The 57,671-nt window shown below is 38.2% G+C and carries 52 protein-coding genes, 13 tRNA genes, 3 rRNA genes, 2 other RNA genes and 3 pseudogenes; 25 read left to right on the forward strand and 48 right to left on the reverse strand.

Going from position 1 to position 57,671, the window contains the following annotated elements; translation table 11 throughout:
- Positions 1-44 precede the first annotated feature (44 nt).
- Positions 45-734 (reverse strand): annotated as a pseudogene (locus RCG17_RS00005) (group II intron maturase-specific domain-containing protein); the annotation flags it as partial.
- 139 nt (positions 735-873) lie between these two features.
- Here RCG17_RS00005 and RCG17_RS00010 point away from each other — a divergent pair.
- The 3 genes from RCG17_RS00010 to RCG17_RS00020 are packed head-to-tail and all read left to right on the forward strand — an operon-like array spanning position 874 to position 4,088.
- Positions 874-2,109 carry a tyrosine-type recombinase/integrase gene (locus tag RCG17_RS00010; RefSeq protein WP_308171229.1) on the forward strand — a complete coding sequence of 412 codons (1,236 nt, stop codon included), beginning with the start codon at positions 874-876 and terminating at the stop codon, positions 2,107-2,109.
- A complete protein-coding gene (locus RCG17_RS00015) occupies positions 2,102-3,088 on the forward strand; it encodes a tyrosine-type recombinase/integrase (RefSeq protein WP_308171228.1) in 987 nt (328 codons plus the stop codon). Before RCG17_RS00010 ends, RCG17_RS00015 begins: the two co-directional genes overlap by 8 nt.
- The gene (locus RCG17_RS00020) at positions 3,075-4,088 is read left to right on the forward strand and encodes a site-specific integrase (protein WP_308171227.1); all 1,014 of its coding nucleotides are present in this window, start codon (positions 3,075-3,077) and stop codon (positions 4,086-4,088) included. Before RCG17_RS00015 ends, RCG17_RS00020 begins: the two co-directional genes overlap by 14 nt.
- A gap of 115 nt (positions 4,089-4,203) precedes the next feature.
- Here the strand turns inward: RCG17_RS00020 and RCG17_RS00025 are convergent.
- From RCG17_RS00025 to RCG17_RS00105, 17 genes and pseudogenes are all read right to left on the reverse strand, one after another.
- Positions 4,204-4,779 (reverse strand): annotated as a pseudogene (locus RCG17_RS00025) (reverse transcriptase domain-containing protein); the annotation flags it as partial.
- A 594-nt stretch (positions 4,780-5,373) separates the two neighbouring features.
- Complete coding sequence (locus tag RCG17_RS00030) at positions 5,374-6,633, reverse strand: D-alanyl-D-alanine carboxypeptidase family protein (RefSeq protein WP_308173293.1); 1,260 nt, start codon at positions 6,631-6,633, stop codon at positions 5,374-5,376.
- A gap of 376 nt (positions 6,634-7,009) precedes the next feature.
- Positions 7,010-7,081: transfer RNA gene (locus tag RCG17_RS00035), tRNA-Glu, on the reverse strand.
- Between the two features lie 80 nt (positions 7,082-7,161).
- Positions 7,162-7,238 (reverse strand) — tRNA-Ile (locus RCG17_RS00040).
- Positions 7,239-7,241: 3 nt separating this feature from the next.
- Positions 7,242-7,315 (reverse strand) — tRNA-Gly (locus tag RCG17_RS00045).
- Positions 7,316-7,329: 14 nt separating this feature from the next.
- Positions 7,330-7,405: transfer RNA gene (locus RCG17_RS00050), tRNA-His, on the reverse strand.
- A gap of 36 nt (positions 7,406-7,441) precedes the next feature.
- Positions 7,442-7,526, reverse strand: a tRNA-Tyr gene (locus RCG17_RS00055).
- A 28-nt stretch (positions 7,527-7,554) separates the two neighbouring features.
- Positions 7,555-7,632: transfer RNA gene (locus tag RCG17_RS00060), tRNA-Asp, on the reverse strand.
- 3 nt (positions 7,633-7,635) lie between these two features.
- A tRNA-Met gene (locus RCG17_RS00065) sits at positions 7,636-7,709 on the reverse strand.
- Between the two features lie 155 nt (positions 7,710-7,864).
- Positions 7,865-7,938: transfer RNA gene (locus RCG17_RS00070), tRNA-Met, on the reverse strand.
- A gap of 96 nt (positions 7,939-8,034) precedes the next feature.
- A tRNA-Arg gene (locus RCG17_RS00075) sits at positions 8,035-8,111 on the reverse strand.
- A 16-nt stretch (positions 8,112-8,127) separates the two neighbouring features.
- Positions 8,128-8,216, reverse strand: a tRNA-Leu gene (locus tag RCG17_RS00080).
- A gap of 14 nt (positions 8,217-8,230) precedes the next feature.
- Positions 8,231-8,306 (reverse strand) — tRNA-Lys (locus tag RCG17_RS00085).
- 12 nt (positions 8,307-8,318) lie between these two features.
- Positions 8,319-8,394: transfer RNA gene (locus RCG17_RS00090), tRNA-Val, on the reverse strand.
- Positions 8,395-8,403: 9 nt separating this feature from the next.
- Positions 8,404-8,520 (reverse strand): 5S ribosomal RNA (gene rrf, locus RCG17_RS00095).
- A gap of 74 nt (positions 8,521-8,594) precedes the next feature.
- A 23S ribosomal RNA gene (locus tag RCG17_RS00100) occupies positions 8,595-11,531 on the reverse strand.
- Between the two features lie 331 nt (positions 11,532-11,862).
- A 16S ribosomal RNA gene (locus tag RCG17_RS00105) occupies positions 11,863-13,413 on the reverse strand.
- The 16S, 23S and 5S rRNA genes sit together here with 12 tRNA genes alongside, the layout of an rRNA operon.
- 480 nt (positions 13,414-13,893) lie before the next feature.
- Between RCG17_RS00105 and RCG17_RS00110 the strand changes: the two genes are divergently transcribed.
- Complete coding sequence (locus tag RCG17_RS00110; protein ID WP_308173294.1) at positions 13,894-14,337, forward strand: hypothetical protein; 444 nt, start codon at positions 13,894-13,896, stop codon at positions 14,335-14,337.
- A gap of 99 nt (positions 14,338-14,436) precedes the next feature.
- On the opposite strand, the gene RCG17_RS00115 is transcribed toward RCG17_RS00110, so the two are convergent.
- On the reverse strand, positions 14,437-15,702 hold the full coding sequence (locus RCG17_RS00115) for an MFS transporter (RefSeq protein WP_308173295.1): 1,266 nt from the start codon (positions 15,700-15,702) through the stop codon (positions 14,437-14,439).
- 221 nt (positions 15,703-15,923) lie between these two features.
- Between RCG17_RS00115 and RCG17_RS00120 the strand changes: the two genes are divergently transcribed.
- Positions 15,924-16,079: a hypothetical protein gene (locus RCG17_RS00120; protein ID WP_308173296.1), complete on the forward strand. Its 156-nt coding sequence runs from the start codon at positions 15,924-15,926 to the stop codon at positions 16,077-16,079.
- 222 nt (positions 16,080-16,301) lie between these two features.
- Positions 16,302-16,529, forward strand: a complete 228-nt coding sequence (acpP, locus tag RCG17_RS00125; RefSeq protein ID WP_308173297.1) for an acyl carrier protein — start codon at positions 16,302-16,304, stop codon at positions 16,527-16,529.
- Positions 16,530-16,594: 65 nt separating this feature from the next.
- On the opposite strand, the gene RCG17_RS00130 is transcribed toward acpP, so the two are convergent.
- From RCG17_RS00130 to RCG17_RS00160, 7 genes are all read right to left on the reverse strand, one after another.
- Positions 16,595-18,133, reverse strand: a complete 1,539-nt coding sequence (locus RCG17_RS00130; protein ID WP_308173298.1) for an ATP-binding protein — start codon at positions 18,131-18,133, stop codon at positions 16,595-16,597.
- On the reverse strand, positions 18,105-18,491 hold the full coding sequence (locus RCG17_RS00135; protein WP_308173299.1) for an ATP-binding protein: 387 nt from the start codon (positions 18,489-18,491) through the stop codon (positions 18,105-18,107). The genes RCG17_RS00130 and RCG17_RS00135 overlap by 29 nt, the downstream gene beginning before the upstream one ends.
- Positions 18,492-18,732: 241 nt before the next feature.
- On the reverse strand, positions 18,733-18,894 hold the full coding sequence (locus RCG17_RS00140) for a hypothetical protein (RefSeq protein ID WP_308173300.1): 162 nt from the start codon (positions 18,892-18,894) through the stop codon (positions 18,733-18,735).
- Between the two features lie 191 nt (positions 18,895-19,085).
- Positions 19,086-20,438: an Nramp family divalent metal transporter gene (locus RCG17_RS00145; RefSeq protein WP_308173301.1), complete on the reverse strand. Its 1,353-nt coding sequence runs from the start codon at positions 20,436-20,438 to the stop codon at positions 19,086-19,088.
- 261 nt (positions 20,439-20,699) lie between these two features.
- On the reverse strand, positions 20,700-21,725 hold the full coding sequence (locus tag RCG17_RS00150; RefSeq protein ID WP_308175728.1) for an NADH:flavin oxidoreductase/NADH oxidase: 1,026 nt from the start codon (positions 21,723-21,725) through the stop codon (positions 20,700-20,702).
- Positions 21,726-21,913: 188 nt separating this feature from the next.
- Complete coding sequence (locus RCG17_RS00155; protein ID WP_308173302.1) at positions 21,914-22,450, reverse strand: MerR family transcriptional regulator; 537 nt, start codon at positions 22,448-22,450, stop codon at positions 21,914-21,916.
- Positions 22,451-22,657: 207 nt separating this feature from the next.
- Positions 22,658-23,101: an OsmC family protein gene (locus RCG17_RS00160; protein WP_308173303.1), complete on the reverse strand. Its 444-nt coding sequence runs from the start codon at positions 23,099-23,101 to the stop codon at positions 22,658-22,660.
- Positions 23,102-23,314: 213 nt separating this feature from the next.
- Here RCG17_RS00160 and RCG17_RS00165 point away from each other — a divergent pair, with 213 nt between their 5' ends.
- Positions 23,315-23,575, forward strand: coding sequence for a hypothetical protein (locus RCG17_RS00165; RefSeq protein ID WP_308173304.1), 261 nt, complete (start codon positions 23,315-23,317; stop codon positions 23,573-23,575).
- A gap of 139 nt (positions 23,576-23,714) precedes the next feature.
- Here the strand turns inward: RCG17_RS00165 and RCG17_RS00170 are convergent, their stop codons facing one another.
- Positions 23,715-24,692 carry an NAD(P)H-dependent flavin oxidoreductase gene (locus tag RCG17_RS00170; protein ID WP_308173305.1) on the reverse strand — a complete coding sequence of 326 codons (978 nt, stop codon included), beginning with the start codon at positions 24,690-24,692 and terminating at the stop codon, positions 23,715-23,717.
- 264 nt (positions 24,693-24,956) lie between these two features.
- Between RCG17_RS00170 and RCG17_RS00175 the strand changes: the two genes are divergently transcribed.
- From RCG17_RS00175 to RCG17_RS00185, 3 genes are all read left to right on the forward strand, one after another.
- Positions 24,957-25,499, forward strand: coding sequence for a hypothetical protein (locus RCG17_RS00175; RefSeq protein WP_308173306.1), 543 nt, complete (start codon positions 24,957-24,959; stop codon positions 25,497-25,499).
- Positions 25,500-25,787: 288 nt separating this feature from the next.
- Entirely contained in the window at positions 25,788-26,024 is a 237-nt protein-coding gene (locus tag RCG17_RS00180; protein WP_308173307.1) for a hypothetical protein, read from the forward strand.
- Positions 26,025-26,409: 385 nt separating this feature from the next.
- On the forward strand, positions 26,410-27,432 hold the full coding sequence (locus tag RCG17_RS00185; RefSeq protein WP_308173308.1) for a DUF3231 family protein: 1,023 nt from the start codon (positions 26,410-26,412) through the stop codon (positions 27,430-27,432).
- 71 nt (positions 27,433-27,503) lie between these two features.
- Here the strand turns inward: RCG17_RS00185 and RCG17_RS00190 are convergent, their stop codons facing one another.
- Positions 27,504-27,635 (reverse strand): hypothetical protein, encoded by a 132-nt coding sequence (locus RCG17_RS00190; RefSeq protein ID WP_308173309.1) that lies wholly within the window; start codon positions 27,633-27,635, stop codon positions 27,504-27,506.
- A gap of 345 nt (positions 27,636-27,980) precedes the next feature.
- Here RCG17_RS00190 and RCG17_RS00195 point away from each other — a divergent pair, with 345 nt between their 5' ends.
- The 3 genes from RCG17_RS00195 to RCG17_RS00205 all read left to right on the forward strand — a co-directional run bounded on the left by RCG17_RS00195 (position 27,981) and on the right by RCG17_RS00205 (position 28,961).
- A complete protein-coding gene (locus RCG17_RS00195) occupies positions 27,981-28,502 on the forward strand; it encodes a hemerythrin domain-containing protein (RefSeq protein WP_308173310.1) in 522 nt (173 codons plus the stop codon).
- A gap of 67 nt (positions 28,503-28,569) precedes the next feature.
- The gene (locus RCG17_RS00200) at positions 28,570-28,764 is read left to right on the forward strand and encodes a hypothetical protein (RefSeq protein ID WP_308173311.1); all 195 of its coding nucleotides are present in this window, start codon (positions 28,570-28,572) and stop codon (positions 28,762-28,764) included.
- On the forward strand, positions 28,764-28,961 hold the full coding sequence (locus tag RCG17_RS00205; RefSeq protein ID WP_308173312.1) for a YwbE family protein: 198 nt from the start codon (positions 28,764-28,766) through the stop codon (positions 28,959-28,961). The genes RCG17_RS00200 and RCG17_RS00205 overlap by 1 nt, the downstream gene beginning before the upstream one ends.
- A 249-nt stretch (positions 28,962-29,210) precedes the next feature.
- On the opposite strand, the gene RCG17_RS00210 is transcribed toward RCG17_RS00205, so the two are convergent.
- Entirely contained in the window at positions 29,211-30,278 is a 1,068-nt protein-coding gene (locus RCG17_RS00210) for an NAD(P)/FAD-dependent oxidoreductase (RefSeq protein WP_308173313.1), read from the reverse strand.
- Positions 30,279-30,612: 334 nt separating this feature from the next.
- On the opposite strand from RCG17_RS00210, the gene RCG17_RS00215 reads away from it, so the two are divergent.
- Both RCG17_RS00215 and RCG17_RS00220 read left to right on the forward strand, forming a co-directional pair.
- Positions 30,613-31,146 carry a YARHG domain-containing protein gene (locus RCG17_RS00215; RefSeq protein ID WP_308173314.1) on the forward strand — a complete coding sequence of 178 codons (534 nt, stop codon included), beginning with the start codon at positions 30,613-30,615 and terminating at the stop codon, positions 31,144-31,146.
- A 521-nt stretch (positions 31,147-31,667) separates the two neighbouring features.
- On the forward strand, positions 31,668-32,879 hold the full coding sequence (locus tag RCG17_RS00220) for an MGDG synthase family glycosyltransferase (protein WP_308173315.1): 1,212 nt from the start codon (positions 31,668-31,670) through the stop codon (positions 32,877-32,879).
- 78 nt (positions 32,880-32,957) lie between these two features.
- On the opposite strand, the gene RCG17_RS00225 is transcribed toward RCG17_RS00220, so the two are convergent.
- The 10 genes and pseudogenes from RCG17_RS00225 to RCG17_RS00270 all read right to left on the reverse strand — a co-directional run bounded on the left by RCG17_RS00225 (position 32,958) and on the right by RCG17_RS00270 (position 39,447).
- Positions 32,958-33,584, reverse strand: a complete 627-nt coding sequence (locus tag RCG17_RS00225; RefSeq protein ID WP_308173316.1) for a lysozyme family protein — start codon at positions 33,582-33,584, stop codon at positions 32,958-32,960.
- A 466-nt stretch (positions 33,585-34,050) separates the two neighbouring features.
- Positions 34,051-34,135: signal recognition particle sRNA small type (ffs, locus tag RCG17_RS00230), an RNA gene on the reverse strand.
- A gap of 75 nt (positions 34,136-34,210) precedes the next feature.
- Positions 34,211-34,573, reverse strand: a transfer-messenger RNA (tmRNA) gene (ssrA, locus tag RCG17_RS00235).
- Between the two features lie 9 nt (positions 34,574-34,582).
- Positions 34,583-34,673, reverse strand: a tRNA-Ser gene (locus RCG17_RS00240).
- 167 nt (positions 34,674-34,840) lie between these two features.
- Positions 34,841-34,942: pseudogene (locus RCG17_RS00245) on the reverse strand (YjcZ family sporulation protein); the annotation flags it as partial.
- A gap of 255 nt (positions 34,943-35,197) precedes the next feature.
- Positions 35,198-35,596 (reverse strand): pentapeptide repeat-containing protein, encoded by a 399-nt coding sequence (locus RCG17_RS00250; RefSeq protein ID WP_308173318.1) that lies wholly within the window; start codon positions 35,594-35,596, stop codon positions 35,198-35,200.
- 18 nt (positions 35,597-35,614) lie between these two features.
- Positions 35,615-36,322 carry a polysaccharide deacetylase family protein gene (locus RCG17_RS00255; RefSeq protein WP_308173319.1) on the reverse strand — a complete coding sequence of 236 codons (708 nt, stop codon included), beginning with the start codon at positions 36,320-36,322 and terminating at the stop codon, positions 35,615-35,617.
- 167 nt (positions 36,323-36,489) lie between these two features.
- Complete coding sequence (locus RCG17_RS00260; RefSeq protein WP_308173320.1) at positions 36,490-37,197, reverse strand: SDR family oxidoreductase; 708 nt, start codon at positions 37,195-37,197, stop codon at positions 36,490-36,492.
- A 37-nt stretch (positions 37,198-37,234) separates the two neighbouring features.
- Complete coding sequence (locus RCG17_RS00265; protein ID WP_308173321.1) at positions 37,235-38,215, reverse strand: aldo/keto reductase; 981 nt, start codon at positions 38,213-38,215, stop codon at positions 37,235-37,237.
- A 53-nt stretch (positions 38,216-38,268) separates the two neighbouring features.
- Positions 38,269-39,447 carry an MFS transporter gene (locus tag RCG17_RS00270; protein ID WP_308173322.1) on the reverse strand — a complete coding sequence of 393 codons (1,179 nt, stop codon included), beginning with the start codon at positions 39,445-39,447 and terminating at the stop codon, positions 38,269-38,271.
- Between the two features lie 199 nt (positions 39,448-39,646).
- Here RCG17_RS00270 and RCG17_RS00275 point away from each other — a divergent pair, with 199 nt between their 5' ends.
- The 4 genes from RCG17_RS00275 to RCG17_RS00290 all read left to right on the forward strand — a co-directional run bounded on the left by RCG17_RS00275 (position 39,647) and on the right by RCG17_RS00290 (position 42,463).
- Positions 39,647-40,192 (forward strand): TetR/AcrR family transcriptional regulator, encoded by a 546-nt coding sequence (locus tag RCG17_RS00275; protein WP_308173323.1) that lies wholly within the window; start codon positions 39,647-39,649, stop codon positions 40,190-40,192.
- Positions 40,193-40,338: 146 nt separating this feature from the next.
- On the forward strand, positions 40,339-40,767 hold the full coding sequence (locus tag RCG17_RS00280; protein ID WP_308173324.1) for a hypothetical protein: 429 nt from the start codon (positions 40,339-40,341) through the stop codon (positions 40,765-40,767).
- A 225-nt stretch (positions 40,768-40,992) separates the two neighbouring features.
- Positions 40,993-41,568 (forward strand): M15 family metallopeptidase, encoded by a 576-nt coding sequence (locus RCG17_RS00285; RefSeq protein ID WP_308173325.1) that lies wholly within the window; start codon positions 40,993-40,995, stop codon positions 41,566-41,568.
- Between the two features lie 334 nt (positions 41,569-41,902).
- Positions 41,903-42,463, forward strand: coding sequence for a hypothetical protein (locus tag RCG17_RS00290; RefSeq protein WP_308173326.1), 561 nt, complete (start codon positions 41,903-41,905; stop codon positions 42,461-42,463).
- A gap of 123 nt (positions 42,464-42,586) precedes the next feature.
- On the opposite strand, the gene RCG17_RS00295 is transcribed toward RCG17_RS00290, so the two are convergent.
- Entirely contained in the window at positions 42,587-43,069 is a 483-nt protein-coding gene (locus tag RCG17_RS00295) for a YjdJ family protein (protein WP_308173327.1), read from the reverse strand.
- 355 nt (positions 43,070-43,424) lie between these two features.
- On the opposite strand from RCG17_RS00295, the gene RCG17_RS00300 reads away from it, so the two are divergent.
- The 4 genes from RCG17_RS00300 (at position 43,425) to RCG17_RS00315 (ending at position 47,324) form a co-directional block, all read left to right on the forward strand.
- Entirely contained in the window at positions 43,425-44,105 is a 681-nt protein-coding gene (locus RCG17_RS00300; RefSeq protein ID WP_308173328.1) for a vWA domain-containing protein, read from the forward strand.
- Positions 44,102-44,914, forward strand: coding sequence for a PP2C family serine/threonine-protein phosphatase (locus RCG17_RS00305; protein ID WP_308173329.1), 813 nt, complete (start codon positions 44,102-44,104; stop codon positions 44,912-44,914). Before RCG17_RS00300 ends, RCG17_RS00305 begins: the two co-directional genes overlap by 4 nt.
- A complete protein-coding gene (locus RCG17_RS00310; protein WP_308173330.1) occupies positions 44,901-46,847 on the forward strand; it encodes a helix-hairpin-helix domain-containing protein in 1,947 nt (648 codons plus the stop codon). Before RCG17_RS00305 ends, RCG17_RS00310 begins: the two co-directional genes overlap by 14 nt.
- An 81-nt stretch (positions 46,848-46,928) precedes the next feature.
- Entirely contained in the window at positions 46,929-47,324 is a 396-nt protein-coding gene (locus tag RCG17_RS00315; RefSeq protein WP_308175729.1) for an SET domain-containing protein, read from the forward strand.
- A gap of 86 nt (positions 47,325-47,410) precedes the next feature.
- On the opposite strand, the gene RCG17_RS00320 is transcribed toward RCG17_RS00315, so the two are convergent.
- From RCG17_RS00320 to RCG17_RS00340, 5 genes are all read right to left on the reverse strand, one after another.
- Positions 47,411-48,682, reverse strand: coding sequence for a glycosyl hydrolase family 18 protein (locus tag RCG17_RS00320; RefSeq protein WP_308173331.1), 1,272 nt, complete (start codon positions 48,680-48,682; stop codon positions 47,411-47,413).
- Positions 48,683-48,826: 144 nt separating this feature from the next.
- Positions 48,827-49,408: a L,D-transpeptidase gene (locus RCG17_RS00325; RefSeq protein ID WP_308173332.1), complete on the reverse strand. Its 582-nt coding sequence runs from the start codon at positions 49,406-49,408 to the stop codon at positions 48,827-48,829.
- Positions 49,409-49,510: 102 nt separating this feature from the next.
- Positions 49,511-50,962 carry a L,D-transpeptidase family protein gene (locus RCG17_RS00330; RefSeq protein ID WP_308173333.1) on the reverse strand — a complete coding sequence of 484 codons (1,452 nt, stop codon included), beginning with the start codon at positions 50,960-50,962 and terminating at the stop codon, positions 49,511-49,513.
- 325 nt (positions 50,963-51,287) lie between these two features.
- Positions 51,288-51,941, reverse strand: a complete 654-nt coding sequence (locus RCG17_RS00335; protein ID WP_308173334.1) for a vWA domain-containing protein — start codon at positions 51,939-51,941, stop codon at positions 51,288-51,290.
- A gap of 78 nt (positions 51,942-52,019) precedes the next feature.
- Positions 52,020-53,039, reverse strand: a complete 1,020-nt coding sequence (locus tag RCG17_RS00340; protein ID WP_308173335.1) for a macro domain-containing protein — start codon at positions 53,037-53,039, stop codon at positions 52,020-52,022.
- A 264-nt stretch (positions 53,040-53,303) separates the two neighbouring features.
- On the opposite strand from RCG17_RS00340, the gene RCG17_RS00345 reads away from it, so the two are divergent.
- Positions 53,304-53,672: an Rpn family recombination-promoting nuclease/putative transposase gene (locus RCG17_RS00345; RefSeq protein WP_308173336.1), complete on the forward strand. Its 369-nt coding sequence runs from the start codon at positions 53,304-53,306 to the stop codon at positions 53,670-53,672.
- 42 nt (positions 53,673-53,714) lie between these two features.
- Positions 53,715-54,077 carry a hypothetical protein gene (locus RCG17_RS00350; protein ID WP_308173337.1) on the forward strand — a complete coding sequence of 121 codons (363 nt, stop codon included), beginning with the start codon at positions 53,715-53,717 and terminating at the stop codon, positions 54,075-54,077.
- A gap of 60 nt (positions 54,078-54,137) precedes the next feature.
- Here the strand turns inward: RCG17_RS00350 and RCG17_RS00355 are convergent, their stop codons facing one another.
- The 3 genes from RCG17_RS00355 to chrA form a co-directional block, all read right to left on the reverse strand.
- On the reverse strand, positions 54,138-55,022 hold the full coding sequence (locus RCG17_RS00355; protein WP_308173338.1) for a metallophosphoesterase family protein: 885 nt from the start codon (positions 55,020-55,022) through the stop codon (positions 54,138-54,140).
- 129 nt (positions 55,023-55,151) lie between these two features.
- Positions 55,152-56,213, reverse strand: coding sequence for an NAD(P)H-dependent flavin oxidoreductase (locus tag RCG17_RS00360; protein WP_308175730.1), 1,062 nt, complete (start codon positions 56,211-56,213; stop codon positions 55,152-55,154).
- Positions 56,214-56,422: 209 nt separating this feature from the next.
- Complete coding sequence (gene chrA, locus RCG17_RS00365; protein WP_308173339.1) at positions 56,423-57,313, reverse strand: chromate efflux transporter; 891 nt, start codon at positions 57,311-57,313, stop codon at positions 56,423-56,425.
- Positions 57,314-57,671 lie beyond the last annotated feature (358 nt).

The raw sequence follows: 57,671 nt of genomic DNA on the forward strand, positions 1-57,671 counted from the left end.
CCTCTCACACCACCGTACGTACCGTTCGGTATACGGCGGTTCTATTAAGATTGACGCAAAATTTCATAGCGATCATATAGACTTCTTAACCCTCGTTGACTCCAGTAAGAGTTATCGAGGGTTTTGTGTAATATTGGGCTACATGCGATTCTCCAATATTTCTTTCTAGAGTTGCCCCATTCATGTGCTTTGTAGTCAGGGACACCTAAACCAGTTAGTTTTCTTACCCTGGTTTTAGGTTTCTTCCACTGTTTCCATTTGCACATTCTGAGCCTTCTTCTTATCCATTCATCAAATTCTTTGAATTTGCTTGGAGTATCAGCTAAAGCGAAGTACCCGCACCATCCAGTTAGATAACGGTTTAACATTTCAATCCTTACTTCCATTGGAAAAGGTTTTGACCGAGAGGTAATTTCTCGAATCTTCGTCTTAAAGCGTTTAATGCTTTGTTTTGCAATTCGCACCTTCGGTTCTTTATTCCAAGTAAAGCTGAAACCAAGAAATTTCCGTTTCCATGGACGGTCAACTGCTGACTTATCCCTGTTTACCTTTAATTTTAGCTTCTGCTCAATAAACATCGTAATGGATTCCATTACACGTTTCCCTGCTTTTAATGACTTAACATAAATGTTGCAGTCGTCGGCATAACGAACAAACTTATGCCCTCTGGCTTCCAATTCTTTATCTAATTTATCAAGAATTATGTTTGAAAGGAGAGGACTGAGAGGACCTCCTTATGCAAAGAAAGTAATTATGCAAAGTAATTAATAAAAAAGCTAATTTATCAACTCTTTTATTCGATTTACTTTGCATAATATCCGAAAATGATATATGAGCCTATGCTCAAAAATTATCATTTTTGGGGGAATACTTATGCAAAACGTCCCACTAGCTCAACTAATTAATGATCTAGACCAGGAAATGATTCGACTAGGTTACACTATAGGCACCATGAATTTTTACAGAAGACGTTGGGAAAACCTTCTTCAATTTGCAAAGGAACGAGGCGAAACATTTTATTCAGAACAATTAGGAATTGATTATGTAGAAAAATACTTTCATATTCTTGAAAAAGATTTGAATGGAACTCTTTCACAATCTGAGACTCAAGAGCTTCGTGTCATTAGAATGATTGGTAATTTTCAACTGCACCGTACCATTTTACGTCGATACTATAAACATAAGGAGATCCTTACGGATCAATATTTTATTCAAATTAGGAACAGATTTAAGCAATACTGTTCAAATAAGGATTACTCCAAGGTCACAATAGACCATTATGTAAAACAATCATCTCGATTCATGGATTATCTCTCTTCTCAAAAAGTTACAGAATGTAAAGAAATCAACATCACGTTGATTAATAACTACATCAAAACCTTGGCCGGTTATACCTATAAAACTGTTGAACAAAATATTTGTTCTATACGTGCTTTTCTTAGATTTCTTTTGGAAACTGGTGAAATACAGACAGATTTAGCTGGAAAAACACCAATGGTTCAAGCAAGAAAACAGACCCGTATTCCATCCGTATGGACAGAAGATGAGTTAAAAAAACTAATCGCAGCTATTGACAGAGGGAGCCCGAAGGGCAAACGTGACTATGCAATTATTTTAATGGCCTGCTGCCTCGGTTTGCGATGTAAGGATATTAAAAATCTTAAAATAGAGCACTTCCATTGGGAAGAAAAGAGACTTGTTTTTACACAATCAAAAACTAGACAGCTCATATCTCTTCCATTGACACCGGAGGTGGGCTGGGCGGTAATTGATTATCTTAAATACGGTCGTCCTAAAGTAGGCTGTCCTTATATATTCGTAAAGCATATGGCACCATTTGGTCCGTTTTCAGAAGAGGACCATTTAAATCAGTTAATCAAAAGGTACATGGAATTTGCGCACATTCCAACACTAAAAAAAAGAAGAGGAATGCATTCTCTCAGGCATACAATAGCCAGTAAGCTTCTAGAAAAGGATACCCCACTTTCTACTATTTCAGATATTCTTGGGCATGTCGATACCAACTCAACATCAGTTTATCTAAAGGTTGATATCAATAAGCTTAGGGAATGTTCCATAGATTTTGAAGAGGGCTCTTATCATGAATGAAATTATTTATGAAGGTCCATTTAAGGATCATCTCAAAAATCATGTGGAACTTAAACAAGCCATCGGATACAAATACATTACTGATTCACATCACCTAAGACGTTTTGACAGATTTACATTAGAAAAATACCCTCATGCCACAGAGCTTACTAAGGAAATCGTTCTAGACTGGTGTAGAAAAAAGTCTTACGAGTCACAGGCAAACCAATGTTCACGCTGCTCAATTATTCGGCAATTTGGAAAATATCTTGATTCTATTGGAGTTAAAGCATATATCATTCCCAAGGGATATTTTCCAACTGAAGAACAATATATACCATATATTTATACAAGCGAGGAATTAACAAGGTTCTTTGCCGAGACGGAAAAATGCAAATATTGTTATGAATGTCCACACAGACATCTGATAATGCCTGTTTTCTTTAGAATGATTTATATGTGTGGGTTGAGGGTATCTGAAGCAAGACTTCTCAAAGTAGCTGACGTTGACATTGAAAACGGAATCCTCTCCATAAATAATTCTAAAAAGGATAATAGTAGGTTAGTACCCATGTCCATGTCCCTTACGGAACGTTGTGGGCTTTATGCAAAAATTGTACATCCATTTCCAAAAGGAGAAGAATATTTTTTTCCTGCACTGGATGGCAACCCGATGACGTTAGGAAATGTATATAAAAACTTCCGTCGGTTTTTATGGAGTGCAAGAATTTCACACGGGGGAAGAGGAATGGGCCCTCGTATTCATGATTTCCGCCATACTTTTGCAGTCCATTGTCTCAAAAAATGGGTGGAACAAGAAAAGGATTTAACGACATATCTTCCAATACTTAAAACGTATATGGGGCACGATTCTTTTGAGGAAACTGCTTATTATTTGCGTCTTACCGCAGATGTTTTCCCAAAAATTACATTAAAACTAGAAATACAATACCCAGATATTATCCCTCTATTAGGAGGTGTCACCGATGAAACCTTCTAATTTTGCGAGGCATCTAACAGAATTCCTTTCGGTATATCTCCCATCACAGAAAAATGTCAGTAAGAATACCGTCCAATCATACCGTGATACTTTTAAACTATTGATAAAGTACTGTCAGGAAGTAAAAAGTATCTCGGCCGAACGAATTACACTAGAATTGCTTTCATGCGAACTGCTTAATGGCTTTTTAGGATGGTTGGAAACAGCTAGGAATTGCAGTATTTCAACTAGAAACCAAAGACTTTCAGCGATACATTCCTTTTTTCGTTATGTACAGTCCGAGGAACCTTCCGGTTTATTCCATTTTCAAAAGGTAATCGCAATTCCTACTAAAAAGGCAAACAAAACTGTAGTAGAGCATCTAACCCCAGAAGCTATGAAATTACTTCTTGAACAGCCCGACAGGAGCTGTCCGAAAGGACGGCGAGATCTAACATTAATGAGTGTTCTATATGATACTGGAGCCAGAGTACAAGAATTAATTGATCTTAGAGTCAGTGATGTAATCCTGGAATCACCGGCAGTGGTTGTATTAACCGGAAAAGGAAACAAAACAAGACGTGTTCCTCTTATGAAGAATACCATATCATTATTGGAGCGCTATATTACTGAGAATAAACTGGATAAACCTTGGAAAAATCAATATCCCCTCTTCTCAAACAACCAAAATAACAAACTAACAAAGGAAGGGGTCGCCTATATTATTTCAAAATATGTTGAGCTATCAAGGAAAATATCAACCATTGTACCTCCAAAAGTAAAACCTCATATGTTTCGGCATTCGAAGGCCATGCATTTATTACAAGCAGGAGTAAATCTCATATACATTCGTGATTTCCTTGGACATGAAGATATAAAAACAACAGAAATATATGCCCGAACCGATACTGAAACGAAGAGAAAAGCAATTGAAAATGCTTATACCGATTTAATTGATGGTAATCTTCCTGACTGGAACCAGGATCAGGCTCTGCTTACTTGGCTGAACGAATTAAAATAGGTCAGAAATTATGCAAAGTAAATGGAAAATAAACTTCTATTTTTAGAGCTTTAGGAAGTTTACTTTGCATAATATTTTACTTCGCATAAGGAGGTTTATGCTAAGCTTTGCATAAGCCTCCTTGCGGAGTACCTTCTTCCGTTGATTGTACGATTCCATTAAGCATTACACCTGATTGAAGATATTTTCGGATTAGTTTGAGAAGTATACGGTCTTCAATTCTCTTAGTGAGTATTCCCATCAATTTGTCATGATTGACCTTATCAAAGAATTTCTCTAGGTCCATATCTATTACCCAACGGAGCCCTTCTTTGATATATCTCTTTGCTTTTCTTACTGCATCATGGGCACTCCTGTTAGGTCGGAAGCCAAAGCTGCTTTCAGAAAAGGTTGGGTCAAAGATTGGGGTTAATACTTGGGCAATTGCCTGTTGGATGAAACGGTCTGTCACAGTTGGTATGCCTAAAAGCCTTACCCCTCCGCTTGGTTTCGGGATTTCGACACGTCGAACAGGTGAAGGTTGATAGTTACCTGTTCTCAAAGCTTCCCGAAGGGAATCCCAGTTTTCAAAGAGATGTCGTCGTAGGAATTTTACGGACATTCCATCTATGCCGTGACTTCCTTTGTTCTGCTCTACCCGTTTAAGGGCAGTTAAGAGATTTTCCCGTGACAAGATTCGTTCCATTAACATGATTCTATTCCTTTCCACGTGAATGAAGGTTCTGTTTATGCCGCTTCTTGCTCCACCCTCCTAAAGTCCCCAGCGGATTCACCGCTTCCTCCTTTAGGTAAGTCCTTTCGGATTGTCTGTGTTCAATGCAATTACCGAATGTGCAGATTTCATTCTTTCTTAATAGTTCAGTCCTTCCCATTCTTCCTCGAGTTAGAATGGTACTATGACCTCTGCTGACTTCTGATCATTCAGCTATCCATTGCTGGATAGGTTACCAAGTGTACTTGGCTTATTAATCAGACCTCCCCGAGTAAGAGTACAGTCTTTCCCTCCATCTATCTGCTTCATTTACTCTGTATCACCTTCGGCAGTAGGGACTTTGTTTTGAAATGCAAACTCATCCAGTGATACCTAGCCTTATATGAAGTTCGTGTTCCTCAGACCGGAGGTTTGCCGCTCGCTTCCTTCAGATTCCGCGTCACCACGGACACCCTTGCGTTAAGCTAACCATTACTACTGCCTTCATGGCTCGGGACTTTCACCCTAGAGACTGCACCCATGTCGGGCGCACATCGCAAAACAATCCTGCTTAAGAGCAGGATTGTTTCGAGGTTATTTACTTACCATTTTCTTTTGATTTTGTATGTTCCTATTCCTTGCGATAAATACAACAAAGAATAATAATATTATTCCTGCAGGGATCATACTAATTCCAGACAGCCCTATCGATTTTTTCGAATCTGTGTTTTGGTTCTCTGTCATTTTCATTGATAAAATTTTTCGGGTAGCCTTGATTGTCTTATTCGTAACGAGCGGTGCCTCTTTTATTATGTCTTTACCCTTTAAGATTTTTAGATTGGCCACTACTTGCCCCTTATTAATGGCTTCTCCGGCTGTACTTACTAGTTCCACTTTAGTGGTAAGTTTAGATGTATCATCATTTTTTAATCCCACCGAAATGTCTTCAGGTGCAATTAAACTTACTTTTTCACCGTTTACTTGCTTTTTATCTATTACTTCGTTCTTTGAAGCGATCTTTTCAGTTTTCATATTGGCAAAGGCATAGTTTGCCATTGTTTGTATATCACTGTACTCTTCTTTTTTATGAGACTTCATCACGACAGCAATAACTTCTTTATCCCCATCTTTTAAATATTCCACTAACGTGTTTCCGGCTTGGTCAGTAAAACCTGTTTTCCCTGCTATAACATGTGCAGATACCGGTTGGGTATGGACTTCACTTTTATTTCTAACAAGTTTGTCTTGTAAACTCGTATGAACTTGAATCGATTGAGTTGACAAGGCATTTAACACTTTCGGGTGTTTTAAAGCTTCTTTCATGATTAACGCCATATCATGAGGTGTCGTATAATGATTAGGGTCGTGCAATCCGTTTGGTGTTACAAAGTGAGTGTGTTGAAGACCCAATTTTTGCACTTCATCATTCATTAATTGGGCAAATCCTTCCACACTGCCCCCTACATTTTCGGCAATTGTGACAGCCAAATCATTGGCACTCAGCAAAAGCAGCCCATACATGGCATCCTGCTTTGAAATTTGTTCTCCTGCTGTTAGCCCAAAACAACTACATTCCTGTCCTGCTGCATTAGGACTAACGGTTAACATTTGTTTATCAGTTACCTTTTCATCTAAAACGATGGAAGTCAATACTTTCGTCATACTAGCAGGAAAGGCTTGTCCATCCACATTTTTATTGTATAAAATATCGCCCGTTACGGCATCAATCGCTACGCCATATTCACCTGCAATAGGCGGAGGCGGAGCATCAGCCCATGCAGCGCTGGACGATAAAGATGTCAGACCTATTAGGACAATTAAAATGGATGTCATTATTTTGCTGATATAAAACATTGGTAACCTCCGAGTTCAAAATCCTCTATCCTCTGCATTATATAATTTGTTTTATAAATTCCAATTTTACTCATTTTTTTAGAGATAATTTTTCTAAATCTATTTTGAAAGAATACTATATTCAAATGATTGCATATACAATGAGAGTTCCTCATTGTACATTATAAACTGCAATAAATTACAACAAAAGACATTTTTTATTATAGTTATATTACAATAATATTTATCAATTATTTTCCAAACCTATCATAATTTTAACATCATTCATAACGTGACTATTATTTGTTTCATTTTTCACATCTAAAGTGATTTAGTGTGCTGGATTAATTTCAAATACAAAAAAAATGATGATCATCGATCATCATTTTTTTTACTATGACCCCTACGGGATTCGAACCCGTGTTACCGCCGTGAAAGGGCGGTGTCTTAACCGCTTGACCAAGGGGCCAACTTAATGACTCCGCAGGTTGAATTCTTACCTACGACCGATCGGTTTACAGCCGACCACGCAACTTTGAAAAAAATTTATGGTGGGCCTAAATGGACTCGAACCATCGACCTCACGCTTATCAGGCGTGCGCTCTAACCAGCTGAGCTATAGGCCCATGTGGAGCGGGTGATGGGAATCGAACCCACTACATCAGCTTGGAAGGCTGAGGTTTTACCAGTAAACTACACCCGCATATTTTAATCAAATGGGGCGACTGGTGGGAATCGAACCCACGCATGTCGGAACCACAATCCGATGCGTTAACCACTTCGCCACAACCGCCATTATTTTAATTTTAAAGGTAAAGAATATTAAAAGTGGTGGAGGGGGACGGATTCGAACCGCCGAACCCTGAGGGAGCGGATTTACAGTCCGCCGCGTTTAGCCACTTCGCTACCCCTCCGAATTATTTCATTAATTATAATCAATAATGGCGGTCCAGGACGGGACTCGAACCCGCGACCTCCTGCGTGACAGGCAGGCATTCTAACCAGCTGAACTACCGGACCAAATTGCGGGGGCAGGATTTGAACCTGCGACCTTCGGGTTATGAGCCCGACGAGCTACCGTGCTGCTCCACCCCGCGACAATAGAAATTATTAAGTTTGATCATGCTCTTAGTTGGGTGACCACCCCGATTTCAGATTGCTTATTCAAGCAGCAGCTCAATCGGTGCGCTGTAGACATTCGAAGAAGCATATTCGAACGTGCTCCACCCCGCGATAATAGAAGTTATAAAGGTAGCGGCGGAGGGGATCGAACCCCCGACCTTACGGGTATGAACCGTACGCTCTAGCCAGCTGAGCTACACCGCCAAATATTGTATATGATAGAGGATAGCGGGATCGAAACGCTGATCTCCTGTGTGCATAAGAGAAGCTCTCCAAGCTGAGCTACTTCCCGTTTCATATTGGCGCACCCGAAAGGAGTCGAACCCATAACCTTCTGATCCGTAGTCAGACGCTTTATCCAATTTAGCTACGAGCACATATTTTTTGAAAAAATGGTGCCGAGGACCGGAATTGAACCGGTACGGTAGTCACCTACCGCAGGATTTTAAGTCCTGTGCGTCTGCCAGTTCCGCCACCCCGGCAACAATGATAAAAATGGTGAGCCATGAAGGACTCGAACCTTCGACCCTCTGATTAAAAGTCAGATGCTCTACCAACTGAGCTAATGGCTCATACAAAATAAATGGTGGAGGATGACGGGATCGAACCGCCGACCCTCTGCTTGTAAGGCAGATGCTCTCCCAGCTGAGCTAATCCTCCAAAATAAAAGCCTGGCAACGTCCTACTCTCACAGGGACTTTCGTCCCAACTACCATCGGCGCAAAGAAGCTTAACTTCCGTGTTCGGTATGGGAACGGGTGTGACCTTCTCGCCATAATTGCCAGACTTATTGAATTGAGGTTCATTCCCTCAAAACTAGATAATCAAAAAGAAGTGTAAAGAACGAATAATCATTTCTATTGGTTAAGTCCTCGATCGATTAGTATCAGTCAGCTCCACACGTCACCGCGCTTCCACCTCTGACCTATCAACCTGATCATCTTTCAGGGATCTTACTAGCTTTACGCTATGGGAAATCTCATCTCGAGGGGGGCTTCATGCTTAGATGCTTTCAGCACTTATCCCGTCCGCACATAGCTACCCAGCGATGCCTTTGGCAAGACAACTGGTACACCAGCGGTGCGTCCATCCCGGTCCTCTCGTACTAAGGACAGCTCCTCTCAAATTTCCTGCGCCCACGACGGATAGGGACCGAACTGTCTCACGACGTTCTGAACCCAGCTCGCGTACCGCTTTAATGGGCGAACAGCCCAACCCTTGGGACCGACTACAGCCCCAGGATGCGATGAGCCGACATCGAGGTGCCAAACCTCCCCGTCGATGTGGACTCTTGGGGGAGATAAGCCTGTTATCCCCAGGGTAGCTTTTATCCGTTGAGCGATGGCCCTTCCATGCGGAACCACCGGATCACTAAGCCCGACTTTCGTCCCTGCTCGACTTGTAGGTCTCGCAGTCAAGCTCCCTTGTGCCTTTACACTCTGCGAATGATTTCCAACCATTCTGAGGGAACCTTTGGGCGCCTCCGTTACTCTTTAGGAGGCGACCGCCCCAGTCAAACTGCCCACCTGACACTGTCTCCCACCCCGATGAGGGGTGCGGGTTAGAATTTCAATACAGCCAGGGTAGTATCCCACCAACGCCTCCACGTAAGCTGGCGCTCACGTATCAAAGGCTCCTACCTATCCTGTACAAGCTGTACCAAAATTCAATATCAGGCTACAGTAAAGCTCCATGGGGTCTTTCCGTCCTGTCGCGGGTAACCTGCATCTTCACAGGTACTATAATTTCACCGAGTCTCTCGTTGAGACAGTGTCCAGATCGTTACGCCTTTCGTGCGGGTCGGAACTTACCCGACAAGGAATTTCGCTACCTTAGGACCGTTATAGTTACGGCCGCCGTTTACTGGGGCTTCGATTCAGAGCTTCGCTTTTAGCTAACCCCTCCTCTTAACCTTCCAGCACCGGGCAGGCGTCAGCCCCTATACTTCGCCTTGCGGCTTCGCAGAGACCTGTGTTTTTGCTAAACAGTCGCCTGGACCTATTCACTGCGGCTCTTCAGGGCGATTAACCCCAAAGAGCACCCCTTCTCCCGAAGTTACGGGGTCATTTTGCCGAGTTCCTTAACGAGAGTTCTCTCGCTCACCTTAGGATTCTCTCCTCGCCTACCTGTGTCGGTTTGCGGTACGGGCACCTGTTATCTTGCTAGAGGCTTTTCTTGGCAGTGTGGAATCAGGAACTTCGGTACTATATTTCCCTCGGCATCACAGCTCAGCCTTCACGGTGAACGGATTTTCCTATTCACCAGCCTAACTGCTTACACGCACATATCCAGCAGTGCGCTTACCCTATCCTCCTGCGTCCCCCCGTTGCTCAAACGATAAAGAGGTGGTACAGGAATATCAACCTGTTATCCATCGCCTACGCCTTTCGGCCTCGGCTTAGGTCCCGACTAACCCTGAGCGGACGAGCCTTCCTCAGGAAACCTTAGGCATTCGGTGGATGAGATTCTCACTCATCTTTCGCTACTCATACCGGCATTCTCACTTCTAAGCGCTCCACCAGTCCTTACGGTCTAGCTTCAACGCCCTTAGAACGCTCTCCTACCGCGGACACCTAATGGTGTCCACCCACAGCTTCGGTGATACGTTTAGCCCAGGTACATTTTCGGCGCAGAGTCACTCGACCAGTGAGCTATTACGCACTCTTTAAATGGTGGCTGCTTCTAAGCCAACATCCTGGTTGTCTAAGCAACTCCACATCCTTTTCCACTTAACGTATACTTTGGGACCTTAGCTGGTGGTCTGGGCTGTTTCCCTTTTGACTACGGATCTTATCACTCGCAGTCTGACTCCCACGGATAAGTCTTTGGCATTCGGAGTTTGTCTGAATTCGGTAACCCGATGAGGGCCCCTAGTCCAAACAGTGCTCTACCTCCAAGACTCTTACAACGTGAGGCTAGCCCTAAAGCTATTTCGGAGAGAACCAGCTATCTCCAAGTTCGATTGGAATTTCTCCGCTACCCACACCTCATCCGCGCACTTTTCAACGTGCGTCGGTTCGGGCCTCCAGTAGGTGTTACCCTACCTTCACCCTGGACATGGGTAGATCACCTGGTTTCGGGTCTACGACCACATACTCATTCGCCCTATTCAGACTCGCTTTCGCTGCGGCTCCGTTTCATCAACTTAACCTTGCATGGGATCGTAACTCGCCGGTTCATTCTACAAAAGGCACGCCATTACGCAAAAACGCGCTTTGACTACTTGTAGGCACACGGTTTCAGGAACTGTTTCACTCCCCTTCCGGGGTGCTTTTCACCTTTCCCTCACGGTACTGGTTCACTATCGGTCACTAGGGAGTATTTAGCCTTGGGAGATGGTCCTCCCAGCTTCCAGCCGGATTTCACGTGTCCGGCCGTACTCAGGATCCACTCAGGAGGGAACGAAGTTTCAACTACAGGGTTTTTACCTTCTATGACGGACCTTTCCAGATCGCTTCATTTACCCCGTTCCTTTGTAACTCCATATAGAGTGTCCTACAACCCCGAAAGGCAAGCCTTTCGGTTTGGGCTGTTCCCATTTCGCTCGCCGCTACTTAGGGAATCGCAATTGCTTTCTCTTCCTCCGGGTACTTAGATGTTTCAGTTCCCAGGGTCTGCCTTCATTATCCTATGTATTCAGATAAAGATACTGCTCCATTACGAGCAGTGGGTTCCCCCATTCGGAAATCTCCGGATCAAAGCTTACTTACAGCTCCCCGAAGCATATCGGTGTTAGTACCGTCCTTCATCGGCTCCTAGTGCCAAGGCATTCACCGTGCGCCCTTTCTAACTTAACCTAAAAGGTTTTTTCTTCTTAACTAAATAAGAGAGAAAACTAAAATGGCGATTACTCGGTTCTTTCTTGACTTCTTCTTATACGATTATCTAGTTTTCAAAGAACGAATTGAGAGATTGTTCTCTCAAAACTAAACAAGGCTACTTCCACGAATTTACATCATGAAATGCTTCTTGTTTTGCTTCAAGCTGCCTTGCGACGAGCTGAACATAATCTTCTTCGATTATGCGCTGGCGCAGGAGCAAACTTGGCGAGGGCTTATTCCCTCAAAACTAAACAAACAAATAACGTGTACCAACAATCTGTGATGTCCGTAAGGACATTTTCCTTAGAAAGGAGGTGATCCAGCCGCACCTTCCGATACGGCTACCTTGTTACGACTTCACCCCAATCATCTGTCCCACCTTAGGCGGCTGGCTCCTTACGGTTACCCCACCGACTTCGGGTGTTACAAACTCTCGTGGTGTGACGGGCGGTGTGTACAAGGCCCGGGAACGTATTCACCGCGGCATGCTGATCCGCGATTACTAGCGATTCCGGCTTCATGTAGGCGAGTTGCAGCCTACAATCCGAACTGAGAATGGTTTTATGGGATTGGCTCCACCTCGCGGCTTCGCTGCCCTTTGTACCATCCATTGTAGCACGTGTGTAGCCCAGGTCATAAGGGGCATGATGATTTGACGTCATCCCCACCTTCCTCGGGTTTGTCACCGGCAGTCACCTTAGAGTGCCCAACTAAATGCTGGCAACTAAGATCAAGGGTTGCGCTCGTTGCGGGACTTAACCCAACATCTCACGACACGAGCTGACGACAACCATGCACCACCTGTCACTCTGTCCCCGCAAAGGGGAACGTCCTATCTCTAGGAGTGTCAGAGGATGTCAAGACCTGGTAAGGTTCTTCGCGTTGCTTCGAATTAAACCACATGCTCCACCGCTTGTGCGGGCCCCCGTCAATTCCTTTGAGTTTCAGCCTTGCGGCCGTACTCCCCAGGCGGAGTGCTTAATGCGTTAGCTGCAGCACTAAAGGGCGGAAACCCTCTAACACTTAGCACTCATCGTTTACGGCGTGGACTACCAGGGTATCTAATCCTGTTTGCTCCCCACGCTTTCGCGCCTCAGCGTCAGTTACAGACCAGAAAGCCGCCTTCGCCACTGGTGTTCCTCCACATCTCTACGCATTTCACCGCTACACGTGGAATTCCGCTTTCCTCTTCTGCACTCAAGTCCCCCAGTTTCCAATGACCCTCCACGGTTGAGCCGTGGGCTTTCACATCAGACTTAAAGGACCGCCTGCGCGCGCTTTACGCCCAATAATTCCGGACAACGCTTGCCACCTACGTATTACCGCGGCTGCTGGCACGTAGTTAGCCGTGGCTTTCTGGTTAGGTACCGTCAAGGTACCGGCAGTTACTCCGATACTTGTTCTTCCCTAACAACAGAGTTTTACGACCCGAAGGCCTTCATCACTCACGCGGCGTTGCTCCGTCAGACTTTCGTCCATTGCGGAAGATTCCCTACTGCTGCCTCCCGTAGGAGTCTGGGCCGTGTCTCAGTCCCAGTGTGGCCGATCACCCTCTCAGGTCGGCTACGCATCGTCGCCTTGGTGAGCCGTTACCTCACCAACTAGCTAATGCGCCGCGGGCCCATCTGTAAGTGTCAGCCGAAACCGACTTTCAACTTCACCTCATGAGAGGTAAAGGATTATCCGGTATTAGCACCAGACTTCCGGTGTTATCCCAGTCTTACAGGCAGGTTGCCCACGTGTTACTCACCCGTCCGCCGCTAACCATCAGGAGCAAGCTCCTAATGATTCGCTCGACTTGCATGTATTAGGCACGCCGCCAGCGTTCGTCCTGAGCCAGGATCAAACTCTCCATTAAAGAGTATGAGTTAGCTCATAAATGTTACGTTGGCTAGTGAAGATAACTTCACTATTATTTATTGTTGACGTTTTTGTTTGTTTAGTTTTCAAAGAACAATTATTTATCTTAGCGACAAGAACTATCTTACCATCTTTATTCGTTAATGTCAACTTCCACGAAAAGATTTTTTTGCAGTTAAATCTTTCTTCTGTCCTTAATATAAATAATCCACCAAAATTGTCTTTTAAGGATGATGTCCCTTAGGACAGCTAATAGAGTATATAATGTATTACTGTTGTTCGTCAACACTTATTTTAACTCTCTTTAGTCAGGGTAACTCTAAATATTTAGTTCTTGTCAAAAGAGGTCCATTTGATATCTCCTGATCCTGTTCTTAGCAATTTTAGGATTCATATGTTTCTATTTCTATCGCTCATAAACCAAATAATTATGCATAAGATGGATAGAAATTAGATCATATCTTCAAGGAGGAATAGTTTGAGTCAATTAAATGGAAACGTATACAAATTTTTAACGCCATTATTTTTTTCTGGAGTATCCTTCTGTTTAAGCTTCTACTTTTGTATATTAGGCGTATCCCTTTTTATTTATTCATTGCCAATCTATGCCTTTTTCCTGCTACTTTCTTTATTCCTTTTTTATCAAACTGATAAAAATTTGAATCGTTTTATGAAAATGGGAGTAACAAGTTTTACTCAGTATAGTTTTTATCATAACTGTATCGGCATTTATTTAATCTTATCTTTTGTATTATTTGGAGTATCAGTTGCTTATGTTCCTTTTTATTACAACGGAGGAATGCTATTTGTTTGGTATTGTGCCCCAATGTCTCTACTTTGCTTTATCAGTTTTATCCAATCTCAAAAACGAATCAAAGTAGTAAAAAAGCAATTACAAAATCAAAATCTGAATAGCAAATAAACACTTCCTATAATTTGAAATTAAGAAAGGGAGAATCATAAAACGATTCTCCCTTCTTTGCCTTTTATTTAGAACGATGACTGCCTTTTATCTATATGTTTAGGCTGATAATTGCGATTGCTTATTTTTTTGTTTTTCTTTCACCATAATACCGCCAATTACAGCTATAAATGAAAACAAAACTGGGATCAAAAATCCGTACTGATAACCTACATTTACAGGAGCATGATGAAAATGATCCAGTACATTACCAAAAAGAAATGGCAATAATACGGCACTTATAAATCCTCCTGTATTAGCAAATCCTGATATAGCTCCCACTTCGGTCATTGGAAAAGATTTTCGAACAATGGCAAAAGTTAATGATCCTGCTGCGCTTCCAAATCCTGTTGCAATAAATAAAATGACTGACATAAAAAAAGGTGGTTTTCCGGCATATAAAAAGAAAGTCAACCAACTAAGAAAAATGATGAATTGAATGGAAAGATAGGTGCCTTTAATTGTTTCACGACGACTTGTAAACCAACTTATGATCGGGGCACCAAAAATAGCTCCCAACAAACCATACATGAGAAGTTGACTTGCCGCTGATCGACTCATATGATAAATATCCATTCCAAAAGGGACTCCCCAGGAACCGATGAATCCGACATAAGTGCCCATAACACCAAAGTGGCATAAAAATGTAGCCCATGCTTGGCGAGTAGTAATCATACGTTTTAAAATTACGGAAGTTTTTTCACGTTTTTTATGTTGAGGCTTTTTTGTTTCTGAAATGTTTTTAAAAAGCTGTCTTGGTCTTATAACGAGAACAAAATACAGTAGAATACCTGACAAGCATAACATGATGCCACTCGATAAAAAGGGAATCCTCCATCCTGATGCTGAAATCCAGGCTGAAAATGGGACAGTCGCAAGAAGTGAACCAAGACTGCCAGCCATTCCTGCAAATCCTAGCAATTTAATAAATTCCCCAACCTTAAACCATTGACTCAAAATTAATACCAAGTTGACCCAAATAGCTGCATCTCCCGTACCAACCATTAGTCTTGATAAGAATAAAACATACTCATTTGATGCTGTACTATAAACGACTGTCCCCAAACCATTAAGAAGTGTACCAACAATAAGAAAACCATTTGGCCCAAGTCGGTCTGATAATAGGCCAATCGGAATTTGTAATCCTGAGTATGCAAAAAATTGAATACTGGTCAATAACCCAACTACCGCTGCAGTGATATTAAAATCTTTCATCAATTGATTTGTGATCAGCCCTGGTGCCGTTCTTTGACTGACGATTAAAAAATAAGAAAATAACACTGAACCAAACACAATCCATCTGTAAGAACTATTCTGTTTTTCCACTTTTTCTTCTCCCATTTGTTAAAATTCCTTATCCATTATACTCCATAATTCACATTATTAAAGGGATAGTGATTACATTGTAGATATTTTGGCCACATTTTTCCTGTAAAAATAGGAACTGATAATTCGGACCTTTTTTTAAATTTATTTGTACATAGGTATTAGCTATGTATCACTTTCTTGCATACTTTAATTATATAAATGTTAAGGTGGTGATTATTTTGTCATTCTGGGACAATTTTATGTTTGGAGTTCACGATGTGGATCCTAACAAAAACGGTGAAAGAGACCAAGACAAAGATCCTAGCAAAGGACATAACAAAGACCTCGATCCAAAACCACGACGGAGAAAAACGCAAAAGAAACAAAGAACGTAACAGCGCGCATTAAGGCTAAACAAATCAGTTACTTCTAATAGCTCTTATCCCCCTCATTAGTGAGAGGGAATTTTTTTTGATACAAACATCTATATCCTGCAAATAGGATTATGTACTAGGATTTATTTTTTTTAGAAAAATTCTCCAGATATTAGCAATACTTTAATGTTACGAATTAGGCTGTTATAATGGTGGTTATGAAATACATAGGAGGATACCGTGATGACCACATTTGAAAAATTAAAACCTATTATTGCAGATCAACTTGGAGTTAAAATGGAGAAGATCAAACCGGAAGCTTCGTTCAAAGACGACTTCAAAGCTGATTCACTTGATATGGTAAATCTGACGATGGAAATTGAAGATGAATTTGCAATCGAAATTAGCGATAAGGTCGCACCGACGCTTCAAACGGTCGGCGATGTCGTAAAATATATTGAAAATCGTTAACAAAAAAATGGCGGATTGCCCTGCTCAAGCAGAAGGCATCCGCCTATTTGCATTTTTGTTGTGATTTATTTTTTAAAACCCAGTGCTTCGAGAGCCTGCTGAAGATTCCCTTTTTTGATTACACTATTGTTAATGGTTAAGCCCATCTTCAGCATTGAACCGGCTATTTCTGATCGGATTCCTGTTAGAACAGCAGTACATCCCATAAGTTCAATCCCATCAAAAAGTTTAAATAAATGGTTTAAAACAGCACTATCCAGGAATGTAACACCCGATAGGTCAATAATGAGCGTTTCTATTTGCAGAACTTCAATTTGACGTAAAACCTTTTCATTTACCGTATTCGCTCTGAACGTATCAATTGTTCCAATTAACGGAAGAATAGAGACTGTTTTTGTTAACGGAATAATAGGGACACTTAAATCTTCTACCATTTCACGCTGAGTTCTCAATATTTCATCTTTAAATTGGTTGTAACTAATTGAAAATTGTTTGATAAAGGTATCCAGTGAGGAGTTTACTCTTCTCTCTAAATGAAAAAAGTCCTCTCGGGTAAATTCCTGGTTACTGACTCGGTAATAGTTATAAATAAAATCCCAGAGTACCTTTCTTAGTGACTGTAACCATTCTAGCTTTAGGTTTAATTGCAAAGTGTGTTTCGCCCACTTTTTCCCTTCACTTTTTGCAAAAGTAATTAATTCATGAGGAGAGTTTTTGAAAACAAATTTGATTAAAGCAAATACGTTCTTTTTCAAACTAATATCAGAGATCTCCTCAATCTCTTTTAATCTGCTGCTGATTTCGTAGTCCTCTTGAAGTAATTGATCATGAATTTTTTCAAGATTACTAATTACGAAATCCTCAAGCGTTTGGTTCGGATCTGCAACAACCTCAATCGTGTTCAATAAACTTACCCCCTGCTTATGAATAGGTATGAAAATAAAAAATTTCGTCCCTTGTTCCGGTTTACTTTCTACGTGAATTCTGCCGCCAAATTGATAGATACTAGAATAAACTTGTGAAAGTCCCATTCCAGTCCCATCTTCCTTTGTACTAAAAAAGGGTGTCCCCAATAAGGCTATTTTGTCTTCTGAAATCCCAATTCCAGTATCTTCAACGGTAACGATCAAGTGCTCTTCTTCCATGTAATGCTGGATTCGGATCATTCCCTTATCAGGTATAGCTTCAAATGCATTCTTAAGAAGATTAAAGAAGGCTCTTTTAAGTTGATTTCTTTTTCCATATATCGTAACATTTGTGTCTCGAAATTCTTTCATCACATCAACTTGGTACTGACGATCCAGAAATAAATTTAAAATGGATTCCATTTCACTTGCAATGTTTATTTCCTGGATCACTTCATCATCCATCTCAGGCTTTGTTACTTGCAGCAAATTCCCCAAAATGGCAAGCGCACTATCCAATTCGGAAAGGGCTACTTGAGTATAATTATCATCATATTTTTCTTGAAATAATTGAAGAAAACCTTTTACGGTTGTTAATGGATTTTTTACCTCGTGGGCGATTCCAGCCGCAACTTGTCCCATTGAGGAAATTCGATCCAATTGGTATTGGTTATTTGTATCTTTCTTTTTTGATACCAATAATTCTCGTCCCTTCTTTAGATGTCTCAATCCTCAAATCATCCATTAGTCTCTTTGCGCCGGACAAACCAACACCTAATCCGTGTGAAGATTTATGAAATCCTCGTAAAATATCATTTAAGTTTTCGATTCCCGGCCCCTTGTCAATACACGTAAAGCGAAATTCATTCTGAACCATCTCACAACGAAAGATCCCTTTTTCCTCAGTATGGTCCAAGATATTACGGGTCAGCTCTAACACGCTGATAAAAATACATTGTTTATCCGATTCGCTAAAAGAACGATTCTTGATGAGATGGCTAACTAAAGTAACCGCTTGATACACATCATTCTCAGACTTAATCTCCACTGACAGCATGTTAAAAGGGTCTCCTTGTTTAACTGATATTTTTTCTCAATTATAGTATAATACTACCTTAGGTTGTGTCATTCTTCAATACTCTGTTCCTATAATTCAGGACTTTAATCCCTTATTAAAATTTTGGAAAATAAATAGAGATTCATATTTTCTTTTATAAATAAAAAAAGGACCAATTGGTCCAAATAAAAAAATGAAAGCGCTATCAAATTATGAAATAAAAAAATCGGTCCATTTGATTTTAAATATAAATATATTGCTCAATAATTTCAATAAATGTTCCTTCCCGTTTCTTTTCGGAGACAAATGCTTCAAACATGATCATTTCTTCTCTTGAACCAATGACAAATTCTCTTTGACAGACATTGTTACCAATAGCGTATCGAACTACTTTCACATCCATTTTTTACATCTCCCTTTATTAATTTGTGATCCAAAGCTTTATAAGACAATCATACACGGTTTTATTTTTATTTTTACAAGAATTTATGAATATTTTTTGAATTTTAGAACTTTTAAAAAAAAAGAGAAAAAACTTTAATAAGTGGAATGTATTCAAAAAAAAGAATCCCTCGAAATCTGTTTCGAATGATTCTAAAAAAAAGTCCTCCATAATAGATAGGCATTTAATAAAACAATAATGGCGGTTACCAACCAAGCTAACCATTTTACCCATTTTTTATTTACAAATGACCCCATTTTATTTTTATCACTTGTAAACATTACGAGCGGAATAACGGCAAAAGATAATTGCAGTGATAGGATGACTTGACTTAGGATGAGTAATTCTCCTGTTCCTTTTTCGCCGTAAATGATCGTTACAATCACCGCAGGAATAATGGCAATCATTCTTGTGATCAGCCTTCGTAACCAAGGCTTTAATCGAATATTCAAGAATCCTTCCATTACGATTTGACCCGCAAGCGTTCCTGTTAAAGTAGAGTTTTGGCCAGATGCAAGTAAAGCTACTCCAAATAAAATCCCCGCCACACCAGTTCCAAGTAATGGATCTAACAAATGGTAAGCGTCCTGAATTTCTGCCACATCCTTATGGCCCGTAGTATGAAATGCTGCGGCTGATAAGATTAGAATGGCAGCATTAACAAATAGGGCAAGCATTAAGGCAACAGTTGAATCAATGGTTGCATATTTAATCGCAGAGCGTTTTCCTTCTACTGTATCATCGTATTTCCTTGTCTGAACAATTGAAGAGTGCAAGTAGAGATTATGCGGCATGACTGTTGCTCCTAAAATACCTAATGCAATATAAAGCATTTCAGGATTTGAAACAATCGTACTACTTGGAATAAAACCTGATACGATTCCTCCAATTTCAGGTTTAGATAATAGTAGTTCAAATCCAAAACAAAGAGCAATGGTTGCAATTAAGGCAATGACAAATGCCTCTATATAACGGAACCCTTTATTTTGTAAAAGTAGAACAAGTAATATATCAAAAGCTGTCAAACAGACTCCATAAACAAGGGGGATATGAAACAATAGATTTAAGGCGATTGCTGCTCCAATGACTTCAGCTAAATCACACGCTGCAATTGCTAACTCACATAAAATCCATAGCACAAAAGAAACAGGTTTACTAAAATGGTCCCTGCAAGCTTGAGCTAAATCTCGTCCTGACACAATACCTAATTTAGCTGATAAAGATTGTAATAATATTGCCATTAAATTTGAAATGAGTATGACAGAAAGCAGTGTGTATCCATAAGCTGAACCTCCCGCAATAGAAGTTGCCCAGTTTCCTGGGTCCATATATCCTACTGCTACCAAATAACCCGGACCAATAAATCCTAAAAGTCTTCGAAAAAAGCTGCCTGTTTTTTTTATTGGTACCGATTTATGAACCTCTTGTAAACTTGGATTTGAATTTTCTCTTTTCCAAGGCTTACTAACTTCCGTCAAATTGGAAGTTACATCATCTGAACTCATGACTTCCATCTCCCTTAATTTTATCAACATTTGAATTTGTACATAGACATCAATTTTGCGCTAGGGCAACATTTAGATAAAAAAATAATCCTTTAATTTTATTATATTTTACTTCCTCAAAATGTTTCCTTCAGCCAAAAAAAATTACCTAAAGAAAAAATATTGTCCGAACAAAAAAACTCGTCAATAATTGAATTGACGAGTTTTTTCAGTTTAATTTTACTTTTTTATTTAGCTGGTGCGTTCAAGTGAACATCCTGCTTAGTATGTAGCTCTTTCATATTGTTTCGGCATTAAAGGTTTCCCGTCAAGAAGTAACGATGCGTTGTTTGCCCAATATGGATTCCCCAATATACCTCTGCCAACAGCGATAAGGTCGGCTTCTTGATTACCAAGCACAGCTTCAGCAAGTTTGGCATCATCTAATTTACCTACAGCAATCACTGGTATTCCAGCCTCATTTTTAATCCGTTCGGCGAATTTAACCTGATAACCTGGATGAGCACCGGGTCTTCCGGCAGAGCCAATTGGTCCTTCACCGCCAGAAGAAACGTGGAACATATCCACTCCTGCATCTCGGTAAACTTTTGCCATTTCTACTGCATAATCAAGTCCATAACCGCCATCTACATATTCCACAGCTGAAATCCGCATAATCAGCGGCATATCTGCTGGCATTACGCTTTTTGCAGCTTGAATGACTTCTTTTCCAAATAGAAACTTATCCTCACCGTATTCGTCAGTTCTTTGGTTTGTATACGGGGAAGAAAATTGATGGATCAGATATCCATGTGCTCCATGAAGTTCAATGGTATCTACACCTGCTTCGATGGCGCGTTCCACACCTTTCTTGAACTTTTCAACCATTTCTTTAACCTCTTGGGTAGTAAGCTCGTGAGGTACTTTTGACTTTTCATTAAAAGCGTTTGGCGAACAAGACACAGGATTAGGAGCTTCCTCCGCTTTACGTCCTGCGTGTGCCACCTGAATCGCAACCTTTGCACCGTACTTATGACATTCATCAATAATCCGTTTAAAGGCAGGCGTATGTTCATCACTCCAAATTCCCAGGCAAAAGTCTGAAATCCGCCCCCGATCTTCAACGTTTGTCATCTCTATAATGATTAAGCCGGTACCGCCTATTGCACGGCTTGTATAGTGAACAAAATGCCAATCAGTTGGAATGCCATTTTTAAGAGGGACAGAATACTGGCACATTGGCGGCATTACTACACGATTTTTTAATTCTAATCCTTTGAGTTTGAATGGCTGGAATAGGTTCGACATCATCATCTTCCTTTTCTCTAACATTTTTTCTTCCCACTATTACAGATTAATAGTATCGAAAGCAATAATTGGAGGCAAGTATATGGTCTTATCATGCACATATAAACAAGCATTAGGACATAAACTTATCAAAAAAATAAACCGATTCAGCTGAGGCTGAATCGGCTATAATTTGTTTAGACCTGGATTTATATGTTAAAAAACCTACTAAAAAAGCCTTTTTTCTTTTCTTTTTCTTGTGAGGCAGCTAATTCTAAATCTGCTTTTTTTACTTCCTGTGATTTCCTTAATAATTCTATATACTTGAGATCACGTTGTTGTTCAATGCGATCATCAATATATTTTTGCTGCTTTTCTATAAGTTGTTTTAATGTATTAATTTCATCTAGTAATAGTTGATAACGATCATCTTCGATTTGCGGTAAATCCGGGGTTGTTACCTCATTTTGCATAGGCGTAACTGCTTCCGAGTTGACTGGTTCTGAATGGTTATTTTGATCCTTTAATAAAGTTAAAGCAATTTCTCCAACATTCATACCAGTTTCACTAGACTGTTTTTTCATTTCTTGAAATAAAGGGACGTCATTATCTGTAAAAATCCGAAAACCCCGGTCATTCCGTGTAATGGCATATCCTGCTTTTTCCAATGCTTGAGCATAGCTTCGCACTTTCTGTGCTGATATTCCAACTATTTCTGCAATGTCCTTTGTAGGGTATTCCTTCAATTCACACCCTCCTTACCACTTCACTTATATATCGTACATATTAAACAGAAATGTAGGGAAATCCTTCAAGGGTGTACTAATTTATCAGATAATTTAAAAAATAAGCATTTATACTCATTATAAAATTAATATATTCTCTTACCAAGTATCATAAAAAAAAGGACCAATTGGCCCTATTTATAATTTTTTTAGATACACTGATCATATCTATAGCCTAATTACTTTAGGTTCAACAGAAACCTCAACATTCCCTCTTAAAGTCTTGGAAATAAAACAAGCTTTTTCCGCTCGAATGGCTAATTCTTCTAATTTCTCAGAAGTAACATCTGAACCTTCATTAATGTATAATACAGGTTTATGAATGATTTGTTTAAATTGCAGTTTGCCATCAACTCTGTCCACTTGGGCTTCGGATAATACTTCAAAATGATCCACTTCAATTTTTCGATTGCTGAGCATTGCTGCTAATGTAATCATATAACAATTATTCGCTGCAGATGTCAGCAACTCTTCGGGATTTGCTCCTCTTCCGGGACCATCCAGTTCTTTGGGAGCAGAAACTTCAATACTCATTCCATTCGTGTGAATACTTCCTTCTCCATTTCGATCCCCTTTCCATTTACCATTTACTGAAAAGTGAAAGCTTTCCATTTTAAACCCCTCCATTATGTAGATGATGTACCAATTATAACTTATAGAATCGAAGAAAACTAACTTAGACATATTATTTATAGGTATAAAAACAAAAAGTTCTTTGTCCGCACCATAATAGTTCAAATCACTCAATAAAAAAGGTAAAATAAATATATGAAGAGTTACACCAAAGACCAACTTCTTTGCTAGAAAAGGAAGGAGTGGTTTGTAATGGAGAAAACGGTTTTTCTCAAAATGAATGAAGCGAAATGGATTGAACGCATGGAATTTCATCCAATTTATGAATTTAGCGGGAAGTTTTTTGTGGGATTGGGATATCTTCTCCGCCTTGCTGGAGAAGACGCAGAATACTGTGAGGAATATGATACACTTGCAGAAGCAGAAGCGGCCTGCGCTAAAATCCATGATTGGGGAGAAGAGTCTGATCCGCTGAAAGAAACACTTTGGACAGATTTACCTGTTGAAAGTTGAGTAGCCATCTCAAGTTGTTTTGGAATGTCCTTTTTCTTCCAAATTTCAGAGCATTTGATATTTTTTCATATTTTTTATTAAAGGGACGAAAAGATTCGTCCCTTTTTTTGCGTACACTAACGTTAATTACAATATTTTACTAATTATGAGCTCTCTCTCCAATAATATTTTCTATTCGGCTCAATCCTTTATCTGCTGTAAGAATCATCTCATTAAATAACTCCTGCACTGTAGGAATATTGTCAATTAGACCGATGATCTGCCCTGCCCATCCGAAACCTGCTGATTCATCTCCATCATAGATATACTTGCAATTAGCTTTTCCACTAATCAGGTTTTGAAGGTCTTCATAGGTTGCTCCTTCCAATTCACGTTCAATAATATCCAACGTATATCCACTTTTCAGTGCTCTTCCTGGCGCACCTAATGTTCTTTTAATAATGACTGTATCCGTCTCTTTTCCATGAAGGATTGCCTGCTTATATTTCTCATTTGCGTGAATGCACTCCTTAGTTGCAATAAAACGAGTACCCATTTCAATACCCTCTGCTCCTAGAGCTAATGCCGCTAATAAGCCTCGGCCATCCCCTATACCTCCACTTGCCAAAACAGGGATCGAAACAGAATCGACAACTCGAGGAGTTAGAACGATCGTACCAATATCATCACGTCCTAAATGCCCTCCCCCTTCCTGTCCGACCACCATAACAGCATCAGCACCCAGTTGTTCCGCTTTCTTTGCTTGTCGAACACCTGCTACTAGGACAAGTGTACGAATATTTTCTCCTTTAATGCGTTTAAAAACAGGCTGCGGATTTGCTCCCGTAATGGAGATTGCAGGTACCTTTTCTTCAATAATAATTTCTAACAATTCCTTATATTGCCCATCGTGCCTTGCAATTGCAAAGTTTACGGCAAACGGCTTATTCGTAAGTGTACGTACTTTACGAATTTCATCCCGTAGTTTTTCAGGTGTACGTAAAGTGGCAGCCGTAATTTGCCCAAGTCCTCCGGCATTCGAAACAGCCGCAGCTAATTCCGCATACGCAAGGTAAGCTAACCCTCCTTGCACAATTGGATATTCAATACCAAAAATTTCTGTTACACGTGTTTTCACAGTTCCTCCAACTCCCCTACTTTATTCGATGTTATGTGTTAACATATTCGATTTCAAAGTGGGAAATCCTTCTAATATTACTAGTACTAGGAAAACCTTGTACAAACTAACAAGGCTATGAATTTAATAACTTGACAACTTGTAAACTGTAAGAAAAAGAAAATACTTCTATCATTTGTTCTCTAAACTGACATAAATCTTGCCTCGAAAACCATAAATAAAACTTCGAATATTATAGTAATATATTTACAGGAGGTAGATAAAATGCGTTTAAAAAGACATCAGGGATTTATTACATTATTTTCCGTTTTACTAATCTTCTCATTTGTCTATTATTTTTTTTCAGACGATGCCAAAGCCTATTATGACTTACATTACGGCCAGGAACACCAAATAATTCTGGCTTATTTAAAAGAAATAAATTGGATGGACAAGGACAGCAGTGATACTCTCGAGAGTATACGTAATAAGCTCTACGTTACACCGATCGACAAATACAGTGTAGAGATCGAAAATGCTAAAAATGATGTTCAAGATTTAATTGATCAGGCAAACAAGGTTTCTGCTCCAAAAGGTTTCCAGAAACATAAAGAATTATTTATAAAGGATTTAAACCAGAGAATGGTTGTTTTATCCAATTATGTGAAAGTAAGCAACACTTTTCCATATCAAATTCAAGACTGGTTTACTGGTATGGATGTTTTATATCAACTAAAAGATGCAGAAGCAAAAGAACTAGTAAAAGACTTGGAAAATGCCGGATTTGATCCAAAACAATTAAAAGATGGTTCAGTTAAATATAAGTAAAAGGAAAAGACCCATGATCTTTTAAGTTGATCATGGGTCTATCATTTGTTTGTATCTTCTATACCATTCCATCCAACCTCTTCCTTCTATTAAACTCCACAGCAAATGAAGCTAGATTAATTCACAAAATTTTCGAGAGTAAAAATGGAAATTTTATGATACAAATAAAGCAAGATTATTTTTTTCACAATTTTTGTTAAAACGAAAGTTCCTATCTTTTTAGCTCCGCAATGAAGGATAACGATCTTTGTTTTATTTTCTTGTATCTAAAAAAGAGGAAGTGCCGCTATGCAACATAATCTAGGTATTGAATCTGGTGGATTGTTTCGGTACATCATGTTTGTTGTTCTCACTGCAATTGCGGGTTTATTCCTGTACATCTTGTTATTTGTGCTCACATCTATAGGAATATTTTTAATTAAAAAAAATCAACTGGAAGAAGTTGTTCCCCAACATGATTATAGTAATGTTGTTTATTTGAATACCGCTTCCAAACAATGGCATAAAAATCGTAGAATTATTTGAAAACGCTTACCGACCATTCATATTCTTAGTATTTGATCATGGATTAAGCGATGACGATGATAAGCAACGTAGTTATGCGTTGCTTTTTTTATTTTTAGCACTAGACCTAAAGATATAGATATTGAAATTATTTACATATTTAATATAGATTGGGAAAAATTATAATATGTTATTTTTTCCATTTGGAGGGATGATTGTGCGGAAATTTATATTCGGTATTTTACTTCTTGCTTTCTTCTTATTATTTTTGCAAGGCAGAACTAATAAATATCGCTATTGGTATTATTTCTTACTTAGAAATTTCCATTATCTATATAAAGATAAACTTTTTTCAATTTAAGCATTTGGCTATAGTGTTGATTTCAAAGAGAACGGAGATAATACTATGAAAACACAAACAGAACCACTTACAGCAGCTGAAATGGGAAAGCTTTGGGCATCATATTTAGGAAATTCAATGGGGAAACTCGTATTAAGTTATTATCTAAAAAATGTGGAAGATGTTGAAATTAAAAAAGTGTTAGAAACAGGTTTGGCTATGAGTCAATCTTACGTAAATACTATTAACTCGATTTTCACACAGGCTGATTTTCCCATTCCCATTGCCTTTACAGATGAGGATGTGGATTTAGATGCACCAAGGCTTTTTTATGATGAGTTTTATCTCCATTATCTACAATATTTAGGCAAAGCTGGCATGAGTATTTACAGTGTCGCAATCCCCTTAGTCACAAGAAATAATATAAGGGATTTTTTTGTAAAATGCCTTCATGAAACTTCCCGTTTAATGATGGATGTAAATGATATTTTAAAATCAAAAGGGAGATTAATGAATGCACCTATTGTCACTAGTCCTACCAAAGTTGATTTTATTAAAAAACAGAGTTTTTTGAACGGTTTTTTTGGAGAGATCCGAACCCTTCATGGTTTAGAGGTCGCACATCTTTATGGAAACATTAACAATGATGTAACAAGCAAAGCTTTAATTATCGGGTTTAGACAAGTTGCAAGAAATGAAAAGGTAAAAAAGTATCTAGAACGTGGAGAGAGGATCAATGAAAAACATATTCAGATGCTTTCGGATAAGTTAACTGAAGACAATATTCCCGCTCCTTCCCTTATAGATCATTTGGTTACGCCATCTGTTACCCCGGTATTTTCGGATAAATTAATGATTTTTCATAAAATTGATATGTTTTCAATGAAAATAAGAGAATATGCAAATGGCCTCTCACTTAACGGGAGACGTGATCTTGGTGCTCTTTATGCAAAATGTCAATTAGATGTTTCCTTGTATGTTGAAGATGGAGCAAATATTATGATTGAGCAAGGCTGGATGGAACAACCACCAGAAGTTGTTAACAGAGTTGATTTGATTCACAAAAATGAAAACAATACTCAAGAATAAACAGCGTACTAGTAGCAACCTTCTAATTCAAAGTAATTTTACCCCCCCCTAGTTAGAAAGGGGGTTTTAATTTATACATCCAATTTATTTGAGTTAGTAGAAATTAAATCTAAGAAAGAATGTACAATTTCTAACGATTGAAATGTTAACAATGATAAGGCCGATAAACTAATAAATACAATTGGAATGAGTCGAATCCACATTTGTTTTGCCTCCCTTATATTTCGAGTTACTAAGTTTTAAGCATGCAAACTATCTTAAATAAAAATCATTTAAAAGTAAAAAGATATGCATTCACTAAACCGTTATAGAAATTGCCCTTACATCCACGTGGGCTTGCCCCGTAGAGTAAGTCAGCCTATTCTGATCATTCAGCTTGAACTTACCTGCACTACCTTCCCAAATGGCAGATTTTGCAAAGAAGTAATTGGTGTGATTTTTATCACAATTATCTCAACGTTTTTCATGTATTCTTTAAAATGAATGAATAGGCTGTAACCAAAGCCATAAAGGAATATAGGACTTTCGGATGGATGAGGAAGGATTTTATGATGGATAACTCAAATGTTGAATTATGTTCTCCCCTGAAACAATTAATAGACGAGCATGTGTCGCTCCGAGCAGATATGGATCTTTTCTATGAGATCACTGAAGAGATAGAATACGATTCTGGTCCTTCTGTCGTTCAACTGTTCCTGAAATTGTACCAGCAAATTTTGGCTTTCAATGATAAACTGAAGACACATTCCAAACGTGAGGAAGAAGGATTGTTCCCTTTGATATCCCGACACCTCAAAAAGAATGACAAAACAATTGAAGAGATGGAATGTGAACATAAAAAAGCAGACCAGCATCTGCAGGATTTCCTTACTGAAGCTGACAAGGCAGGGTCAACGATTGATGAAAGTGATGTGCAATGGATTACAGTATATGCCGTTCAAGCTCATGCCACCTTAATACAACACTTCGCAAAAGAAGAAAAAGTGCTATTTCCCATGGCGGAGAGTATACTATCGGTTGACGAGAAGGAAGAACTTCAACGGTTGCTCCAGGCCTATCCTTATCGTTAGTCTTTCAAAACTAGTGAACATAGTTTATAATAGACTAACCATCATATTTCAAAAGGAGAAATTTCCTATGACAGAGAACAATCAATCTGAAGTACCAAAAAAGAAAATCAGTCTTCAAGAGGCAATGAAGCAGCAGCTTGAAAATAAAAAGAACCAGACAGCCGCTGGTAAAGGAATTGCGACTGCCGACCTTTCAACAAAAAAAATGAAAAGCCAGCAAACGAAAAAACCAAGCAATACTCGCAGAAAAATGGGTGTCTAATGAACGGCCAAAATCGGAAAGACGTATTGCCGGGAATGACCGTTGATATTGTTTTAAAAGCAGATCAAAAATCCGGAAAGCTTACAAGGGGTATCGTGAAAGATATTCTTACCAATTCAAGCACCCATCCCCACGGCATTAAAGTCAGGCTAACAGATGGACAGATTGGCCGTATACAGGCAATTTACTCTAATTAAAAATTGTAAAAGCATTCAATGTTCCCTGAATGCTTTTTTATTTATTCCTTTTCTCTTCTTTCATCCAGAAGACTCCAAAACGATCGAACAACTCATCATTGAAGAACTCAAACACAACTGAAGATAAAAGAGAACTTTGTTTCACCATTTCCGTTAAAATAAAAAAGTAGAACAGTTTGTGTTATCTGTCCTACTTTTTAAGTTTTCCCTACTATAAATAGTGTAAATTAGCCCCAGCAAAGGCGTCTTTTAATATTTATATAATTTGTGCGCCCAGAGTGTCCCGGATTTCATTAATCTTGGAACAGCCCCAGTAACCGGATTGTTGTAAACAACCCCAAAACCATTTTTCTTACCTAATGAACCAAGTGTCCCTTTTAGATTGATTTCACCTGGCTTTTGGATTTCTTTTCCACTCATAATTTCATCAAGCATCTTAGCTACTTGTTCACCCTGTTTTCCTGCAAGTTGTGCGCTTGGAGCAAACGGCAAACTTGCGCAATCTCCAACAACAAGCACCTCTGGATGTTCGTTGATTTGATAATAATCATTTATAATGATTCTTCCAGATTTATCTTTTTCCACTTCAAGATCGCGAACGACTTTTACCGGCTGCACTCCTGCGGTCCAAACAATCGCATCAGCATGTTCCCTTGTTCCGTTTACAACAATGGTATTTTCTTCAATTTTTTCAATGGTAGAATTAGAATGGATTTCGATGCCATGGTCGACAAACCAATTCATCACGAAGGTTCGAAGTTTGTCAGGGAATCCTTTTAACAATTTTTCCCCACGGTCATAAATACGTATGGATAAGTCATGTCTTACTTCCCGTAGTTCGGCAGCCAGTTCCACACCCGTCAATCCCCCTCCGATTAACGAAACCACCGAATCAGGGTCAAGGTTGTTAATACTTTCATAGGTCCTTCTCGTTTTGGCAAGCGATTGAAGGCTGTTGGTGAATTCTTCGGCCCCTTCTAATCCTTGATAGTTGTCTTCACATCCGAGCGCTATGACCAAGTGGTCATATCCAACTGACTCCTCTAATTCCCTTACATCGATCTTTTTTTCATTTATATCTATCGATAAAATTTCGCCATTCAAAAGTGTGAATTGCTGATGGTTCGGAAATGGCATTCTTACATGGAAATCTGATATGGACCCAGAAGCGAGTGCATAAAATTCTGTTTTTAGGCTATGGTAAGCATGTCTGTCGATGAGCGTTACCTGATAATTTTCAGGTATTCCTTTATCAATCAATTGTGTGACGATTTTATAACCGGCGTACCCCCCGCCGACTATAACGATATTCTTCATAAAAAAAATCCCCTTCAAAATAGTAAACTGGTATTACTAGTGTTCTTATTAATAGCTGATTCCGAAATACATCCTATCACGACAGTGTTTATTTTAACATACCTACCTTTTCATTGTCTTCCATATTTTCGGTTCTTTCGGTCTATCCAGCTGTCCAGTGAGTTCGTTTATTTTTTCAAAATAGTTTAATAGTTTTCCTAAACTTTTTATCTAATAACGCTTCTGGTCTTTGTTATCAAAATGTTCCCTTCTATTAACTTAACTGTAAACAATCTATGCTATAGTATAGCTGTATATTTTAATGAAGAAAAAATGAATAGAAAGAGGATTATTAATGAAAAACATTACCTCTGCTCCAAACACTCGCCTTGAAAAAAGGCAATCAATAAAATTAAGAAATAAAAAATTAGTTGCAGTAGCTGGTTCCACTATAGGATTGTTGGTCATTTTATGTGCTGCTTACTTAATCACTAAAGATTTCAATAACCATGAACCTAAAACGGATGCAGTTGCCACTAAAACGATAGATCAATCTAAAAGTAAAAATGAAGCAACAAAAAAGAGTATGAACCCAACAGAAAAAATTGGCGATGAAGGTTCAAATCTTTCCTCTTCAGAGTATATTTTACCTAATAGTGATAAAAAGGTTTTGAGCGAAGAAGACATTACTGATCTTTCAAAAGAACAACTTCGTTTAGCTCGAAATGAGATATACGCTCGACATGGGTATGTATTTAAATCGGCGGATTTGCAAAAATATTTTTCAAACAAATCATGGTATCAATCGGACACCTCCTATAATGGCTCCTTAAGTGAAGTAGAAAAAGAGAATGTCAAACTCTTAGAAGCCAGAGAAGCTAATTTTTAGGGGGATTTTTTAAGAAAATAATTAAAATGTGATTTTTAATTTTTAAATTATTATTTATAAACTAATTTTTCGAACAAAAAACGCTAATCTCTAATTGAATAGAGTTTAGCGTTTTTTTATGTATAAGCCACACAAATTCACTAGTTATGGCTGCTGCGTTCCCGCCCTGACCCGTTCCTAATGTCTTCATAGGCTAATCTCCACAGGCAGGATTCGAACCTGCGCCACCAGATCCGTATAACGCTGCAATCGGTCTACCACTGTATAACTGCGGAATGACGAGCGTATTCAGTAAAATTAGTTTTGCCACTTCTTAAGTTAATATATCATCTAACCTATATGGAAGATATCTGTAAATTATGGTAGATCAAATGTCCTAATACCGCAATATACCTAGAAAATCATAATGAATTGTAAAATGTTCCTAAACAACAATAAGAATTTATTAATCCAAAATGGCTAAATTATTTATAACGAGTGATAAATTCAAATTATCGGTTTGTGGAGGAAAGATGGGTACTGTGAATAAAAAAATCCTAATAATTTCTTCTGAACACACAGGTCATGGGCATAAAAGCATTGCTGAATCATTACAAGAAAAAATTGGTGAAAACGAGCAAATAAAAATACATGTTGTTGATGGCTTTGCATTAGGCGGTTCAGCATTATTAAATATTGGTAAATCATATGGTCCAATTACAAGATATTCTGCCCAATTGTGGAATGCAATATGGCATGTTTCCGCCATGAATACTTATGTAATAGACAAAAGTGTTGAAAATTTGATTAAAGGCAATTTTATGAGTTTGCTGGATAAAGTAAAGCCAAATGTTATCTTATCGATTCATCCAAATTTTAACGGTTCAGTCATCAATATTTTAAGAAAAGAAGGAATTCAAATTCCTTTTGGAACTCTTATAGCGGATTTAGTTAATATTTATCCAATGTGGTGCGACCCTAGAGCAGATTTCATATTAAGCCCGACTTTGGAAGCAAAGGTAAAATGCTTAGAATATGGCGTCCCTAATGAAAAAATTCATGTAGTTGGATTTCCAGTTAGAGAGCGGTTCTTAAGAAATCAAAGCAAGCCGTTTGAAATCAAATCTGAAATCAGCTTTTTGCTGATGAGCGGTGGTGAAGGCGTAGGGGATATGAATGCGATTGCTGAAACTTTGCTAAATCACTTTCGTTGCAAAGTGACAATCATTGCAGGAAGAAATGAAACATTAAAAGCAGAGTTAGAAAGCTCTCTTAAACCTCGTTTTGACAAACGTGTAGACGTATTAGGGTTTACTAAAAACATTCAGGATCTCATGTTGGCTGCAGATATTGGCATCGTGAGAGGGAGCCCAAATACGATGTTTGAAGCAGTTGCTACAAATTTACCAATCATTATTACAGGGGCACTTCCGGGGCAAGAAAAAGACAATCCGTTATTTGCAGAAAAACATCATTTAGGTGTTTATTGCCAAGACAACGAAGATCTTAAACCGATAATTGATGAACTATTGAAAAATGATGGAGAAAAATTGAAGACAATCATGGAATACCAGCGATGGATGATCAATCCAAATGCTGCACAAGATATTTTGGATTACGTAACTTCAGCTGAAATAGATCCATTGAAATCAAGGCAGAGAAGAACGACTCCTCTCGTTCGCGCAACAAGGAAATCTTTTAAAAAATTTAAACGAACAAAGCCTTTCAAAAAATTAATACGCAGAGTCGGATAATAGTGGGCTTTTCGAAATTGAAGAAGAGATAAAATGTGGCGGAGTATAACTCAGCCACATTTTATCAGTTGCCTTATATCATGAATTTATTCCACTGTTCGTCAAAGAATTTATATTTTTAGAAACCTTCTCACTATATGAGTAATCACCGTAACAATATGGATATCTCGATTTGAAAAGACGTTTTTTGCAAGTATAAATCTTTGGATGCTTTTGAACTTGTAATAGAGAAAATTCTTTCGCTAATTGCTCACTATGTTTTCCTCCGTGTTCTGAAACATAACTAATGTAACCAATCCCCATATTATATGATTGAATAATGGTCGCAAAATCAACCTGTTTTTCCTGACCGTAAGATAGGACTTTTCGGAAGTGATTTACTCCTATTTGGATACTTTTATTTGGATCTTTAATCGAATTTGGAGGCAAACCTATTGATTCAGATGATTGCATAGGATCTCCGCCATTTCCATGACTTTCTTGCTGCATTAATGCCAAGAGAACTGGAGTGTATTTTTCAAGATTGTATTTTGCTAATTCATTATTTATAAGTGGTTTGTATTCTTTAACTTTGATAAATGGATCCCGTTGAAAATAAGGGATGTCATTGTCCCAATAAAAATAAGTGAATAATACAAGTAATGCCAAAAAGGGCACAAATAGGACGAAGCTGGATTGAGTTTTATTCAGTCTTCGTGTAATCATTAAAGTTCTCCCCTATTTTCTTTCCTAAGTTAATTGATAAGGATGATTTTTTGTTAGTTATAAAAAGCCTTCTTATTATAACAAAATTAATCCTAATACTTGAAGATTATCTTGAACTATTTCAACATTTTTTTATCTATTTATTAATGGCTCATTAATGCCGTACCTAAACAGATCATTTGTTTCACTTCTATTGGTTTGGAAGGTTTTGCTTGTTAGAACATTTGTTCGTTTAACTGCTACTTGAGAAAAAACACATTAATGTGTTTTTAGCACATAGTGTAATTAGTAAAATTAGTTTCCTTTGTGTTTAATAGGTTCTTTATTCTTAGTTATAGTTTACATAATTATATTATTATCGACTTAAAAGTTTATTATAGTCCATTAAGGAACGTTGTATCAAATTGTTTGAACAAAAAACACTAAACTCCAATACAGATAGAGTTTAGCGTTTTTTATTTTTTACTATGTATGAGCTCACACAATTTCACTAATTATGGCTGCTGCGTTCCCGCCCTGACCCGTTCTTAGTGTCATCGTTGAGCTAAATTCCGCAGTAGGATTCGAACCTACAACCGATCGGCTAACAGCTGATCTGTCTACCATAAATTATTGCGGAATAATATTAGTGGAAATGACGGGAGTTGAACCCGTGTGCAAAGATATTGGCACTTATACATCTACCAGCGTAGTCAGTAAAATTAATTTCGCCTACTTCTTTAGCTTACTGACAGGCATGGAAGCGGCTAGTCTGATTATTCTCTTCCTTCATCCTACAGACGAAAGGAATTCGGCGTAGTCCACTTAGAATGAGTCCCTTCCCCTACCACATGGACGATGGAGGGTGGAACCGCTAACGTCTGCTATTAAGCAGCGAAAGCGAAGTTGTTTTGTTGTTTGCCAGTTATAGGCTTTAACGTTTGTACGAGATCGTCAACTCGGCTCGCCATATAAGCTCAAACTATCCCTGTCGATACCAAGACATTCCCATATGATAATGGCAGAGAAGAAGGGATTTGAACCCTCGCGTCGGTTATCCGACCTACACCCTTAGCAGGGGCGCCTCTTTAGCCTCTTGAGTACTTCTCTGTAAAAAAACTTACAAGAGAAATATATCATCTATCCTATTTGGAAGATAGCTGTAAATTTTGGTAGTCCAAAAGTCCTATTTTTTAAACTTTTCTAGATAATTGAATTAACTCAAAGTTTCAGAAATAGGTGACGTAGAAAGGTCACCTCATTTTTACTGAGTTATATCAAAAGAAACCGCCACCAAAGCTTGCTCCAACAATTATTAAAAGAATAAACAATACAACAATTAAAACAAATGGGCTCAATCCGCTATAGCCTCCACCGTAGCCGTATCCGCCACAACCGCACCAACCGCACATCGGAAACTCACCTCCAAAATAGTTCCACTATTATATATGCAGCTGCCATGATCATTGGAAATGTTCATGTTATGGGATGTCCAAAAATGGTGATTTGTCCTACTTTTTCATACAAACAAACGGGACGATTCTTGCTTTTTAAAACAGAAATCCTTAAGATCTGACTTGTGCTAGGCACTGTGTGTAAACGAATTGATGGTAATGTACAATTCGCCATACCAATTACTTAGACTTATATTGCTTAAGTAAATCTTCGATAGCAATTCCATTTACCTTCATTCCAGAAATATCGCATCCCTCAATCTCTATATTGGATAAATTACAATTCTTAATTTGGCTATTATTCAAATCACAATTTTCCAATATTACTGGCTTTTGTAAAAGATTATTGGGGTCATGCAAAGGATGCCCTTCTGGTGGCATACCTATATTCTTTATATATGCTCCTCCAATTTGTGCACCATCAATAAAAAGTTCGCTTAAATTAGCGTCCGTAATTTTCATCCCTGTCAAATTTACATTGTTCATTTTCATTCCCGTAAGATCGCAGCAACTAAAGTTAGAATTGGGAAGGTACGAAGAACTTGCTGTTAAAGTATCTTTTATATTTTCCAATTTCATTTCATGCACCCCTTCTATTTATTTTGATGCTAATTTCTGTAGTTCATTGACAGTAATAAACTTATATCCTTCTTTTGATAATGATTGTAATATTCCCTTGATTGTTTTTAACTCTTCACCAGTGTCATCGTACATTGCGTGGATCAAGATGATTGACCCGGGTTTTACATTCTTCTTCACAGAATTGATTTTGTCAGAAGCAGAGGTATAATATGTATCTGGTTCGAGAGTCCACATGATGGTGTCTCGGTTATGTTGAGATAAATAATAAGGTAATCCAATAAGCTTTTTTCCGTTTGGGGGTCTAAAATCGATTTCCCCTTTATATCCAGCTTGTCGAATCAATTGGTCTGTTTTTTCAATTTCCTTTTTAATGAAGGACTGAGATTTCAAAACCATTCGTTGATGGGAAAAAGTATGATTTCCAATTTGCTCACCGGCTTTTACAAGCTTTTGCGCTTCATCAGGATCTTTTTCAATTTCATTTCCGATAAGAAAAAACGTTCCCTTTGCATTGTACTGTTCCAATAATGGCAAGATTTTATCTACGTTTTTCGTCGGACCATCGTCAAATGTTAACGCAACTACCTTTTGATTCGTTTGAACTTGGGAGGTTAGTTTTCCGAATACTTGGTAAGTTCTCGCATTCATTAATTTATATGTTCCAAGTAAAAGTAGAAAAACGACTAGAATTCCTATGCCAAGTAACATAATCACTTTTTTCATATAAACAGCCTTTCTTTAGTAAAAGTTCTTTTACGATAATTCTATAACAAAGAAAAATAAAAGCGATATTTAATTTTAATGTTTTTTGAAGATTTCTTTTGACAACACAACAGCCGCATTTCCTGTTTAAGAATTGCGGCTGTTTCAAAAAAATAGTTATTCTATTATTACCAATCGAGTCGTTTTCCATCTCTGAAGAAACCACCGTTTGGTCCCTCAGGTCCAATGGTTGCTAACCAAAGGATCGACTCAGCTGCTTGCTTAGGAGTTCTTGGAGCAGATGGACCACCCATATCTGTACTTACCCATCCAGGACAGACTGCATTTATTTTGATATCTCCCTTGGTTTCTGCAGCTAACAATTGGGTCAATCCATTCAAGGCAAGTTTGGACAACTTGTAGGCACCTACTCCTTGATAAGACATTTCACTCATCGCTCCATAATCTGAAGAGACATTAATAATTCTCCCATAGCCTTGCTTTTCCATAAGGGATATAAAGGAATGGATGACATGATAAGCCCCGTAGAAATTCGTTGCCATTGTTTTCTCTAGAATGGATGGGTTCATTGTCAATAAGCTTTCGTTCTCATCCAAATACACACCAGCATTATTAATCAACACGTCTAATTTTCCGTACTGTTCATTAATTTTAATTGCAGCTTGACGAATGCTTTCTGGGTCTTCTACATCCATCTCTACAAATGAAACATCCAGAGCTGATTCCTTCAGTTTTTGCACAGATTCATGTCCCTTTTTTGGATTCCGACTTGTCAAAATGACCTTAAACCCTTTTAAAGTCAATTGTTTAACCAGCTCAAATCCAATTCCTCGATTCCCACCAGTGACAAGCGCAACTCGTTTATCCTGTGACATTTAACCCCACCATTCTTTCATTATAAATTGCTTTTCACTACTTCCATTTACCAGTTAATACTTCTGTTCGATCAGTTGCAGGTGCAGGTGTTTTTGATAAATTGGAAATTTTTGTGTACATTTCTTCTGTCATTATAAAATCTGCAGCCGCTATGGAATCTTCTAATTGACTCAAATTGCGTGCCCCAATAATAGGAGCAGTGACTGCAGGATTAGCCATTACCCAAGCAACTGCTAAGGTGGAAGGTTTCACATCATGTTCCTGCGCATACTTGGTGAACGCTTCAGCTGTCATATAATCTTCATTGGTACCATAACGGTCTTGGTAACGGGCATTGTTTACAAGACGGCCCTGCTCAGGGCGTTTATTCAACCCATATTTTCCTGTAAGAAGTCCAGCACCAAGCGGGCTGTATGTAATGACGCCGATTTGTTCAGACTTCGCCATTGGCATAATTTCCACTTCTGCCTGACGTTTAACGAGATTATACATCGGCTGGATTAATTCAAAACGAGCAAGTTCTTGTTTTGCAGAAATTCCTAATGCTTTGGTGATTTGCCATGCTGCCCAATTGCTCACTGCTGGGTAGAGAATCTTTCCTTGTCGCTGCAAGTCATCGAGTGTACGAAGCGTTTCCTCCATTGGTGTTTTATCATCAAAATCATGAACAAAATAAAAATCAATATAATCTGTCTTTAAGCGCCGCAGACTATTTTCAATACCTTGCATCATATGTTTTCGCGATAAACCTCTGGCATTCACATCAGCACCCGTGTTCCAAAAAACTTTTGTTGTTAAGACAATGTCGTCACGCTCATGTGCAATACACTCTCCCAAAATTTCCTCAGACCGCCCATAAACATCGGCTGTATCAAAGAAATTGATCCCTGCTTCCCGACATCGTCTATACATGGCTTTCGATGTTTCTTCGTCAGCGTCTCCGCCAAAAGACATGGTCCCAAAACATAAATTAGATACCTGAATCCCTGTTTTTCCTACTGTACGATATTCCATCATGAAAAACCTCCTATATTTTCGTTTTCATTTATTTTAAGTCAATTTTTTCCTACTCACAATTCCAACCCATTTTCATACTTTGTCACTTTACGATTCAAGCTAAATGAAAGCGTCGCAATAATTGCCGCAATTGCCACTGACACGGCCCCAATCCAACTGACCGTTTGCACTGTTGAGCTTTTTAGCGCAATCCCCCCAATTCCTGCGGCCGCAGCGATGCCTAACTGTATGCAGGAGCCATATAGGCTAAGCATGATTCCTGAAACTTCTGGGGCGAGCCAGACTAAGTTGTACTGCAGACCTGGGCCAGAGGACCATGCCGAAAACGACCATAGCATCAGCAACGGAATGGCAACAAAGGGTGTTCTGGCAATAGTGGATAATAATACAAGCGCAATAACATGGATAAATAAGCCACCGACAAGAGTTCGAGGGTTACCAATCAGATCCGTCATGAATCCTCCAAACTTTGAACCTATTAAAGTAGCGATTCCGAAGGCGAATAAGGCAACGCTCACTTCTCTTTCTCCCATTGATGTAACGGTTAACAAAAAAGGAGCAATATATGAATACATCACCCCATATCCTAACTGCCAAAAGAACGTTACACCAAGTCCCATTAAGATTTTCGGTTGCTTCAAATAAGCAAGCTGCTTGCCCAAAGGGACGACTGCCCCGTTTTTTTCGGCAGGAATCGTTCGCATGATAACGAAGATGGCTAGTAGACTAAGAACGCCAATCCCCGCGAAGATCAGGTTCCAATCGTAAGAAGTAGCTACAATACGACCAATTGGTACACCGATGATGATGGCAGCACTAAACCCAATGATCACAGTACCAATCGCCCCTGCTTGTTTTTCGGGCGGTGCTAATTTTGCTGCGGCCGTCTTGGCAGCAATGGCAAAAACTCCGCTCCCTAAAGCAAGGACAATGCGAGAGAGTATTAGAAAACCGAAACCAGGTAGAGTAATGGTCATCACGCTGCCAAGGACCATGATAAAAAGAGACAGCATTAGTAACCTGCGCTGATTCATTTTTGTTGTCGTCATGACGACAAGCGGAGAACCGAACGCATTGGCAATCGCAAATACAGTGATTAGTTGCCCTGCCACCGATACCGATACATTCGCACAGGCAGCTACTTTATCCAAAATACCTGCAATGACGTACTCCGATGTACTGACCATGAAAGTAATCAAAGCCAGCATGTAAATTTTCCAGGTGTTTTTCATATTTTTTCACCCCTCATCACAAAAGTCAGCTAATAATTCCGCCTAAAAAAAATCAATATTGAATGATTAATCAACATCTGTTTATAATTTATAAAAAGAAACAGGATTCTTTCAATCGTTAATTTAACTCAATTTGTTGATTACTCAACAAATCAAGTAAAATTGTTGATTATCTTTATGAAAGATTGGGTATTTCATCATGGAAAAAGTTGATCGAAGAATAACCAAAAGCCAAAAAGCGATTAAAGAAGCGATTATCGAACTCATGTCTGAAAAAAGTTTTGATGACATTACCATTCAAGATATTTCCGACAGAGCGAATGTAAACCGAGGAACCATCTATCTGCACTATTCGGATAAATATGACCTGCTGGATAAGCTGATGGAAGAACATATAAACGAACTAAAGGAAACAAGTGAATGGGCATGTGAAAAGGAATGGGTAGATGCGACTCAGATCTTTTTCGAATACTTTGCGAGGAATTATTTATTCTTTTCGACCATGTTAGCAAGTAAAGGTGCACCTTCTTTTCGCAGTAAGTTCCTTCAATTTCTGCTCGAAGCTTTCAAGGATGAGGTCGACATCACAGAAGGAAAAAATCACGGTCTAGATGAAGACGTTATTGTTAAATTCGCCGCCAATGCCTACGTAGGGGTTGTGGAATCGTGGTTAAAAGATGGAATGCCGAATCCCCCTCTTATCATGGCAAAAGAATTGGGAATTTTGTTAGAGAGAATTGTATAGCCGCAAGAACTTTCCCACTTCTTCCTTATTGTCAAATAATTTATACAAGTTTACAATCAATATATCAAATAGGAATGAAACAAAAATAAATAAAAAGTAACGAAAGGTCGTCTCTCTGCTTGAAGTGAAAGGCTGGTGACAAATATATGCTTTATTTTTGGGATATTGAACAGACCATAAAAAATACTTTAAACGAACTAAACCTTGATATAAATGTTGAAATTAGCAATAAACTAAATGTTCCTATGAGTTATAACGTTTCAACAAATACGATAAAGTTTAACTATTTAAAAGTTAATGGCTATAACGCCCAAATCAACTTTAAAATTAAAGAAACTGATGAAAACTTTGTCAAAATTATTCTATTTCATGAGCTCGGCTATTACTTGGATTTTAAGAAAAATAAGCGCGATTTAAGAATTTTGCTATATGGTGAAGATAAGGAAAAAGAGCTGCTAATGGCTGAAATAGAAGTGAATGCTTGGGATTATGGAAGGACTCTTGTACCTGAACATCTAGTAGAATCGTATGATCAAGTACGTGAATTGGATAAAATGATTCTAAAAAGCTATTAAACAAGAGGGACGGTTCTTTTAAAGGATTCGTCCCTCAGCTTATTCCCCTAAATCCAATTTCTATAAATGTAAGTTTACATAATTTATTTATCGTAACTTTTATTATATTTTGTCTAAAACATAGAAAAAAATATCTTAAGGTACAATTTTTAAGAATTATTAAAGGATTTTCTATCATAATGGTAATAAAAGTTTTCATGGAAAATACGAGAGGAATCTTTCAAAATGAAACGAAAATGGATCAAACAATCTATAATTCTTGTTGTTCTTGGGCTCTTAACTATTTTCATATTTTTCAAAGATCCGAATACTTCTAATCACAAAATAAGTAATCAAGCTGTTGCTTTACCATCCAGCCTTAATTCCATTGTCAAGGAAAAAAGCAGCCGATTAATTCAACAAGCTGCCAAAAAAGGAATTGTTGTCGTGATTACAGATGGTTTCCGCAGTTTCGAGGACCAGAACCGCCTTTATCAACAAGGACGCACCACATCGGGTAATATCGTCACCAATGCAAAAGCTGGAGAATCCTATCATAATTATGGGCTTGCCATTGATTTTGCCCTTAGAACCCCTTCTGGAAATGTCATTTGGGATCGGCAATATGATGGAAATAGAAATGGAAAAGCCGATTGGACCGAGGTTGTGGAAATCTCAAAGTCATTAGGGTTCCAATGGGGCGGTGATTGGACCAAATTTAAGGATTATCCCCATCTGCAAATGGACTTTGGACTCACAATTGCAGACCTGCAAAATGGAAAAAGACCTGATCAATCATCTTTGGTAGCGGATAAAGGCTGACCTTTATTATTTTTTTAAAGAAAATATCAATGTACTCGAGGGGCAATATCCTCCCCCCATATAAAGAACAAGGACTTCCCACATAAGTGAGAAGTCCTTGTTTACTAGATTAGTACAAACGGTCTTCTAAAATGCTTCTATCCTACTTGAATTAGCAACATATTGTGTATTAATTTTCAATTCGCAATTTTCTTTGTTGACAAACAAGACACATAGGTGTAATTTACATATATAAGTAATTCACAATTGATGATTACTATAAATCCTAAGGTAAGTTCTTTGTTAATCGTTAGATTTGAAATATTTTACAATAAAATTTTGGAGGTAAGAAAAAATGGCTACAAAAAAAGTTGAAGTAAAAGTGATTGAGGAAAATGTTGTCGAGGAAAAAGTAAATAATGTAATCGATTTATTTTGGGATGGTCTTTTTAAAGGATTCAAAACTTTCCAATCTTTTCAAAACGAAATAGAAGAAAAATCTTTAGAAGCTTTTGAAAGACAATTTGAGTTATTCGATAACACTTTTGAGCAACTTGTAAAATTTGAACAGGACTCTAAAAAGCTAACAGCTGAATGGAAAACAAATTTACAAGAAGTTTTGAACAATACTCTACCCGGTTATGGTGTTCAAAATGTTACAGATTGGACAGATAAATTTGAAGAATTTGAACAGAAAGTTGAATCTTTAGCCTTCAATCCAAGCAAAAAAACATTCTCTGCACTTTCTGAATCACAAGCACAATTAGAATCAGCTTTAAAAGAAGTGATCGAGCAAAGACAACAAAATCGTGCTGAAGTTCTTGATGTAATCGGTCAATATGTGGATCAACTAAAGCAAACCCAAAATGATTTTTTAAAAACTCTTAAACTAGACAACACTTTACTTGTAAAATAAACCAAATAAAAAGAACTAGTCAAAAAACCGTATGCAAGTTTGCATACGGTTTTTTTAACATAGAAAAAATAATCAGGCATAGGCTTCTCTATCAAACCTGAAAACTTTAATTTTTCAATAACGTTAATCTGTTGTCATCCTCTTTATCTGTATGGAGGCCATTACATAGGTGATCAAACCGATCAACATACAAAATAATCCACATCCCGAAAACAGAACAAACATTTTTTGAGCTCCCTCTGTAGTGGATTCATAACAGAAATAGCCTAGAAAAAATAAAAAACTGCTAATCAAGAATAGATAATAGGCATACCATTTCCTCACTTTTTTAAAGATATAATATCCTAAAAAAATAAGAAAATATAAACCACTCACAGTCATGATCATGGGAAATGTAGGCTCATATTTAGCCGCATAAACAAAAAAATCCCATTGTGAAATTTGGCTAGATACATGCACAGTTCCATGAACCAACTGAGTAATAGGTGTGGAAGTTCGCCATTCGGAAGGATGATCCAGAAGCGCACTACCTTCATACCAGGCAACAAGTGAGGAAAATAAAAATACAGCAGAAGCGGCACCGAATTGAAAGATAAACCGAAACATGAAAAATAACCTCCCTTTAGGAATTTGACAACTTTCCTTATGTTGAACACTGGCTGATTTTCCATAAGATTCATTCCGACTCTCAAATCTAAGTTAATGAACACAGTTGATTTAACATTAGCTTTGTCAATCGATGTTATAGGCCTGCTGTATGAAATTTTGATATGTAATTATTCTTCTTTTTAAGTTAAAAACCCTTCTTATATAACTAAATGATTAAATAAAAAGTCTAACAGATTAAGCCCATTCATAAAATAAAACACGATGTCCAATTAACTAGTAAGGTTCTAATATCGATTTTGCAGTGATTAATAAATAATCTATTAAAAAATGACGATATAGGGAGTGTTTTATTTTGTTTGACTTTACTGATCAAGTTCCTTTTGATGGCGTAGAATTTGCAGAAAATCCTGAACCCCGCTGCCCTTGTGTATTATTACTTGATACCTCAAATTCCATGTCAGGAAAACGTATTGATGAATTAAATAAGGGATTACAAACGTTTAAAGATGAACTTATGGCGGATTCGATGAGTCTAAAACGGATAGAATTATCAGTTGTAAGTTTTGGTCCTGTAAACGTTCAAACTGAATTCCAAACAGCAGATCTATTTATCCCTCCAACCCTTAAAGCAGATGGCATGACACCAATGGGCGAAGCAATCGAAAAAGGGATTGAACTGATCCAACAAAGGAAAGAAAAATATAGAGAAAACGGGATTTCCTATTATCGGCCTTGGATGTTTTTAATTACCGATGGAGCACCTACTGACCGTTGGCAAAAAGCTGCAAATTTAATTAAAGATGCTGAGTCTAATAAATCTCTTATGTTTTTTGCTGTTGGGGTTGAAGGAGCAAATATGGATATTCTAAAGCAAATTTCTGTCAGAGACCCTCTTAAATTAGATGGGTTGCGATTCAGAGATTTATTTTCTTGGCTATCCAATTCATTAAGTTCTGTTTCAAGATCAACTCCAGGCGATTCAGTTCCACTGGAAAACCCAGTAACACCAGGTGGATGGGGATTGATTGAATGATGACAAAAAACAATTGGAAATACAGTTATGCATCAGTGCTTGGATCTTCACATAAGAATTTACACTCCCCCTGCCAAGATTCAAGCAAGTGTCAGGTCGTACAAGATGCATACGGTGAAGAAGTACTTGTTGCAGTTGTATCCGATGGTGCCGGCAGTGCTGAGTTTTCTGATCTGGGATCATCTATTGCGTGTTCATTATTTGTAAAAGAATTGTCTAAATATTTTGCTGAAGAGAGACGTGTAAAAGATTTAGAGAGGTCATTTTTTGAAAATTGGATTGACCAATATCAAGACATAATAAGTTCCCATGCAAAAGATTTTCAGGTAACCGTTCGAGAATTTGCATGCACTTTCGTAGCAGCTGTTGTCGGAAACGACCATGCTGCTTTTTTTCAAGTTGGGGACGGAGCCATTGTCGTTCTTGATCCAGAGTTAGAAAATGGTGGAGAAAATTATAATTGGACCTTTTGGCCTGATAAAGGCGAGTACGAAAACACCACCTTTTTTATTACAGACTCAAAGGTTAAAAAAAATATCCAATTTGATGTTTTACCAAAGAGAATCGAAGAAGTTTCTCTGTTTACGGACGGCATTCAGCATTTATCACTCCACTATCAAACAAAAACGGTTCATAATCCATTTTTCAAGCCAATGTTTCAGGTTTTAAGAAAAGTGGAGAATGGCGAAAATTTGAATTCATCCTTAGAACAATTTCTTAGCTCTGAAAAAATCAATGAAAAAACAGATGATGACAAAACGTTATTATTAGCCTCCCGAAAAGAGGTTGAGACGATTGACAGCGACTAAAACGAACAGTCCAATATATAAAGATAGTCATGGAAACGTTATAAATATTGGAAAAGTGATTGGTAAAGGCGGCGAAGGTACAGTTTATGAGGTTCAAGGTAATCCTGGTACTGTCCTAAAAATCTACCACAAGTATGATGAAGAACGTTCAAAAAAGATCACCTTAATGACGAAATTGAAAAATGAAAGACTCCTAAGATATACCGCTTGGCCAACTGAGACAGTAAAAAATGAAAATGATAAAATTATCGGTTTTTTAATGCCCGCTGCAAATGGAAAAGAGATTCATATTCTTTATAGTCCAAAAAATCGGCTCAATGTGTTCGATCATGTGAGTCTCCCCTTTCTCATCCATACTGCAGCAAATATTGCACGTGCATTTGCTGTGGTTCATGATAGTGGTCAAGTAATTGGAGATGTTAACCACGCTAATATTGCGGTATCAAATGACGGTACAATCAAACTAATTGACTGCGACAGTTTTCAAATTGGCAGGGATAGAAATGTATTTTTGTGTCATGTTGGAGTTGGAACACATCAACCTCCTGAATTACAATCTAAATCATTATCCAATAGAATCCGTACAACCAACCACGATCTTTTTGGCTTAGCTGTTATCATATTTCAGCTTTTATTTATGGGAAGGCATCCCTTTTCCGGGCAATTAATAGGTTCTGGTAATACAGAAATGCCCATTGAAAAAGCAATCGAGCAGTATCGTTTTGCTTACGGAAAAAATGCCAAACAAAATCAAATAAAACAACCGCTAGGTACACTTCCTCTTGATTTTTATTCAAAGGACTTGGCCGCCCTCTTTGAAAAGGCATTTTCCCAAGCAAGTACGAACAATCGACCAAAAGCAGTTGAATGGATTGATGCTCTTGAAAAGTTAAATAAAGAATTCATTCATTGTCCAATAAATCAAGCCCATACATACACCAGGGCTCATCATCAATGTCCCTGGTGTGAATATGAAACGAAAACAGGGCTAGTATTATTTTCAACTATTATTCATCCAAATTGGAACCATAACAATTCCTTTCAATTGGATTTAATTTGGAAAAGAATAAGTCATATCCCTCCCCTTTTCAATCAAGAATTGCCTGATCCATATACGTATTTCTATACGCCATTAGAAGAAATTATCCAGGCAGGAAGAAATTTCAAACGGATAAAAATGATAAGAATTTCACAAGCAATCATGATCGGTTTCATTTCCATTTTGCTAACTGTTTATGGAGGCATGGGTTTTTATCCACTGAGTGGAATTATCGTTTCTTTTCTTGTTGGATCAAGAAAAATAAAAACGAATCGGTTTAAGAAAATTCAGACAGGATATGAAAACATAAATCAAAAATGGGAATCTGTCTTAAAACGCTGGAAAAAAAATGCCGGGGCTGATCAATTTTATACGAAACTAAGTGAATTGAAAGAATACAAATCAAAATACGAAGAAATCCCATTCCTTCATGACAAAAAACTGAAGCAACTTGAAAAAGATCAGAGAAACCATCAGCTTAATGAATTTCTTGATCGATTTACGATTCAATCAAGCAATATTAATCATATTGGACCTAGCAGATTAGCCGTTCTTCAATCATATGGAATTGAAACAGCTAAAGATATTTCGGAACAATCATTATTGAATGTACCTGGGTTTGGGCCCTTTATAAATGATCTTATAGAATGGCGGAAACAAATTGAAAAACAATATTCTTTTGATCCAAAGAAAGGTATTCCAAAATCTGGTTTATACGCATTGGAAAAGGAAATGTACGCTTTAAAATGTGATCTGGAGAAGAAATTAACTGTAGGGGAAGCTGAATTAAATCATATAAAAACTACCATTCTTACTTGCAGGGAAAATCTGATTCGAGAAGCATATGAATGTGTGCAAATATTGGGTCAATTGAAGGCATATGTTAAATCGTAAAAAAAGTTTTATTAACTTTTATATAAAAAGCTGTTAAGATGAAAGGGATAAAAAACATTATAGAAATTACAGGTGATGAACATTTTAGAAATTAAGACATCTTCCATAAGCGATGGAGAATTTAATCGAGGCGTATTTGCAACCGTTGATATAGCGAAAGGTCAGCTGATCCATGAAGCTCCAGTCCTTCCATATCCAAATGAGGAACATGTTCATATTGAAAAAACTTTACTTGCAGATTATGCGTTCGAGTATGGCAGTAAGCATACTGCGCTCTTGCTCGGATATGGTATGCTTTTTAATCATTCGTATGAGCCTAATGCCAGATATGAGATTAACTTTCCGAACAATACGTTTGACTTCTATGCCTACAAAGACATAAAAGCAGGAGAAGAGGTCTTTATCAACTACAATGGTTTTGTTGATGATAAGGAACCGCTATGGTTCGATAAAGATAAAGATCCAAACAATGATTAAATTTGTTTTAAAAAAGCCTTGCTCTAATTTTAGCAGCAAGGCTTTTTTTATTTCCACACCCCCATCGATTCTAAAGGACTTAAAATTTAACTTTTCTTTAAAACCGATATATTTTTACTTACATATGCCCAATGCTGAGGTGCCGACAAACTGATTTGCCATAAAGTTAATCCAGCCAATTTGTATATGTCAATAAGATTATATTTTTCAGTATAACTTCTAATGTCTGCGAACCAAACAATATGTTCCTTCGTGCCGAGCCAATAGCGGTACCATGGGGATTTAGCCGTGTTGTCAAATTGAATCGTTGTTCTTTTCGAAATCGCTTGATTTTGTGCAGCAAGGACCGATAATCCGCGTGTTGTATAGGTTGTGGCATCTTTGTCATATCCGTATAACGGCAACGCCATTAATAATTTTTGTGGAGGAAGCTGTGTGAGTGCATACTGTATCACTTGTTCGATCCATTCATATGGTGCGATGGGAGCGGGCGGGCCGCTCGGGTAACCATAATCAATCGTCATGACCGCCATAAGATCCGCCGCTTTGCCTATTGCTGCATAATCATAAGCTCCGACAATCCGATTTGTGGGTAAATCCGCTGCCTTGGCATGAACATTCACTTGTAAAAGTAAGTCACCTAATGCACTCTTTAAGTCTGCTAAAAACAAATTAAAATCATTTCTTCTTGCTGGTGGAATAAATTCAAAATCAAGGCTGACACCTTCAAACCCTCTTTGCCTTGTCAGTGTAACAATGCTTGCTACTAAATTCTCACGATAAGTTTGATTTTCCAAAACACCCCCTGCCAGTTCAGGACTGAATCCTTGAGTCGTAAAGTTTCGGATCATCAATAATGGTGTAATGTTCACTTGTTTGCATTTCAAAACAATCGCGGAATCCTCTATTTGATTATAAGCAAAACCCTGATTTGTAAATGAGTAAGCTACTACCGCTAAATAGGTAAGCTGTTTGGATAGTGATTCGATTAATGAAAGCGTTGTCGTTATCTCCGAAGGAACTAAAAACCCAAGTATATTCATTTTTAATTTAATTGGAGAAGGAATATGAATGATTTGACCGATATGCAGATGTTTTGGATCAATTCCAGGATTAGCAGCTTCTATGGTTGAAAGGTTGGAGTTAAAGGCTTTGGCTAATTTCCAAATATCATCACCTGCTTCTATTCGATAGACGCGTATTGGCAATGTATTGTCTGGTATATAAAGTGCTAGACCAGTAACAAGGGCTGTAGCAGATGTTAACCCGTTTACACTCATAATCGAATTAATGGAAACACGATACCGTTTTGATATTGACCACAGATCCTCACCACTACCTACGACATGAACGGTCATCCCCTTCCCCCATCCAAAACCAAATCTTCAATATCTTTAACACAGGTACCACTTTTTCTTACTATCATATTTATAAGATTGGAAATCTAGTACACACAGGAAAATTAAACTACTATTTTAACTTGAAAAATAGCTGTCTTTTTGTCAGCCTATTACAACCTTCGTTTTGTATCTTATATGATCATATATCCATTTTGCATCAGGAACAGCCAGGCGGACACAACCATGTGATGCCTTATGACCAAGCTTTTTCGCTTCACTTGGAATCACATTACCGTTTTTGTCCATTGCCACCGAGTGAAATAAAAACTCACCATGGTTTTTCCATGAAACCCAGTATTTAGCCCCCTCTTTTTCACCTGCATTATAAAAGCTTGTCCCTCTTTCCTTCTGGATGTAAAAAGTTCCTTCAGGGGTTGAAGTGTCGGGACTAGTATCTAGACCAGTGGAGCAAATCATTGTATAGATCGTCTTATTGCCTTTCATAATATAAACTCGTTGTTTTTCTTTAGAAACTTTTATCCAAACGGAATCGTTTTGGCTTATTACTGGATATGTCCCTCCAGAAGGCTTTAACCAATTAACAGTACTAGCTTTCTTCTCACTTTTTATAGGGTGCTCTTTTGTATGGGTTGGCAAGTGAGAGTGATAAAATCCAAATAGAACAATCAAACTTGCTACTATATACCCCAAACCTATTTTGAATTGTCGGGGAAGTTTATCCATTCTGCATCCCTTCTCTCTATTTTATTGGACTAAGCACCAAGGCAGAAAAAAGGCTCAGAGTATCAATCCTCAAAGCCCTTTTCACTTATATACTTTTCGATTTTAATAAACAATAACCGGTTCATTCGTACTGAGATTGTTATAGACTGTTTGCATAATGCTTGGCGGAGTGTTTACGCAGCCGCCCGATCCATTATGAATATAGGCCGTACTTGACCAGTTTCTCCGCCAGCTGGCATCATGAAATCCTTCTCCGTCGTTTGTAAAAGGAGCCCAATATGAGACTGGAACACGATAATGCGCCATTCCATATTCACTGCCCTCAAGGATTGACGGTGATTCTTTATAAAGGATATACCACACACCAGGATGGGTACTTTCACCTACGTCCTGTCTGCCGGTTACAACATTAGTGGTGAGTATCATTTGACCATTTCGATAAAGCCAAATCTTTTGTTCTTGAATCGATACCTCCGCATAGGTGTCACCGATTCCATTGTTTGTCGTGTTGTTTAGCCCGATCGCTTTTTTGTTCCAGCCATTCCCATAAAAATTGGCGGCAGTGATTGCATTTTGATCTTTTTTAAAGGCATTCTGAATCTGCGTTGTTTCTTTATCAACATCCATGGCCCAGCCATACGTTTGTCCTTTCACGGTAATAACCGCACCTGTATGGGTCTTAAACTGGAAATCTTTATTTAAGGTTGATTGCGTAGCATTAATATTCGAAATCTCATTTTTAATATCGCTAGGATCAAACGTATACTGCCCATCATTTGTTACTGAACAATTTTTAATGACATCGCTGCCTTTTAGCGTATATACCTGGCCCTGTACTGTATAACTTACCGTCCGATCTAGAAGGTCTTGCAGTAATTTCTCTTGCTTTTTCACAATCGGACTGTCTTCATTTGCTGGCTGTATGTATTGGGGATTTAGATGGATGACACTTTTGTATTTCTGTTTCTCGAAATCTTTTACCAAGTTAGGGACATCATATTGATCTCCATTAACACTTTGGGAAACCACAATTTTCCCCTGATCCAAATGAGCCACTGCATCTTGAGGTGCTTTTAAACTCTTATTCATTTCCAGGAGTTTGTTTTCAATTTCTTTTATTGTAGCTTCGCTTTGATGTTGATCCACTTTGATTGGTGTCAGAGAGTAATTTACCGCCTTTGAGGACGGCCAAAACGTCTCCTGGCTTTTTAATAGTTTCTTAACGCTAGACAAATCCGTACTTGTAAACCCTATTATCGAATCTTTTCCATCATAAATTTTTTCTTTACCGACATAGACTTCGTTTTTTAGGACAGAGGATCCTAACTTTTGTAATGCATGGTCAGCCGTCAGTCCACCAACGTTTGTGCCATTAATGGTGATATGTGAATTAAATCGGGTTGCTTGGTAATAGGAGAGGCCCCCTATTGCGAGTGCTCCTGCCACAATGATACCGCCAATTGTGATACCAATTTTCCTTCCACTTGTCTTTGTATGTGTATCGGACCTTCTAGTTCCCACATCTTCGACTATTTCACGTATTCCATTTTCCATTACCCTCACTCCGTTCGCCTGATTGTCTAGAGCTTTTTTCGAAGTTATCCGTAGTTATGTATATTTTAGTAGATTGAACAGGATGTAATTTGTCATAATTTGTATGCGTTTAAAATTTTTTCCTGTCAAACTATTAAATTCTCATTTATTCTAAAGAGCCAGACAAACAAACTTACGGAATTATTATAAAATTCTAAAATTAACTATTCCTTAAGTTAAAAAATGAGGCTGATTCAAAATGTCGTTAAAAGACGACTTTTTTGAATCAGCCTCATGGAATTAAAAAAGCAAGTGATGACAAAATCTTTTATTCACTTCTGTAAATTTATCGGTTTCCACCTCGGCGATGATAATCTCGTTCAATCTCTTCTTTCCAGCTTCGATCAATTTTCTTGCCGCTTCGAATCTTCATGACAGCTTCGCTTACAACTTCATAGTTTAATTGTGTTCCCATAGGATCAGCATGGTAATCAACAGCGAAGTCTTCGTCAATCCCAAATTGTTTGGCTGTTGAGATGGCATCAATATTCGCACCTAAAAACATGAATTCCCAGCCATATTTTTCTTTTTGATGCTGAACCATTTTTTTAATTCGGGACGCCGTAAATTCGCGGCTGGCATTTTCCAATCCATCTGTTGTAATGACGAATAGCACCTTATTGGCCCGTACAGCCTCATTTGTTCTTTTTTGCACATTCACGATTTTTTGAATGGTAAAACCGATGGCATCGAGCAAGGCCGTTGTACCTCCTACCTCATAATCATCACTGGTGATGGGAGATATGCCTCTCACATTGATTCGATCATGTAATAATTTATACTCATGGTCGAATAAAACGGTGGTGACGATCGCCTCTCCTTCCGCCTTTTGCTGTTTTTTCAGCATGGCGTTGTAACCGCCAATCGTATCGGCTTCTAGCCCGGCCATTGAACCACTCTTGTCTAAAATGAAAACCAATTCTGTTATGTTCTTTTTCATCTTTGTCATCCTCCATTCATTTACTATAATTAGGATAACAAAGCGGTGTTCAGAATTGGTCGCTTTACATGCGACATTTTAGGCTCCCAACAAAGGCTGGTCAAACGTAAATAAAGCTTCATTTATTTCGTGAATATTGTAGTTGCCATCCTGAATAAAGTACTCGACAATAACATCAAATTTATTGCTGCGGGATAACGCATAACCCGCAGCCGCCAACAAATCGATCGTTTCATCTAAATTTAATTTTAAGGCCATGGCAAAGGCAATGGCTGTTTTCTTCTTTGGTGTATAATGGACTCCATTGCGAATTTTTGAGAATAAGCGGCGGTCAATATTTGCCCGATGATAGGTTTCAACATCTGTCAACCCTTTTTCATCAATCAACCGCAACAGCCGCTCTGAAAATGATTCATCGAGCTGGTTCACGAGATCTAGTAAATTTCTTTTCTTAAGTCCTTCCTCCGATTTTTCGAGAAGATCCCACTCAATCCTCTCAGCTTCTAGCAATTGTTCCATCGCAAAAGGTTCTTCATTTCGATTACGGCTAAAATAGATCTCGGCTTCCTCTACATAATGCTCATCAATATATTGCTGAATCGATGAAAAAAGCTTTTTGCTTAACCCAAAGGACTTGCTATCAAAAACGACGAGGTATACCAAGATGTCATGATCGTATAAAAAAGAACCAATGGTGGAAACTGCAATTTGTAAGGCTTCCTCCTTTGGATAACCGTAGATTCCTGACGAAATTAATGGAAACGCTATGGACTTACATTCGCTTTTTGCCGCGAGAATCAAAGAATTCTTGTAGGATGATTTTAAAAGTTCTGCTTCCTGATTAGAACCACCTTGCCAAATGGGACCTGGTGTATGAATGATATATTTTGCCGGCAACTTGAAGGCATCGGTAATAACGGCTTGTCCGATCGAGCAGCCGCCGATGTCATCACATGCCGCCTGCAGTTCAATGGCACCCGCTGCTTTAAAAATAGCTCCGCATACACCCCCGCCCATTTTCAATACCGTATTTGCAGCATTCACAATCGCATCGACCTTCATCTTGGTAATATCATTGCGAACAATTTCCAATGGCATGATAATTCCCTCTCTCTAAAAAATTACACTTTTGATAATTAAATGATAGCGAATTTTGGAAAAATAAAAAAGGAGAATGCCAAGTTCGTATCGAATTATTTTTAAAGATGGATTTACTTCCATTACCACACTTCCCCCCCAATGCTTCATCAAACAAATCCCCGAAAGGAAGGTCCTCAATGGAAAAAGAATACCTCGATTTAAAATTGGATTTTATGTTCAAGCAATTATTTGGGCAGAAAAGGAGATGATTGGATTACAGATTTGCATTTTGAGAATACAGAATCTGTAAAGGACAGATCGGACGGAAAAACAGTCATTTTTGACGTCACTGTTTTTACATCTCTAGGAGAACGAATTAATATCGAAATTCAGCTTATCAATCAGCAAAATATGCCCGAACGCACACTTTACTACTGGTCACGAATGTTTTCCTCAAGCTTAAAATCCGGAGATTCTTATTTAGACCTTCCCCCTACTATTATTATTCCCATTTTAAATTATCCGTTATTTTCAAGTGAAACAGAGCGTTTTCATACGGTATTTCATATCCGAGAGGATGAGGGAGGATTTTTATGGTCTAATCTGTTTGAAATTCATTTAATTGATTTAAGTAACTTCATGTTACAATGAAAAAAATACCGAAGTAAACTGAAGGAGAAAAATCATCAGGAATTGCCATGGCTAATGATGCTTTCAGCTGCCGATGTCCAACGAAAAAAATTGGACGAAGAAATGCTGGCTGAACTGGAGGAATGGGCGATGAATATAGAAGAAGTGCGAGAAGCGCTAATAGAGTGGGAAAATCTAAGCTCGAAAAAGAAAAATTTGGTTGAATATGAAGCTCGCTTAAAAGAACTTCGCGATCTTCTGAATAATTTTAAGGGCTATCACAGAATGGGAAGAGAAGAAGGAATTGAAGTTGGAATAGAGCTCGGCATCCAGAAAATAGCCAAAAAAATGGTGGAGAAAGGAAAACCCATTTCTGAAGTTGCCGAATTAACCGGATTAGCAGAAGAAGAAATTAGAAGTCTCTAGGAATAATCGTGATCAGGCACCATCTGGAAATTTGATGGTGCCTGTTTCATAAGCGATTTTTCATATGCAAGGCTTTCTTGGAGTACCAAATACTCTCCAAAGAAGTGGTCCTAGAATTTTAGATTTATCTACAAAAAATTCAACAAAGTGAAAATCAATTAAAGTCAAAGTCAAATTTGGATCATTTTCAAGCACTGCTCCAGCGCCACCTGACAACACAAAATCGATTCCGTTTCCAGTAGTAACAGTCCCATTGCTATTTTTCATGATAAATTGCTCGTCATATGCGTGTACATGGCTAACTAGAACTTTTTTAACATGGTGCTGCTGAATTAAATCAAAAAACCTTTGACTTTCTGCCGTGTTTACTGGAAACCCATCCAGCCCTGTCCACCTGCCAACTTCTGGTTCTGCATGCATAGCGACAACCGTATTTCGTGGATTATTTTGTAAATGTTTCTGTAAAATATTGAGCTCTTGATCAGTAAAACCATATTTTGATGGCCCGGTTAGACTTTTTACATTATTCACAGCAATGCAACGAAAATTTGCACTTGGGATGTTAATTACCCAATGTACCTTTCCGATAATAGCCTCGAAATTTTCAAGATTGATTGGATTTTGATTTGGAACATCATGATTTCCTAAAACAACAAATACAGGAATGTCACGCGCAAACTTTTCAACTACGCGAACAAAGTCCTGCAAGTAGGCAATCTCACCTGTAAAAACAGTGTCCCCACCGTGAACAATAAACAGCGGATCTAGTTCAACTGCCTTTTTTAAAACAAGTTCAAATTCACCACTCATCGTAAAACAACCATCTTTGTTTCCACGCCCTCTGCTATCACCAAGGAATATAAAATTGAATTTATCTTTAAACCTCGGGCTATGGATTCTTTTTTTCAATAAATGCATCGAGCGTTCATGAAGTGTCATAGACATCTTCTTTCCCTCCATAAATATATATCGATATAACAAAATTTTTATTCTATCTATATATATGAAGGTGACATTAAAAGGATTGGACAAGTTAATCTTTATTTTTCGGCTTCCATTCATTTTTCGTTCAACTTATTCTGCCTCTGAGATCACACTTTTGATGAGCGATTCAACGGTTTGACTTTTGGCTAGTCTTGGGCTTTGACCTGACCAGAGCGACATAAAAGCTGGATTGTTTTGTGAAGCAGATGTTTTTCTAATATCCTGAGTGAGTGTGTTTTGAATAGGATATTCTGGTAAGGACGGTTCGTAATCGTTCATTTTTAAAATAAATTCATTTTTAATACCTCTTGCCCATTTTCCGGAAAAGGATCGAGTTAAAACAGTGTCGTTTTCATTAGCATGCAGGATTGCTTCTTTATATACAGGATGTGCACCGCTTTCCACGCATGTCAGGAAAGCTGTACCCATTTGTACACCTTTTGCTCCCAAACAAATCGAGGCCCGTAACCCTCTTCCATCCATTATTCCTCCAGCTGCAATGACTGGAATGCTCACAACATCAACAACTTGCGGAATTAGAGACATCAGACCAATTAAACTTTCCTGTTCCCCATTGATAAAGCTCCCCCGATGTCCACCAGCTTCACTGCCTTGGGCAACGACAAGATCCATGCCTGCTTTTTCGTATTCCACTGCTTCCCTAACAGTTGTTGCCGTTCCGATAAGAATGATGTTTGATTGTTTTAATTCAGCAATCACTTGCTTAGAAGGAATGCCAAAGGTAAAAGAACAAATAGGTACCTTTTCTTCGATTAAAATCTGGACTTGTTCTATAAAATTATTCAAAACATTAGTAACGGCTGGTATGTCTATGAATTCTTTTGGCTGTAGATTCAGTTGTTTACGAATCTGGTTTAATTTCTGTTGTGCGGATATCAGTTCATTCTCTGTTACCTGAAATTCGTTAGGTACAAAAAGATTGATGCCAAAAGGTTTTGATGTTAATTGCTTAATCTCTCTAATTTGTTCTCGGATTTGCAATGGGGTCATATAGCCTGCCCCAATCATTCCCAGCCCACTGGAATTTGAAACCGCAGCTACTAATTTTGAAGTTGTGATCCCTCCAGCCATTGGGGCTTGTATAATCGGATACTCAATGTTCAAAAGTTTTGTGAGTACATTTTCTGCCATCATTTACACCTCGTTCATACTGCTTGATCAAACTCTTTTTGTTAAATAATATTCATCTAACTTCTTTCTCTGTCTGATCTATAATTCCTTCATTTATTTTTTAAGGAAGTCTTGCAAACTATTATTTCTTGATTGCGATAATTCGGATTCGTTTATAATCCGCTTTCCATATACCATTTTCTTAGGGAAGCCCTAAGGCAACGAAACCTCTATGCAAGTGCGGAAATGATAATGCCACCGAGCGCAGAAACAAAACCAAGGTAGGAAGAAAAGGTAAATAAAGGACCAGGTACTGCTTGTGCAGCTCCATAACCCGCTAGAAACTGTGCATTTGTCATCCATCCTGTTGGTACCACGTCCTGTTGCAATAACGGAAGTACAACGTGACCGCCGCCAAAAACCAATGCTCCCGCACGATAGAAGCTATCAAACATGGCAAGTCCTTGATTATGAATGCCAAGCCTTAAGAGAGGTAATACAAAGAGAACGGCAAAGAACAACGTGAGAAAAACAATGCCTGTTTTTCGGCTGATTTTCAATTTCATTTGTTGGGTCTCTTGCATCGTATCGTTTTTGAAGAATCTCCATCCAATGAGTCCTGATACGATAATGATGAGCACTTGCACCATTGATGTGGGAACCAGCATGGTGACAACAGCAGAAAGTACGGCGATTGTACCTCTCGTTTTCCCTGTTGCAAGCTTACTAGCCATGCCCCAGACCGCTTGTGCCACAACCGCTATAGCGACAATCATTAGACCTTGTAACCAACCTGCATGCTGGATGTTTAGTCCCTTAAGCACCCAGGCAAAAAACATGAGTGCGATGGCAGAAGGCAATGAAAATCCAAGCCAAGCCATTAGCCCTCCGATTAATCCAGCCCGTTGTATGCCAATGGCAATCCCAACTTGACTGCTTGCTGGCCCAGGGAGGAACTGACAAAGTGCGACTAAATCAGCATAATTTTTTTCATCCAGCCACTTACGCCGTTTCACATACTCCTCATGAAAGTATCCTAAGTGCGCAATTGGCCTCCAAACGATGTAAGTCCTAAACGCAGCGAAACCTTTAAAACCTCCAGTATGCGACTCAATCGGCATCTCCTCCTAATCTTTGAATCTGATCAATGACGACTGCACCAGTTTCCGATAAAACCAGAATATAGGTGCTTTAAAAACTCGTGGATCAACTTTTTTCTCATCGTTTTATCCCCTGTAGGCCCTCTCCTAACATTCGCAACAAAGTGTAGGGCTGCTTTATTCAATTAATACATTACTATTTCCTTATAAGATAATCTAAGATTTTCATATATTCAACTAATCTATTGTAAAATTATTGTAAATAAAAATGATTAATATCCCATCCAATTCTCCAACAAAGGAATCTAGTTTTATAAAAACCATAAAATAATTAGAAAAAAGAAGTTAAAACTAGAAGAATCTTTGAAAGATTAAATAC

The sequence above is a fragment of the Neobacillus sp. PS3-12 genome, from assembly GCF_030915385.1.
GTDB lineage: Bacteria > Bacillota > Bacilli > Bacillales > Cytobacillaceae > JAEVLT01.

Excerpts from the sequence above, each read along its gene's own strand:
- RCG17_RS00160 (WP_308173303.1), bottom strand. The coding sequence starts at position 23,101 with ATGGAAAGCTTTCACTTTTCAGTAAATGGTAAATGGAAAGGGGATCGA.
- RCG17_RS00255 (WP_308173319.1), bottom strand. The coding sequence starts at position 36,322 with ATGAAAAAAGTGATTATGTTACTTGGCATAGGAATTCTAGTCGTTTTT.
- RCG17_RS00190 (WP_308173309.1), bottom strand. The coding sequence starts at position 27,635 with ATGTGGATTCGACTCATTCCAATTGTATTTATTAGTTTATCGGCCTTA.
- RCG17_RS00260 (WP_308173320.1), bottom strand. The coding sequence starts at position 37,197 with ATGTCACAGGATAAACGAGTTGCGCTTGTCACTGGTGGGAATCGAGGA.
- RCG17_RS00325 (WP_308173332.1), bottom strand. The coding sequence starts at position 49,408 with ATGGATAAACTTCCCCGACAATTCAAAATAGGTTTGGGGTATATAGTA.
- RCG17_RS00195 (WP_308173310.1), top strand. The coding sequence starts at position 27,981 with ATGATGGATAACTCAAATGTTGAATTATGTTCTCCCCTGAAACAATTA.
- RCG17_RS00135 (WP_308173299.1), bottom strand. The coding sequence starts at position 18,491 with ATGCTGTCAGTGGAGATTAAGTCTGAGAATGATGTGTATCAAGCGGTT.
- acpP (WP_308173297.1), top strand. The coding sequence starts at position 16,302 with ATGACCACATTTGAAAAATTAAAACCTATTATTGCAGATCAACTTGGA.
- chrA (WP_308173339.1), bottom strand. The coding sequence starts at position 57,313 with ATGCCGATTGAGTCGCATACTGGAGGTTTTAAAGGTTTCGCTGCGTTT.
- RCG17_RS00270 (WP_308173322.1), bottom strand. The coding sequence starts at position 39,447 with ATGAAAAACACCTGGAAAATTTACATGCTGGCTTTGATTACTTTCATG.
- RCG17_RS00210 (WP_308173313.1), bottom strand. The coding sequence starts at position 30,278 with ATGAAGAATATCGTTATAGTCGGCGGGGGGTACGCCGGTTATAAAATC.
- RCG17_RS00175 (WP_308173306.1), top strand. The coding sequence starts at position 24,957 with ATGCGTTTAAAAAGACATCAGGGATTTATTACATTATTTTCCGTTTTA.
- RCG17_RS00265 (WP_308173321.1), bottom strand. The coding sequence starts at position 38,215 with ATGATGGAATATCGTACAGTAGGAAAAACAGGGATTCAGGTATCTAAT.
- RCG17_RS00330 (WP_308173333.1), bottom strand. The coding sequence starts at position 50,962 with ATGGAAAATGGAATACGTGAAATAGTCGAAGATGTGGGAACTAGAAGG.
- RCG17_RS00225 (WP_308173316.1), bottom strand. The coding sequence starts at position 33,584 with ATGATTACACGAAGACTGAATAAAACTCAATCCAGCTTCGTCCTATTT.
- RCG17_RS00010 (WP_308171229.1), top strand. The coding sequence starts at position 874 with ATGCAAAACGTCCCACTAGCTCAACTAATTAATGATCTAGACCAGGAA.
- RCG17_RS00200 (WP_308173311.1), top strand. The coding sequence starts at position 28,570 with ATGACAGAGAACAATCAATCTGAAGTACCAAAAAAGAAAATCAGTCTT.
- RCG17_RS00305 (WP_308173329.1), top strand. The coding sequence starts at position 44,102 with ATGATGACAAAAAACAATTGGAAATACAGTTATGCATCAGTGCTTGGA.
- RCG17_RS00340 (WP_308173335.1), bottom strand. The coding sequence starts at position 53,039 with ATGCCATTGGAAATTGTTCGCAATGATATTACCAAGATGAAGGTCGAT.
- RCG17_RS00145 (WP_308173301.1), bottom strand. The coding sequence starts at position 20,438 with ATGAGTTCAGATGATGTAACTTCCAATTTGACGGAAGTTAGTAAGCCT.
- RCG17_RS00215 (WP_308173314.1), top strand. The coding sequence starts at position 30,613 with ATGAAAAACATTACCTCTGCTCCAAACACTCGCCTTGAAAAAAGGCAA.
- RCG17_RS00285 (WP_308173325.1), top strand. The coding sequence starts at position 40,993 with ATGAAACGAAAATGGATCAAACAATCTATAATTCTTGTTGTTCTTGGG.
- RCG17_RS00150 (WP_308175728.1), bottom strand. The coding sequence starts at position 21,725 with ATGTCGAACCTATTCCAGCCATTCAAACTCAAAGGATTAGAATTAAAA.
- RCG17_RS00165 (WP_308173304.1), top strand. The coding sequence starts at position 23,315 with ATGGAGAAAACGGTTTTTCTCAAAATGAATGAAGCGAAATGGATTGAA.
- RCG17_RS00020 (WP_308171227.1), top strand. The coding sequence starts at position 3,075 with ATGAAACCTTCTAATTTTGCGAGGCATCTAACAGAATTCCTTTCGGTA.
- RCG17_RS00290 (WP_308173326.1), top strand. The coding sequence starts at position 41,903 with ATGGCTACAAAAAAAGTTGAAGTAAAAGTGATTGAGGAAAATGTTGTC.
- RCG17_RS00360 (WP_308175730.1), bottom strand. The coding sequence starts at position 56,213 with ATGGCAGAAAATGTACTCACAAAACTTTTGAACATTGAGTATCCGATT.
- RCG17_RS00335 (WP_308173334.1), bottom strand. The coding sequence starts at position 51,941 with ATGAAAAAGAACATAACAGAATTGGTTTTCATTTTAGACAAGAGTGGT.
- RCG17_RS00015 (WP_308171228.1), top strand. The coding sequence starts at position 2,102 with ATGAATGAAATTATTTATGAAGGTCCATTTAAGGATCATCTCAAAAAT.
- RCG17_RS00030 (WP_308173293.1), bottom strand. The coding sequence starts at position 6,633 with ATGTTTTATATCAGCAAAATAATGACATCCATTTTAATTGTCCTAATA.
- RCG17_RS00140 (WP_308173300.1), bottom strand. The coding sequence starts at position 18,894 with ATGGATGTGAAAGTAGTTCGATACGCTATTGGTAACAATGTCTGTCAA.
- RCG17_RS00250 (WP_308173318.1), bottom strand. The coding sequence starts at position 35,596 with ATGAAATTGGAAAATATAAAAGATACTTTAACAGCAAGTTCTTCGTAC.
- RCG17_RS00180 (WP_308173307.1), top strand. The coding sequence starts at position 25,788 with ATGCAACATAATCTAGGTATTGAATCTGGTGGATTGTTTCGGTACATC.
- RCG17_RS00205 (WP_308173312.1), top strand. The coding sequence starts at position 28,764 with ATGAACGGCCAAAATCGGAAAGACGTATTGCCGGGAATGACCGTTGAT.
- RCG17_RS00185 (WP_308173308.1), top strand. The coding sequence starts at position 26,410 with ATGAAAACACAAACAGAACCACTTACAGCAGCTGAAATGGGAAAGCTT.
- RCG17_RS00280 (WP_308173324.1), top strand. The coding sequence starts at position 40,339 with ATGCTTTATTTTTGGGATATTGAACAGACCATAAAAAATACTTTAAAC.
- RCG17_RS00275 (WP_308173323.1), top strand. The coding sequence starts at position 39,647 with ATGGAAAAAGTTGATCGAAGAATAACCAAAAGCCAAAAAGCGATTAAA.
- RCG17_RS00295 (WP_308173327.1), bottom strand. The coding sequence starts at position 43,069 with ATGTTTCGGTTTATCTTTCAATTCGGTGCCGCTTCTGCTGTATTTTTA.
- RCG17_RS00355 (WP_308173338.1), bottom strand. The coding sequence starts at position 55,022 with ATGTCTATGACACTTCATGAACGCTCGATGCATTTATTGAAAAAAAGA.
- RCG17_RS00320 (WP_308173331.1), bottom strand. The coding sequence starts at position 48,682 with ATGACCGTTCATGTCGTAGGTAGTGGTGAGGATCTGTGGTCAATATCA.